At 43.1% G+C, this 40,861-nt stretch carries 37 protein-coding genes; 28 read left to right on the top strand and 9 right to left on the bottom strand.

Translation table 11 applies throughout. The features are described from left to right. Window positions 1–101: 101 nt before the first annotated feature. Window positions 102–716 carry a nucleotidyltransferase family protein gene (locus tag Q7P41_RS03430; protein ID WP_303882141.1) on the top strand — a complete coding sequence of 205 codons (615 nt, stop codon included), beginning with the start codon at window positions 102–104 and terminating at the stop codon, window positions 714–716. Here Q7P41_RS03430 and Q7P41_RS03425 read toward each other — a convergent pair. Further along, window positions 679–1,491, bottom strand: coding sequence for an XdhC family protein (locus Q7P41_RS03425; protein WP_303882139.1), 813 nt, complete (start codon window positions 1,489–1,491; stop codon window positions 679–681). The two genes, Q7P41_RS03430 and Q7P41_RS03425, sit on opposite strands and share 38 nt — an antisense overlap. Window positions 1,492–1,628: 137 nt before the next feature. Between Q7P41_RS03425 and Q7P41_RS03420 the strand changes: the two genes are divergently transcribed. Both Q7P41_RS03420 and Q7P41_RS03415 read left to right on the top strand, forming a co-directional pair. After that, complete coding sequence (locus Q7P41_RS03420; protein ID WP_303882137.1) at window positions 1,629–2,651, top strand: molybdopterin-binding protein; 1,023 nt, start codon at window positions 1,629–1,631, stop codon at window positions 2,649–2,651. Next, window positions 2,648–3,088 carry a Fur family transcriptional regulator gene (locus Q7P41_RS03415; protein WP_303882135.1) on the top strand — a complete coding sequence of 147 codons (441 nt, stop codon included), beginning with the start codon at window positions 2,648–2,650 and terminating at the stop codon, window positions 3,086–3,088. The genes Q7P41_RS03420 and Q7P41_RS03415 overlap by 4 nt, the downstream gene beginning before the upstream one ends. A gap of 6 nt (window positions 3,089–3,094) precedes the next feature. On the opposite strand, the gene Q7P41_RS03410 is transcribed toward Q7P41_RS03415, so the two are convergent. Both Q7P41_RS03410 and Q7P41_RS03405 read right to left on the bottom strand, forming a co-directional pair. Further along, entirely contained in the window at window positions 3,095–3,913 is an 819-nt protein-coding gene (locus Q7P41_RS03410; RefSeq protein WP_303882133.1) for a hypothetical protein, read from the bottom strand. A 10-nt stretch (window positions 3,914–3,923) separates the two neighbouring features. Then, window positions 3,924–4,754, bottom strand: coding sequence for a Sir2 family NAD-dependent protein deacetylase (locus Q7P41_RS03405; RefSeq protein ID WP_303882131.1), 831 nt, complete (start codon window positions 4,752–4,754; stop codon window positions 3,924–3,926). A gap of 65 nt (window positions 4,755–4,819) precedes the next feature. Between Q7P41_RS03405 and Q7P41_RS03400 the strand changes: the two genes are divergently transcribed. The 6 genes from Q7P41_RS03400 (at window position 4,820) to Q7P41_RS03375 (ending at window position 11,745) form a co-directional block, all read left to right on the top strand. Next, entirely contained in the window at window positions 4,820–6,235 is a 1,416-nt protein-coding gene (locus tag Q7P41_RS03400) for an NAD(P)/FAD-dependent oxidoreductase (protein WP_303882129.1), read from the top strand. 107 nt (window positions 6,236–6,342) lie between these two features. After that, complete coding sequence (locus Q7P41_RS03395; RefSeq protein ID WP_303882128.1) at window positions 6,343–6,870, top strand: flavin reductase family protein; 528 nt, start codon at window positions 6,343–6,345, stop codon at window positions 6,868–6,870. Window positions 6,871–6,965: 95 nt separating this feature from the next. Continuing rightward, on the top strand, window positions 6,966–7,739 hold the full coding sequence (locus tag Q7P41_RS03390; RefSeq protein ID WP_303882126.1) for a TIGR02757 family protein: 774 nt from the start codon (window positions 6,966–6,968) through the stop codon (window positions 7,737–7,739). 96 nt (window positions 7,740–7,835) lie between these two features. Then, window positions 7,836–8,285 (top strand): Rrf2 family transcriptional regulator, encoded by a 450-nt coding sequence (locus tag Q7P41_RS03385; protein WP_303882125.1) that lies wholly within the window; start codon window positions 7,836–7,838, stop codon window positions 8,283–8,285. 228 nt (window positions 8,286–8,513) lie between these two features. After that, a complete protein-coding gene (gene hcp, locus Q7P41_RS03380) occupies window positions 8,514–10,160 on the top strand; it encodes a hydroxylamine reductase (protein ID WP_303882124.1) in 1,647 nt (548 codons plus the stop codon). Window positions 10,161–10,359: 199 nt separating this feature from the next. After that, window positions 10,360–11,745, top strand: a complete 1,386-nt coding sequence (locus tag Q7P41_RS03375; RefSeq protein ID WP_303882122.1) for an MATE family efflux transporter — start codon at window positions 10,360–10,362, stop codon at window positions 11,743–11,745. A gap of 119 nt (window positions 11,746–11,864) precedes the next feature. On the opposite strand, the gene Q7P41_RS03370 is transcribed toward Q7P41_RS03375, so the two are convergent. The 4 genes from Q7P41_RS03370 to nifJ form a co-directional block, all read right to left on the bottom strand. Further along, window positions 11,865–12,416 carry an RNA 2'-phosphotransferase gene (locus Q7P41_RS03370; protein ID WP_303882121.1) on the bottom strand — a complete coding sequence of 184 codons (552 nt, stop codon included), beginning with the start codon at window positions 12,414–12,416 and terminating at the stop codon, window positions 11,865–11,867. 254 nt (window positions 12,417–12,670) lie between these two features. Next, entirely contained in the window at window positions 12,671–13,015 is a 345-nt protein-coding gene (locus Q7P41_RS03365) for a cupin domain-containing protein (protein ID WP_303882120.1), read from the bottom strand. Window positions 13,016–13,103: 88 nt separating this feature from the next. Beyond that, window positions 13,104–15,485, bottom strand: coding sequence for a phosphoenolpyruvate synthase (ppsA, locus tag Q7P41_RS03360; RefSeq protein WP_303882119.1), 2,382 nt, complete (start codon window positions 15,483–15,485; stop codon window positions 13,104–13,106). A 173-nt stretch (window positions 15,486–15,658) separates the two neighbouring features. Beyond that, window positions 15,659–19,216 (bottom strand): pyruvate:ferredoxin (flavodoxin) oxidoreductase, encoded by a 3,558-nt coding sequence (gene nifJ, locus Q7P41_RS03355; protein WP_303882118.1) that lies wholly within the window; start codon window positions 19,214–19,216, stop codon window positions 15,659–15,661. Between the two features lie 112 nt (window positions 19,217–19,328). Here nifJ and malQ point away from each other — a divergent pair, with 112 nt between their 5' ends. The 6 genes from malQ to Q7P41_RS03325 all read left to right on the top strand — a co-directional run bounded on the left by malQ (window position 19,329) and on the right by Q7P41_RS03325 (window position 26,915). Further along, window positions 19,329–20,843 (top strand): 4-alpha-glucanotransferase, encoded by a 1,515-nt coding sequence (malQ, locus tag Q7P41_RS03350; RefSeq protein WP_303882116.1) that lies wholly within the window; start codon window positions 19,329–19,331, stop codon window positions 20,841–20,843. Between the two features lie 27 nt (window positions 20,844–20,870). Then, a complete protein-coding gene (locus Q7P41_RS03345; protein WP_303882115.1) occupies window positions 20,871–21,815 on the top strand; it encodes a chemotaxis protein CheV in 945 nt (314 codons plus the stop codon). Next, window positions 21,790–22,425 (top strand): hypothetical protein, encoded by a 636-nt coding sequence (locus tag Q7P41_RS03340; protein WP_303882114.1) that lies wholly within the window; start codon window positions 21,790–21,792, stop codon window positions 22,423–22,425. The genes Q7P41_RS03345 and Q7P41_RS03340 overlap by 26 nt, the downstream gene beginning before the upstream one ends. Window positions 22,426–22,561: 136 nt before the next feature. Continuing rightward, window positions 22,562–23,128, top strand: a complete 567-nt coding sequence (locus Q7P41_RS03335; RefSeq protein WP_303882113.1) for an HDIG domain-containing metalloprotein — start codon at window positions 22,562–22,564, stop codon at window positions 23,126–23,128. Continuing rightward, window positions 23,125–24,240 carry a metallophosphoesterase gene (locus tag Q7P41_RS03330; protein ID WP_303882111.1) on the top strand — a complete coding sequence of 372 codons (1,116 nt, stop codon included), beginning with the start codon at window positions 23,125–23,127 and terminating at the stop codon, window positions 24,238–24,240. Before Q7P41_RS03335 ends, Q7P41_RS03330 begins: the two co-directional genes overlap by 4 nt. After that, complete coding sequence (locus tag Q7P41_RS03325) at window positions 24,237–26,915, top strand: SMC family ATPase (RefSeq protein ID WP_303882110.1); 2,679 nt, start codon at window positions 24,237–24,239, stop codon at window positions 26,913–26,915. Before Q7P41_RS03330 ends, Q7P41_RS03325 begins: the two co-directional genes overlap by 4 nt. Window positions 26,916–26,990: 75 nt before the next feature. Here the strand turns inward: Q7P41_RS03325 and Q7P41_RS03320 are convergent, their stop codons facing one another. Continuing rightward, window positions 26,991–27,392, bottom strand: coding sequence for a hypothetical protein (locus tag Q7P41_RS03320; protein ID WP_303882109.1), 402 nt, complete (start codon window positions 27,390–27,392; stop codon window positions 26,991–26,993). A 160-nt stretch (window positions 27,393–27,552) separates the two neighbouring features. Between Q7P41_RS03320 and Q7P41_RS03315 the strand changes: the two genes are divergently transcribed. Further along, window positions 27,553–28,188, top strand: a complete 636-nt coding sequence (locus Q7P41_RS03315) for a response regulator transcription factor (protein ID WP_303882107.1) — start codon at window positions 27,553–27,555, stop codon at window positions 28,186–28,188. Further along, window positions 28,188–29,582 carry a sensor histidine kinase gene (locus Q7P41_RS03310; protein WP_303882105.1) on the top strand — a complete coding sequence of 465 codons (1,395 nt, stop codon included), beginning with the start codon at window positions 28,188–28,190 and terminating at the stop codon, window positions 29,580–29,582. The genes Q7P41_RS03315 and Q7P41_RS03310 overlap by 1 nt, the downstream gene beginning before the upstream one ends. On the opposite strand, the gene Q7P41_RS03305 is transcribed toward Q7P41_RS03310, so the two are convergent. Continuing rightward, window positions 29,529–30,050: a DUF2179 domain-containing protein gene (locus tag Q7P41_RS03305; protein ID WP_303882103.1), complete on the bottom strand. Its 522-nt coding sequence runs from the start codon at window positions 30,048–30,050 to the stop codon at window positions 29,529–29,531. The genes Q7P41_RS03310 and Q7P41_RS03305 overlap by 54 nt on opposite strands. Window positions 30,051–30,338: 288 nt before the next feature. On the opposite strand from Q7P41_RS03305, the gene Q7P41_RS03300 reads away from it, so the two are divergent. The 11 genes from Q7P41_RS03300 to Q7P41_RS03250 form a co-directional block, all read left to right on the top strand. Beyond that, window positions 30,339–31,847 carry a hypothetical protein gene (locus Q7P41_RS03300; RefSeq protein WP_303882102.1) on the top strand — a complete coding sequence of 503 codons (1,509 nt, stop codon included), beginning with the start codon at window positions 30,339–30,341 and terminating at the stop codon, window positions 31,845–31,847. A 103-nt stretch (window positions 31,848–31,950) separates the two neighbouring features. Continuing rightward, complete coding sequence (tyrS, locus tag Q7P41_RS03295) at window positions 31,951–33,234, top strand: tyrosine--tRNA ligase (RefSeq protein ID WP_303882101.1); 1,284 nt, start codon at window positions 31,951–31,953, stop codon at window positions 33,232–33,234. A gap of 18 nt (window positions 33,235–33,252) precedes the next feature. After that, window positions 33,253–33,462 (top strand): molybdopterin-binding protein, encoded by a 210-nt coding sequence (locus Q7P41_RS03290; RefSeq protein ID WP_303882100.1) that lies wholly within the window; start codon window positions 33,253–33,255, stop codon window positions 33,460–33,462. Window positions 33,463–33,599: 137 nt separating this feature from the next. After that, window positions 33,600–34,451 carry a lysophospholipid acyltransferase family protein gene (locus tag Q7P41_RS03285; protein ID WP_303882099.1) on the top strand — a complete coding sequence of 284 codons (852 nt, stop codon included), beginning with the start codon at window positions 33,600–33,602 and terminating at the stop codon, window positions 34,449–34,451. A gap of 86 nt (window positions 34,452–34,537) precedes the next feature. Further along, entirely contained in the window at window positions 34,538–35,497 is a 960-nt protein-coding gene (locus Q7P41_RS03280) for a hypothetical protein (RefSeq protein ID WP_303882098.1), read from the top strand. Window positions 35,498–35,626: 129 nt separating this feature from the next. Next, the gene (locus tag Q7P41_RS03275) at window positions 35,627–36,202 is read left to right on the top strand and encodes a glycerol-3-phosphate responsive antiterminator (RefSeq protein ID WP_303882097.1); all 576 of its coding nucleotides are present in this window, start codon (window positions 35,627–35,629) and stop codon (window positions 36,200–36,202) included. Between the two features lie 148 nt (window positions 36,203–36,350). Beyond that, a complete protein-coding gene (gene dhaK, locus Q7P41_RS03270) occupies window positions 36,351–37,349 on the top strand; it encodes a dihydroxyacetone kinase subunit DhaK (protein ID WP_303882095.1) in 999 nt (332 codons plus the stop codon). A 4-nt stretch (window positions 37,350–37,353) separates the two neighbouring features. Then, a complete protein-coding gene (gene dhaL, locus Q7P41_RS03265) occupies window positions 37,354–38,034 on the top strand; it encodes a dihydroxyacetone kinase subunit DhaL (RefSeq protein WP_303882093.1) in 681 nt (226 codons plus the stop codon). Continuing rightward, window positions 38,000–38,401, top strand: coding sequence for a dihydroxyacetone kinase phosphoryl donor subunit DhaM (gene dhaM / locus Q7P41_RS03260; RefSeq protein WP_303882091.1), 402 nt, complete (start codon window positions 38,000–38,002; stop codon window positions 38,399–38,401). Before dhaL ends, dhaM begins: the two co-directional genes overlap by 35 nt. A 25-nt stretch (window positions 38,402–38,426) precedes the next feature. Next, window positions 38,427–39,938 carry a glycerol kinase GlpK gene (glpK, locus tag Q7P41_RS03255; RefSeq protein ID WP_303882090.1) on the top strand — a complete coding sequence of 504 codons (1,512 nt, stop codon included), beginning with the start codon at window positions 38,427–38,429 and terminating at the stop codon, window positions 39,936–39,938. 142 nt (window positions 39,939–40,080) lie between these two features. Beyond that, window positions 40,081–40,861 (top strand): NAD(P)/FAD-dependent oxidoreductase (locus Q7P41_RS03250; RefSeq protein WP_303882088.1); only part of this gene is annotated, 781 nt, incomplete at its 3' end.

Raw genomic sequence — 40,861 nt, 5'->3', positions numbered from 1 at the left:
GGGGGGACCCGTGGGAGAGTAGGTCGTTGCCATGTGCCTGCTTTGTTGTTATTTGCTACATTAAAGTAACAGGCGAGGTGTAAGACATATCTATAAAGACGTTGCTTCTTGCGGCTGGTGAGGGACGACGCTTAAATTACAAGAAAATGTTGAGACCTATCTTGGGCAAGCCCATGATATTTTGGACGTTGAATGTAGTACGTGCATCTGGCTTTAGCCCTCAAGATGTTATAGTAGTTATTGGATATAATGTTGACTTAATGAGAAGCTGGTTACAAAAATACGATTCCCGCTTAAACATCGTGGAAAATCCTAACTACAAAAATGAGATGTTTTCGTCCATAAAAGCGGGCATATATCATTTACCCGAAGACACCAGAAATGTCCTAATTGTGCTTGGAGATCAGCCTCTAGTAAAGCCAGAAACTATTAAGGCGATATTGCTGATGCAAAATCCATTAAAAGTAGTCCAACCAGTTTACAAGGACAAGAGGTATCATCCCTTATTGATCCCGGAGCCCATGATTGAAACCATACGATGTGCCCCGCTCAATTGTACGCTTAAAGATATAATGCCGCCCCCGGAAGAAAGAATTTTGGTGCCAGTTGATGATGAAGGGGTTGCATTGGATATCGATACGCCGGATGACCTTAAAAAGGCTGAATCTATTTTAAAGATCAGACTTCAAGAGGCTGACGAAGGGCTCGCACATTAGCTCCATTATCAACGGCGATGATTTCAGCCATAATTGATACAGCGATTTCTTCGGGCGTTTCTGCCTTTATGGGCAATCCTATGGGTGCAAATATGCTATCGATCAGCTCTTGGGACGTCCCCATTTTCGATAGATTTTCCTTCATAACCGCTACCTTGCGTTTGGAACCGATAACCCCTACATAAGCCGTCTTTTTGCCGTCTAGCATTTGTACCACTTCTGTATCCAAGGAGTGTCCTCTTGTAACCACAACGATGTGCGTTAAATCGTGAAATGTCAAATGTTTTTCAAAGGCTTCATCGAGAGGGCAGGCTATTGTTCTGGCCCAGGGGATATTTTCCTGGTTAGCGAACTCTTTCCTTTCATCCCATACCGTAACCGCGTAATTTAGAAAACTTCCAAGTCGGGCTACGGCCTTTCCTACGTGTCCAGCGCCAAAGATAATTAGTTCCTTCTTTTTGCCTATGAGTTCTAGGAAAATGATGGCCTTTCCGCCGCAAGCAGCCTTTGGATCAGAAGCTTCAGTAGCCATGAACTCTTCGCTGTATAAGGCTGTTGACTTGCCATCACGAATCATCTTCAATGCTTCTTGGATGACGTGGTGCTCAAGAATGCCTCCTCCTATGGTTCCGACTATGGAACCATCTTCCCATACAAGCATTTTTGCGCCGACGCTTCGGGGAGTTGATCCTTGTTCGTCTATTACTGTGCACAAGACGCTCTTTTTGCCCTTTTCTATGGAGTTCTTCAGGGCCTCAATGATAGCAAGATCCATTTCTTTTTTGCCTCCTCCAGTTTTATGTATATTTATTATAAAATATACAAGTATTAATATTATAAAATACACGAGCCCGTGAAGGTCATGCAAATGCTCAGACCTTGAAAAAGATATTTTAGGAGGATTTTTATCGAATGCGAAAGAAGATCGTAAATCTAGATCAAGCCATAAACCATATTTTATCCCACGACTTAACGAAGATAGACGTTGAAAGTGGCTATAAAGGTCCTAGATTTAAGAAAGGCCATGTTATCAAGGAAGAGGATATAAGTGTTCTAAGGTCTATGGGAAGAGAGCACTTGACGGTCTTGGAGCTTGAGGAAGACGAGGTGCATGAAGATGATGCCGCTTTGGCTTTAGGATTAGCTATGCGTGGTGATGGATTAAAATTAAGGGGACCTAATGAAGGAAGGTGCGATTTGGTCTCTGAGAAAAAAGGGCTTCTTTGTTTTGACCCCGATAAAATTCATTTTATAAACGATGACCCCGACTGGGTAGTAGTCACCGCAAATCCTTATACGGTGATAGGGCCCGGGGACTTAGTGGCTGGTTTTAGAATTTTGCCGCTTGCTATAAAAAAAGCTCAACTTGAGAGGGCAATAAAGATATCAGCCCGATTTGAAGTAAAAGGTTTTAACCCTCTTAAGGTTGGTCTTGTGACAACCGGAAGAGAAATTAAAGCGGGAGTAATCGAAGACGCTTTTAGGCCAAAGCTTGAAAAAAAGGTGGCTTATTTTGGTGGAAATGTAGTGGGACAAAATATCGTGGGAGATGAATCAGAGGAAATTTCAGCGGCGATTCGTGATTTTTTAAATAGAGGTGCCGATATAGTCATTTGTACTGGAGGTATGAGCGTGGATGCCGACGACAACTCTCCGCGAGCGATATCAGAAGTATGCGATGAGATAAAATTTAAGGGAATCCCTGTTTTACCTGGATCAATGCTCATGCTGGGCCTAAAAGGCGAGAAAGTGATCATTGGTGCTCCTGCGTGTGTTGTTCATGATGAATGGACCAGCCTGGACTTAATTTTGCCAAGGATATTTGCTGGTTTGATTCCAACGCTTGAAGAAATTCGTCGTTTTGGCGTTGGAGGTTTATGTAGGCGTTGTAAAAATTGTACCTTTCCAAATTGTTCTTTTGGGGTGAAGATTTGAATTCTAAAGACATAAGAGAAGACATAAAAGCTACATTGAAGCTATTTGGATTAAGACCGACCAAGGCAAGAATTCTCGTTTGCGAAGTGCTGATGAAAGCTGGTTGTCCAGTATCCCATGGCGAACTACAAGCAGACGAGCGTTTAAAGGAAATTAACCGAGTTACCTTATACAGAACCCTTAATGCTCTTGTAGAAGCAGGCTTGGTACACAAAGTCCTCGGAGTGGATAGCTGTTGGTATTTTTGCCTTCACGAGACAGACCAACCAGGATGTCCTGGAGATCATCCGCACTTTTATTGTCTTGAATGTGGTCGTATGGAGTGTCTAAAAGAATGCAGATTGCCTTTCATCGAAGTCCCTCGTGGGTACCATGTTGAAGGCAAGCAACTTTTGGTATATGGCATTTGCAGCAAGTGTCAAAATAATTTCAGTTGACCGAAGCTAGGAAACGATCGAAAGCAATACTTCATTTCCTGGCGCTATGGGGTCCTCTTTATCCTCGTCGATGATCTCAACAATCGATAAGTGCTCATACACGGTGACTACCTTTAGCCTCCCTTTGACCTCGGGATAGGCGTACTTCCCTTGGGTGTGATATCTTATGACGTGCAAAGTGTCTCCTCTATTGATGGAATCTTCAAAACCTAAATTACAAAGAAACCTTTTTTGTCCTTCAGGGCCTTTCTGTTCCGTTATACTTATGATTTGACCTCTAATACCTGAGTAAGCCAGGTCTTCATAAAGGTCATTTTTCGCCCGACGCAAGGCTTTTTTGATCGTCTGCCAGTACAAGGATTTCTCGAAAGAACCCCACCAAGGATATTTAAAAACTTCTTCTTCGTAAATGGGGTTCCATCTAGCATCGGATATCAAATATTCTCGATACCAAGACGTAGAACTGTCTCCGCCTTTGTGGTAGTTGACGCTTAAATATACCTTTGCCTTGGTCGTGGAGCCTAATATATCGCTTCGCTTAGGCGTAAAACCCCTAAGTTTTATTTTTACTATTAAGGCATCAGGAACGTTAACCGAGACTGCATGGACTAGAGGCGATTCTTCAATTAACATCGCGAATTCAGATTTAATTTTTTGTGGCAAGATATCGTGGGTTAAAGTAAACCTGTCTTTGTATATTTTTAGCTCTGTCTCATTCTCGACCTCGTCTATATAAATACTAAAGAGAGCTTCCTTAGCCTCGACCGTTACTGGCAAAAAAGAGATAAGTGCGATAAGTAACCACAAACCAAAACGGCGAGTCATTTTTTACGCCTCAGAAAAGCTCAAGATATTCATTTACTGCTTTGAAAAAGATATCGATGTCTTCATCTACAATTAAGCTCACCCTACTCATGGGTAAATAAGCGGTGGAAAATTCTCCTTTATTTACCACTACAATAGAGCCCCTGCACTCAGATGGTATTAAGGCTGCGGGGGTTACTACGAGGGAAGAGCCCACCACAAAAAATAAATCGCTTTCTCTTGCGAGTTGGATACATTTGTCCAGGTATTTAACAGGTTCGCCAAAAAACACGATATCCGGTTTTATCACACCTCCACAGTCGTCACAATGAGGAATATCTTCCTCAAAGGTCTTTTTGACGCCTTCTTCATAGTCATATCGCTTGCCACATTTGATGCAATAGCTTTCCCACACGCCTCCATGTATCTCGTAAACTTTTTTAGACCCAGCTCTTTGGTGAAGAGAATCTATGTTCTGTGTAATGATCCCAATTAATTTCCCCTTTTCTTCCAGCTTGGCGAAAAACTGATGTGCGAATGTTGGTTTTACTCGCTCTAACGCCTTCAAAAACTCCCTGTGAAATCTGTAAAAAAGGGATGGATCACGGTAAAAATAAGATATATCGAATATCCTTTCGGGATTTTCTATGCCTGCTGTATGGTATAATCCCTTTGGACCTCTAAAATCAGGAATGCCCGCATTGGTAGAAATACCTGCACCGGAAAGTAGGCAGATTTTTTTAGTTTCTTTGATCATGTCAGCACATTTAGCAGCTAAATCGGACACTTCCTTCACCCCCGTAAACTTTTTATATCGCATATTTTTCTTATATACTTTATCATTATCAGAGGATATTTTCATCCTCCTCTTTTTAAAGACAATCTAAAGCGTTAAGAAATCTTTTCTTTCGCTACATAGATGGAGGGATGAGTGTGAGTGACGTTTATGATGTAATCGTAGTAGGGGCAGGTCCGGCTGGTCTTTTTGGCACCCTCAAATTAGCAGAAGCAGGCGTTAGAGTCGCTCTGGTTGATAAGGGGAAACCCCTCGAAGAACGAAAATGCCCGTTAAAGACGGGAGAGGCCCGCGTATGCGCTCATTGCAATTCCTGTAGTTTGATGTGCGGATGGGGTGGAGCCGGTGCTTTCAGCGACGGCAAATTAACGTTGACTCCTCATTTTGGAGGAAACCTCGAGAACTACGTTGGCAAAGAAAGACTTCTGAGCTTGCTCGATGAAGCCGATTCGATATGGAAAGAATATGGAGCTGACTCTGCTCCTCTTTATGAGCCTGATCCGGAGTTCGCATCGAAGGTTATCAAAAAAGCTCGTACCGCGGGTTTACAGGTGATTCCAGCGAGAATACGCCATATAGGAACCGATCGTACGATAGAAGTTCTCCGCAACATATACTATAAGTTGCGCGATAAAGTTCACATATTGATGAATACGGAAGTAAAGCGCATCATGGTCGAAGATGGAAGGGTAAAAGGAGTAGAGCTTGCAAGCGGCGAAATGCTGAACTCAAAGTATGTGTTGCTTGCTCCCGGAAGGGAAGGAGCTCCTTGGATGGAACGAACAAGCAAGGAACTCGGACTTTCCGTTGATTCTTTACCTGTTGATGTGGGCGTGAGGGTTGAAATCCCGGCAGAGTTAGCCGAAGAATTGACGGAGCAGTTTTATGAAGTAAAGGCCATATATAACTCCCCAACATTTGACGACCAAGTTCGCACCTTTTGCATGTGTCCTCACGGAGAAGTTGTGACTGAATTTCAATCCGATGGAGGTGTAGTTACTGTAAACGGCCATAGTTATAGGGACAAAAAAACTGACAACACAAATTTTGCCATACTTGTAAGTACTGAATTTACTGAACCTTTTCATGATCCAAATGGTTATGGTGTTCATATAGCAAGGCTTGCCAATATGTTAGGTGGCACCGTCTTAGTTCAGCGTTTGGGTGACCTGAAGTTAGGTAGGCGTTCAACTCGCTCAAGGATAGAGAGGGGATTAGTAAAGCCGACGCTAGCTGAAGCCGAACCCGGAGATCTTTCTTTCGCTCTTCCCTACAGGCATTTAAAGGACATCCTGGAAATGCTTGAGGCGTTAGAATCGATCATTCCGCATGTAAACGACAAGTATACCTTGCTGTATGGCATTGAAGTAAAATTTTATAGCCTGAAGCTTTCTTTAAATGAAAGGTTGGAAACCTCGGTCAAGGGCTTATATGCTGCTGGCGACGGCGCGGGAGTGACCAGGGGTGTCATACAGGCTTCAGCCAGTGGTCTAGTTTCTGCAAGGAGCATAATGGAAGACATTCATAAAATGAATTCAAGAATCTAGCGAGGTTGCAGTGCAATCTTCGTGGCGACTCGCCTAGCGCTTTATTCATGTTAGATTAAGTTTAGCTGTCATGGAAGATTGATCTATGTCAGGAAGGGGGAAGGGTCATGAGTGCGGATAAGATAGACTTACAAGCCCTTTTCACCATTAGTTATGGGCTTTATGTAGTTACCGGGGCTTATGGTGGAAAAATGAATGGCCAAATTGCCAATGCTTTGATGCAAGTCACGGCAGAGCCGATATGCTTAGTAGCAGCTCTGCATAGGGATAACTTAACTACAGAGTTGGTTGAAAAGGGAAGGGCCTTTGGTGTTTCGGTGCTTGAAGAGGAAACACCAATGACCTTTATAGGGACATTTGGCTTTAAATGCGGACGTCAAATAGACAAGATGCGCCAATGCCAATATAAAGTTGGCGATACTGGAGTGCCTCTGGTATTAGACCATGCCCTTGCCGTTATCGAGGCAAAAGTAATAGATATAATTCCTGTCTATACGCATAAATTATTTATTGCCGAGGTGGTATCTGCAGAGACCATAAAAAGCGGTACAGTCCTGACATACGCTAACTATCGCTTAATAAAGGGAGGGAAATCCCCAAAGAACGCACCAACCTTTGTCTTTAACAAGGCGTAGTTTAAATTTCGATGGCGGAGGAGCGCCAACAAATAAAGCGTTCCTCCGCTTGTTTGTTGGCATAACTGATTTGAAATAGGAGGACCAAGACAAAATTGTACGCTTTTAAGTTTTTAGAAAGTTTGTATGAAAAGTATAACAATTTAAGCAAGGCTCAAGAAGACCCTGTTAGGTTTTTGCATTGCTTCAATGATATTCGCGCCAGGGAAATTATAGGCATAGTTTCGTCTTCGTTAGCCTTTGGGAGGGTTTCTCAGATAATAGACTCGGTCGGAAAAATCATATCCATACTAGGAGACGATCCAGTGGGCTTCGTAGCAAAGACGTCAGCAGAAACCTTGATGGCTAGACTTGATGGTTTTAAGCATAGATGGGTCGGCGGATGTGAGATTGCTGGTCTCTTATATTCCTGCAAAACTTTGATAGAGCGATATGGTTCATTAGAAGGCCTTTATGAATCGTGCATGAATAAGCACAAAGATCCCTTGGCTGGCTTTGCCACAGCTTTCAGGAGTGAATCATTTTGCGATATAAGCGCTCTGGTTCCCGATCTCAGCAAAAAAAGTCCGTGCAAAAGGCTTAGACTTTTCGTGAAGTGGATGGTGAGGAGCGACAATGTAGATCCAGGGGGCTGGACTGTTGAAACCCCCTCGAACCTTGTGGTGCCTTTGGATGTTCACATGTGGAAAATTGGCAAGGAATTGGGGTGGATTAAAAGATCTACGCCTGACGTAAAGGCTGCACTGGAACTTACTGAAGCTTTTAAGACTATACGCCCGGACGATCCATTGAGGTATGATTTTGCCCTTTCTCACGTTGGCATGGAAGGAAGAGGCTATGATGTGGTTTTACTCAACCTGAAGCGTTAGAATTTGCAACTAATTGACATAGAGATATAAAAATTTTTTTCTTGACAAATAGGTATTTAGGTACCATAATTCTAGTATTGAAAGGAGAGTAGGAAAATGAAGGGCGGAGTGGTACAAATCTCACAAGCTGTCTCAATTGCATTACACGGAATGGGATTGCTTGCTTTACGTGGCAGAAAAATGAGCATAGGGGAGCTCTCAGAGATGATGTCTGCATCTGAAACACATGCGGCGAAGGTCTTTCAAAGATTGGTAAAAGTTGGATTGGTGAACTCCTCGCGGGGCCCGACAGGAGGGGTTGAATTAGCTCTTCCTGCTTCAAAGATAACCCTTTTTGAGATTTATGAGGCGATAGAAGGCTCGTCTCAATCGGACTATTGTTTGCTCCAACAAGACAATTGTCCCTTTGGATCATGCATATTCGGTTCGATGCTGAAAAATATTAACAATGAGTTTGTGAGGTATATGTCAAGCATGACATTGGCTGATTTAGCAGGAAGTGAGATTAATGAAACAAAAAGTGTTGCGGCGGATAATAAGAATTGACGAAAGCTAATGTGATGGTTGTGGCCTTTGTGCAAGTACATGTCACGAAGGATGCGCCTTACTTGCAAGGAGCGCTTATTGTCTTGGCGGCGGATTGTATGGGTTTTGCTATCCCTAGCTTTCGGTAGGCTTTTCTTAAAGGCGGCAAAAGTGCGCTGTTCATCGGTTGTCCCAAGTTGGACGATGCCGATTTTTACGATAAATCGAACAAAAAGGAGGGATATTGATATGTTTTGTTATCAGTGCGAACAGACAGCACAAGGTAGCGGTTGCACGAATTTTGGAGTCTGTGGCAAGAGCCCTGAGGTGTCAGATCTTCAAGATTTGCTTATTCACATCACGAAGGGAATATCAATGTACGCCCATCGTGCCCGTTCCCTTGAAGCTTCGGACCCAGAAGTAGACTCATTCGTCGTTGAAGCTTTATTTACGACCGTAACAAACGTAAACTTCGACGAAGAGCGCATGGAACAAATGATTCGAAGGGCAGAAAATATGAGAGACAGGGCGCGTAAACTGTATGAAAATGCAGCCAAAGCTAATGGGTTAACTCCTGAAACATTGAGCGGGCCGGCTATCTTTGAACTTACAAAGGACAGAACCGGTTTGATATCTCAAGGTGAACAGGTAACGCCTGAATCACGCGCTAAAAAATTTGGCGAGGTCATTGGTGGACTTCATGATTTAATCCTCTTTGGTTTAAAGGGGAGCGCATCTTATGCTGATCATGCACAAATTTTGAACAAGAGAAGCGATGAAATTTATGGGGGGTTTCACGCATTTCTCAATTTTCTTTCCAAAGAAAGTTTTACCGAGGAGGAATTGCTGGGGAAAGCCATTGAGGCGGGCCATTTTAATTTAAAGGTGATGGAGCTGCTTGATGCAGCAAATACCGATGCTTACGGTCACCCGGAACCAACTAAAGCAAGAGTAACTCCCGTAAAAGGAAAGGCCATAGTCGTTTCAGGACATGACTTGAGGGATTTGGACCTACTTTTAAAGCAAACCGAGGGGAAAGGTATAAACGTATATACTCATGGAGAAATGTTGCCCTGTTTGGCCTATCCTGGTCTTAAGAAATATTCCCACCTCGTCGGTAATTATGGAAGCGCCTGGCAGAATCAGAGGAACGAATTTGACGAATTCCCCGGTGCAATCCTGATGACGACTAACTGCATTCAAAAGCCCAAGGATTCCTACAAGGACAGGATTTTCACGACCGGCCTTGTCGCATGGCCCGGGGTGCGTCATATCGGACCTGACAAGGACTTTTCTCCCGTTATAGAAGCTGCTCAAGCTCAGCCCGGTTATGCCCAAGATGCTCCTGAACAATTCATCACCATAGGCTTTGCAAGGAGTACGGTCCTATCTGTAGCAGATAAGATCGTAGATCTGGTAAAGAGGGGTAAAATTCGCCATTTCTTTTTGATCGGCGGATGCGATGGAGCGAAGCCAGGAAGAAATTACTATACCGATCTTGCTAAAAGCGTGCCAGAGGATTGTCTAATATTGACCTTAGCATGTGGCAAGTATCGTTTTAACAAACTTGAATTTGGCGAAATAGAAGGCATCCCCAGGTTGCTCGATATGGGGCAGTGCAATGACGCTTATTCGGCCATAGTGGTGGCCAAAGCTCTTGCTAATGCCTTTAACACTGATATAAATGACCTTCCACTTTCGTTAATTCTATCGTGGTATGAACAAAAAGCAGTTTGCATTTTATTGTCCCTGATTGCGCTTGGTGTCAAAAATATGCGGCTTGGACCAACTCTCCCCGCGTTCCTGAAACCAAAAGTCATCTCTTACCTGAGCGAAAATCTTGGCTTAAAGCCCATTACAACGCCTCATGAGGATTTAAAAGCGATACTCGGTTAGCATCAGAGAATCTGTCTTTTGCCTTTTTGAGGTCAAGTTTAGTTCGATAAACGAGGGCAAGAGTAAATTGCTTGCCCTCGTTTATTTTTTGACCACTTGAATGGGTGAGCAGGCGGTTAGCGTTACGTTTATCAATTTTCGTCTTAACACAACGACCCGTGCTACAATATTTAATAGAATTAGAAGGTGAGCTTAGACAATGAATGTCGAGAAAGAGTCAACTAGCCTTGCTAGTTTGTTCGATGGCGAAGAACTAAATATAAAATCAGTGAACAAACATATTTGGACCCTTGCACTCCCTTCTTTGATAGAGCTCTTATTAGCAACTCTCTTTGGAATGGTAGACATGGTTATGGTGGGTAATGTCAGTACAGCATCATTGGCAGCGGTAGGAATAAGTAATCAACCTATGATGCTCATCCTCGCGGTATTCCAGGCGTTAAATGTGGGTACCATGGCTCTAGTTGCTCGTTTTATGGGCACAGGTGATCGTCAATCATCCTATTTGGTACTGAAACAAACTATTATCCTTGCTATGTTGCTGGGCATCATAACCAGCATAATAGGGTTTGTTTGTGCTCATAGGGTGGTTACCTTCATGGGGGCAGAGCCTGATGTAATTCCTTTGGCTAAGTCCTATTTTTCCATTGTGTCGTCGGGCGCTTTTTTCGTTGCCGTTACCATGGGTGTAAGCGCTGCATTGCGTGGTGCTGGTGATACAGCGAGCCCTATGAGATATAATCTATTAGCCAACTTTATAAACGTGTTTGGCAATTACATGTTAATTTACGGAAAGCTCGGATTTCCTGCTTTAGGTGTAACAGGTGCCGCTCTATCCACCACAATTTCCCGCGGGTTGGCGATGATTATGGCGCTTTATACCGTTTTTCGCCCCAATTCTCTGTTTTCTCTTCCTGCTCCGCCAAAAAGATTGATCGATGTTGACCTCATGAAGCGCATGTTAAAGATAGGCCTACCCTCCGGAGTGGAGCAGTTAGCGTTGAGGACGGGCCAGGTGGAATTTGCCCGTACTACAGCGAGCCTTGGTACTACATTGTTTGCCGCTCATCAAATAGCTCTAAATGTTGTCGGTCTTTCCTTTGCTCCGAGCCAAGCCTTTAGTATAGCTGCAACAACATTGGTAGGCCAAAGCCTTGGTGCCAACAGGCCTGATATTGCCGAAAAATGCGGATTGGAAACGCGTCGCTTGGGTATGATGGTAGCCGCTTCTATTGCTACCTTGTTTTTCTTTTTCGGCAAACAAATCGCCAATATATATACCAACGACCCGGAGGTCGCGCTCATGGCTGCCGGAGCCCTGAAGATAGTTGCCATCATGCAACCCTTACAGTCCACCCAGTTTATTCTGGCGGGTGCGCTACGAGGTGCTGGAGATACAGTCTGGCCCCTGTTTTCTACCATGATCGGGATTTGGTGCATCCGAGTTGTGTTCGCAAAGATATTTATTAGCATGGGATTTGGGCTAATGGGCGCCTGGATAGCCCAGCTCCTAGACCAGCTTTTCCGCTCAATTTTCATCTATGCAAGATACAATTCAGAATACTGGAAAACGATTGAAGTATAAAAATAAATGCCTCAAGTTCCATATTGTCATATTGTAAGGAAGAAGTAAGACGGCTTAAGATGCATAGGGAAACATGGAGGCCAATAAGATTCTTTTTGGCATAGAATCTTTGTTTATTGTTATAATTTCTCAATGAACTCGGCCGGTATAGCATCACTTAACCATATGCCGTCATTTTCTTCATAAAATTTAATCCCTGCTTTATAAGACTCTTGTGCAAAGACTTTTAAGATGGTCGGATTTTTTGTTCTACGCCGTCCTACAGTGTATGCAGATTCAACGTCAATGGAAAGATGTACATATTGCCTGCCCATTGGTTTTAGGGCCATTCGTAAAATGTTTTCTGCCGCCTTAGGTGTTGTGCCGTGATATAAAAATTTTGGGGGCGTTTTAGGTTGTTGTTCTATCCTATATCGTACAGAATGGCCATAGATTGCTCTGATTTTTCCATTTTTTATTTCAAACCGTTTTTTGGGAGATTCTTTTATAATCTCTTCAAGATCATGTATGGATACATTTTTAAACATTCTAGAGTGATTCTTTAGTCCCTCTAGTAGTTTATTAATGCTGACCCAACCCTTCTCATCCAAAATTAAACCATACCTTTCAGGCGCATGCCTCAAAGCATGGGCTATTGTTTTACTCAAGTTTACATATGTTATTTTGCTCATTGCGTTGTTTCACCCTCATGTTAATAGAACATGTTGAGAAATTCACCGATTTTATTGGAGTTCCGAAATGGAATGCCTTGTCCAAAGAATATCAAACTGGTTAATCTTAAAATTCAAGATCGGCCTTCAGCAGTATGAAAATAAGGGGGCTAAATTCCAATCTAACCCCCTAAGATATGTTATTTAATGCCTTTTCCAAAATTTTTGGCATAGTTTCTTGTCGAGCAAAAGCACCTCGATAATAATGGAGTATTTTATTTTTTGGCTATGACAGCGAAAAACACCAACTTAGAATTTCCAGTATTTTTCAAGCTGTGCGACATCCCTTTGCGCGTTAAAAGTATATCGCCAGGGTTCACTTCCGTTTCTGTTGTGCCATCTGTGAAAACGCCTTTGCCCGATACTATGGCGTATACTTCTTCGTCGTCTGAATGTTCGTGAAAACCTATGGATGCGCCGGGTTCCAATTCTATGCGGGAGGCCATTGTAATAGCCCCATCATCGTCGGGGATAGGAACGTAGTAAAAAGTAGCTTTGCCAGAACCGCCCTTCATGTTTTCGCGCGTCACGCCTTCGCTTGACTGCTTTAGTATCGTCATATTGATTCCCCCCTCGATTAAAACACGGAAAGACATGACAAAAAGATAAGAACCCTTCCTTTCCATGCCATGTCTTAACTTAATGGGATTATTTGTCAAGAGCTCTCTCAAGCATCAGTCTTTGTTCAACTGAGGCCACCAGTCTTCTAGTGTAAGCAACAGTGTCGGGGTTTACGGAGATACTGTCGATACCCTTTCGAACTAAAAATTCGGCAAACCCAGGATACACAGATGGTGCTTGACCACATATAGAGCACGTTTTACCATATTTGTGCGTTGCTGCGATAAGTATCTCGATGGCTTTTAATACTGCTGGATCCTGTTCGTCAAAGTAACCCATTCGGTTAAGTATTCCTGAATCCCTGTCTACTCCCAAGGTAAGCTGGGTCAAGTCATTGCTTCCTATGCTTATCCCATCGACTTTTTGAGCAAATTCTTCCGCCAGCATAACAACTGAAGGCACTTCAGCCATTATCCATATTTTAAGCGCGCCTCCTTGGACCAGGCCTTCAGAGGCCATAATACTTTTAACCCTGTCCAGTTCCCATAGGTTTCTGACGAAGGGTAGCATAACCCAGGCATTCGTTAGGCCGAATTCTTCCCTGACTTTGCGAATAGCCCGACATTCCAGCCTGAACCCCTCTTCGTATTCAGGTGATATATACCTAGATACCCCTCTCCAACCTATCATAGGGTTGTTTTCAATGGGTTCAACCTCATCTCCGCCTTCTAATCCCCTGAACTCGTTGGTCCTGAAATCACTAAAACGAACCACTACAGGTCTTGGATATATAGCCTGTGCGACTTGGGCAATTCCTTCAGCCATTCTATTGATCAATATATCTCCTTGATTTTGTTTGACCAGGTACATTGGGTGTATGCCGATCATATCGGTGAAGATGAATTCGGTTCTCATCAGGCCAATGCCGTCGAAGGGAAGATCTTTATATTTGTCTATTAATCCAGGTTCTCCTAGGTTCATGTAAATTTTCGTGCCCGTTATGGGACTCCAATGTTCCACTATTTCTCTTATTTTTTGCTCGGTTGCTCCGCCTACCTGGGCAATTGCCTTGGGTTTTTCTCCTTGTAATTGAATCAACCTATCGCCCTTATATACTACGCCCCTTGTAGCATCGACCGTAACTACCATGCCATCCTCTAACACGGAAGTGGCGTTTTGTGTGCCAACTATGCAGGGTATCCCAAATTCCCTGGATACTATAGCTGCATGGCATGTCCTTCCGCCCTCATCTGTAATGACCGCTACGGCTTTTTTCATCACAGGAACCATATCTGGATTAGTCATAGTTGTTACTAAGACATCTCCTTCTTGAACGCGATCTAACTCATTAATGCTACGTATTATTTTAACTTTGCCCACGGCTATTCCAGGGGAAGCCGCTAGACCTTTAACCAAGACCTCGGGTTCTGATTTTGCCTTAAGCGTCACTAGTTCCCTTTCCTCTTGAGGCGTAAAGGTCGTAACAGGTCTTGATTGAAGTATGTAAAGTTCACCTGTATCTCTGTCTATAGCCCATTCTATGTCTTGAGGAAATTTGTAAATGCTTTCTATCTTCTTTCCCATACTAGCGATTTTCTTGACTTCATCGTCGGTTAGACAGGGTTCTGAAATAGCTCCGGGACCTAATATGTCTTTTACCTTAACTTTAGTTGTCCCGATTTCAGAAGCTTCCCTTACAACCATAACAGTCTTTTTAGCGATCCTTTTCTCTTTTATGGTTAAAGTATTTTTATCGACGATATATTCATCGGGGGTGACAGCTCCAGATACTACAGCCTCGCCCAAGCCCCAGCTTGCATTGATCATAATTTCGTTGGGATCGTTATTGATTGGATTAATCGTAAACATCACTCCAGATTTAGAGGCGTTTACCATCTTTTGAACCACTACACTGAGAAGAACGCTCATGTGATCGAAGCCTTTAACGTGGCGATAATAAGTAGCCCTAGATGTCCAAAGAGAGGCCCAACATTTCTTTATGTTCTTTAAAAGGTTTTCCTTACCTTTTATGTGCAAGTAAGTGTCTTGCTGTCCGGCAAAGGAAGCATCGGGAAGATCTTCTGCGGTAGCAGAGCTTCTAACTGCTACCTCAGGTTCGTTCAAATTAACAAGTTCTGCCAACTCAGCGTAAGCTTGCAAAATGTCTCTTTCGATTTGAACAGGCATATCTGTCTCCACAATGAGGTTGCGTATTTTAGCCGTTTTTTCTTCAAGGTCATTGGCGTCTTCAAAATTAATCTTAGAGACTAAGTCTTCAATTACTTTGTTGATATTAGACTGGGTTACGAAATCTTTATAGGCCTTTGCTAATACACAAAAACCTGGCGGTACAGGAATACCGTGGTTGGTCATTTCTCCAAGGTTGGCTCCCTTGCCCCCGACGGATGGGATGTCTTCTTTTTTGAGTTCTTCAAACCATTTAATGTAACTGTAGGTGCCTTTTGCCATTTCTCTGTCACTCTCCTTTCAAGATTTCTTTTTGGTGCGATTATAAATATACCATATTGTGGAATGAATTATAAAGAAGCGTTGGAGTTTTCAAGCATAATAAAAGAGAGAGATTAATCTCTCTCTTTTATTATGCTTGTCTTCATTAAGCTTATCGCATGCGATGCGACGGCTTACTTCTTATTAAGCACTTCGGCTAAGCCTTTATACAAGGCCCAGCGCTCCTGGTTAAATTTCTCGGCCTCCTTCATGAGCAACTCCGCCCTTTCTGGGAAGTCTCTGTGAAGCATTGCAAATCTTGTTTCAGAAAGCATGTAATCCCTTAGAGGCAAAGTCGGCTCTTTGCAATCTAGCTGGAAGGCCTTTCCTTCCTCTTTTAACCTCGGGTCATACCTGAAAAGGATCCACTGTCCCGAATCAACGGCCATTTTTTGGTGTTCTGCGCCTTGTTTTAAGTTGTACCCATGGGCTATACAGTGGGAGTAAGCCACGATTAAGGAAGGCCCTTCATAAGATTCGGCTTCGTGAAAGGCCTTTACTGCTTGAGTGGGATTGGCACCCATGGCAATTCTTGCAACATATATATTGCCGTATGTTACTGCCATCAAAGCTAGATCTTTTTTGCCGGTGGGTTTGCCGGCTGAGGCAAATCTAGCGGATGCTCCTAAAGGCGTCGCTTTTGAAGCCTGGCCTCCTGTGTTAGAGTAAACTTCCGTGTCGAGTACCAAGACATTTACGTTCTCGCCGCTAGCAAGTACGTGATCTAAGCCGCCATAACCAATATCATATGCCCATCCGTCGCCACCAACAATCCAGACGCTTTTTTCGACCAGGTCGTCAGCCAAATGTAGTAGCTCTTTAGCCTTGATGTTTGAAATGTTCTTTAGTGCTTTCTTGAGCTCCTCCACTCTTGCCCGCTGATTTTTTATGCCCTCTTCAGTGCTTTGATCGGCGTTCAAGATGTCATGCACCAATCTATCTCCAATTTCGCTCGCAAGCTCTGTTAAAAGCTGCTTTGCCCTGGCGTTTCTGGCATTCAGTGCTAACCTCAAGCCAAATCCAAATTCGGCGTTGTCCTCGAAAAGTGAGTTAGCCCAGGCAGGTCCGCGGTTTTCTCTGTTTGTTGTCCATGGCGTCGTGGGCAGGTTGCCACCGTAGATTGATGAACAACCAGTAGCGTTGGCAATCGTAACTCGATCTCCGAACAATTGGCTTAATAACTTAAGATAAGGGGCTTCTCCGCATCCAGCGCAGGCTCCGCAGAATTCGAACAGGGGTTGAATCAACATTAGGTCCTTTATCGATTGGGTATTTAGCTTTTCCTTGTCGATCTCTGGGAGCGAGAGGAAGTAATCCCACTTGGGGATTTCCTTATCGCGTACATCAATTTGAGGCACCATGGTAAGTGCATTTTTAGAAACGTCTTCGTTTTTGCTTACCGGACAATTGGCGACACAGCTGCCACATCCCGTGCAATCTTCAGGTGCGATTTGAATAGTAAAGACTTGCTCTTTATATTGAGGCCATTTCGCTTCAGCATATTGCCATCCTTCTGGAGCGTCGTTTAGGTATGATTTGTCATATACCTTTGCTCTTATAGTGGCATGGGGGCAAATGAAGGTACAACGACCGCATTGGATGCATGCACTCGGGTTCCACTGAGGAACTTCAACGGCGATGTTGCGTTTTTCCCATTTCGAGGTTCCCGAGGGGAAGGTTCCATCATCCGGAAGCTTGCTCACAGGAAGCTTATCCCCCTGTAGCACCATCATGGGACCGAGTACTTCTTTGACAAATTCCGGAGCTTTATCGGACACGGCTGGTTTGATGTCAAAGTTGCTCGTCACTTCGCCAGGCACCTTGACCTCGTGCAGGTGTTCTAAAGCAGCATCGACCGCTGCTATATTTTTGTTCACTACGGCTTCTCCGCGTTTGCCGTAGGTTTGTACTATCGCTTCTTTTATCTTTTCTATGGCGAGGTCAAAAGGAATAACCCTGCTCAAGTAGAAGAAACATGTTTGCATTATAGTGTTGATGCGAGGGCCTAATCCTTTTTCCCTTGCCACGCTATAGGCATCTATTACATAGAAACGCAGTTTCTTGTCTATAATTTGCTGCTGCATCGTCCGTGGCAAATAATCCCACACCTCTCCGGCAGTGTAGGGAGTGTTGAGCAAGAATATAGCTCCCTCTTCAGCTATATCGAGAATATTTAGCTTTTCTGTAAAGGCAAACTGATGACAAGCTACGAAGTTGGCTTTATCGATCTGATAAGTTGAACGAATGGGGTTTGGTCCGAAACGAAGGTGCGAGATGGTATAACCACCTGCTTTCTTGGAGTCGTAAACGAAGTAACCTTGAGCATAAAGATCGGTCTCCTCGCCAATTATCTTGATCGAATTTTTATTTGCACCTACCGTGCCATCCGCGCCCAAGCCAAAAAATACTGCCCTTGTGGACTCGGGATCTGCTATAGAAAAGCTTGGATCTACCTCCAGGCTTGTATCGGCTACGTCATCTTCTATACCGACGGTAAAATGGTCTTTGGGGCTGGATTTCTTTAGCTCATCGAAGACGGATTTAACCATGGCCGGTGTAAATTCCTTGGAAGATAAACCATATCGTCCACCAATAATAGTAGGATCGAAATCGGGGCTTAGGCTGCCGTTACGTTTGGCTTCATATATGGCGTTTACGACGTCGAGGTACAAGGGTTCACCCGAGCTGCCGGGTTCTTTAGTGCGATCAAGTACAGCAATTGCTTTCGTGGTTTTGGGAAGAGCTTTTACGAAATGCTCTATGGAGAAGGGTCTGTAAAGCCGCACCTTTATGATACCAACCTTTTCTCCATGTTCGGTGAGGTACTCTACAGTTTCGTGGGCCGCTTCGGCGCCTGAGCCCATTAAAACTAACACTCGCTCCGCGTCAGGTGCGCCCACGTAGTCAAACAAGTGATATTGCCTGCCAGTTAGCTTCGCAAATTGATCCATCACTTCCTGTACGATTTTGGGGCAAGCCATGAAATAGGGATTGCACCCCTCTCTAGATTGGAAGAAAACGTCGGGATTTTGGGCTGTGCCGCGGATGAAGGGACGGTCAGGGGAAAGTGCACGTTTTCTGTGCTCTAGAACTAAATCAAAGTCTATCATCTGTCTCAGTGTGTCATCGTCAATGTACTCTATTTTACTGATTTCGTGGGACGTTCTAAAGCCGTCAAAGAAATGAAGAAACGGGACCCTGCTTTTTAGTGTCGAGGCTGTGGCTATAACTGCAAGGTCATGTGCCTCTTGCACCGAATTCGATGCTAGAAGGGCCCATCCTGTTTGCCTGACTGCCATGACATCGCTATGATCTCCAAATATGGAAAGTGCATGGGTAGCGAGGGTTCTTGCTGAGACATGCATGGTAGCGGATGTCAACTCTCCTGCAATTTTGTACATATTGGGGATCATTAAGAGTAATCCTTGAGATGCAGTAAACGTCGTGGCAAGTGCTCCTCCTTGAAGTGCTCCGTGAAGAGAACCAGAAGCTCCTCCTTCACTCTGTAATTCGACGATCTTTGGGACGAAGCCCCATACATTGGGGTCACCCTTCGCAGCCCATTCATCAGCATACTCGCCCATCGGAGAAGAAGGTGTTATGGGGTATATTGCAGCAACTTCAGATAGCCTATACGCGACTGATGCTGTGGCTTCGTTGCCATCGATAGTAACATATTTTTTTACTGGCATTACGTAAACCTCCTTACGTGAGAATTGTTTTTTAAAGAAAGCGTAAATTGACACCAAGAACTCGAAAACATTATACTAACAAGTCAGATATTTTGGTATATCATTTTACCAAATGATGAAAAATATCGCAAACAGGACGGAATATGATTTTATGGTTCACAGGAAAAGTGGGATATTACTTCATTTGACATCATTGCCATCCGGTTGGGGCATTGGGGACATGGGGCCGATGGGGTATCGCTTTGTTGATTTGTTATGGGCGCACGGCCAGTCGGTTTGGCAAATTTTACCATTAAATCCAACGGAGGAAATTTATGATTTTTCTCCATATAACTCAACTTCTGCCTTTGCTGGCAACTCTTTGCTCGTAAGCCTTGAGATGTTGGTTGAGGAGGGTTATTTGTGTAACGATGACCTCCCCTCAAAATTCGGTAGCCCAGATGCCGATTTTAAGCGCGCTTCGAGCGTTCGCAAAAAACTATTACAAAAAGCGTATGATTGCTTCTTCCCAAGCGACGAGTTTCAACTCTTTTGCAAAACAAACGAGTGGTGGCTAGAGGATTATGCATTGTACCAAGCTCTTAAATCTTATTATCGCCTTCCTTGGTACATGTGGCCACAAGATTTGAGAATGAAAGAACCTGGAGCCGTTGATATGGCTAAAGAAAAGTTTGCTGATTATATAAATAAAGAAAAGTTTGTTCAATACGTCTTTTATGATCAGTGGGGCAAGCTGCATCATTATGCAAAGTCTCGAGGGATTGGCATATTTGGGGATATGCCTTTGTACGTAGCGCACGATAGTGCTGATGTATGGGCGAACCAAGAGATGTTTTGCCTAGATGACGAGGGAATGCCGCTTGAAGTCTCGGGTGTTCCTCCCGATTATTTCAGCACAACAGGGCAATATTGGGGTAACCCCTTGTATGATTGGGAAATAATAGAAGAACGAGGATTTGAATGGTGGATAAAAAGGCTCGAACATGCTTTTAGCCTATACGACATGGTTAGAATAGATCATTTTAGAGGATTAGTGGCTTATTGGGCAATACCGTTCTATGAATCCACTGCTGTCAATGGAAGATGGGTTAAAGGTCCGGCAGAAAGGATGTTTGCCGTCTTAAAAAATCGTTTGGGAGATCTTCCGATAATAGCAGAGGACCTCGGGGATATAACGGATGATGTACGTCAATTTATGGATGATCATGATATTCCCGGAATGAGAGTTTTACTTTTTGGAATGGAAAATCCTAAAGGTAACATACATATACCCTTCTACTACAAGGAAAATTGTGTCGCATATACCGGAACACATGATAATAATACCGTGGCAGGTTGGTATTCAGAGGAAGCTTCACCTCAGGCTATAAGGAATTTGGCTCTTTACTTAGGTCGCAAAACGGATGTAAGTTCCGTATCCAGGGACATGATTCGTTTGGTTGAGCTTTCTGTTGCGAAATTGGTAATTATTCCTTTTCAAGATATACTGGGATTAGATTCCAGCTCTAGAATGAATAAGCCTGCTAGCAGGGAAGGAAATTGGCGATGGCGGATGCACGAGGACATGATGAGCGCTCCGGTGCTAAAATGGTTTAAGGAGATCACCGGACTTGCAGACAGATGCTAAAGAGGTCGATAGTAAGGAGGTGGAAAAATGCGAGAAGATCGTATCATCACGGAAGTTGGCACTAACGAATGGCAAGTGGTCGTTTTTACCTTGGGAGATCAAAGTTTTGCCATAAACGTTGATAAAACGAGAGAAATTTTGCGGTGGACCGGAGTCCGCCCCGTTCCTCAGTCGCATCCGGCAATGCTGGGTATTACCACTGTTCGAGGAGAGGTCATACCTTTAATTGACCTTCGCATTTATTTGAATATTACGCCTACGGTTTCCAAAGAACAGAGCAAAGTGATCGTCACGGAGTTTAATCAGATGAAATTAGGATTCGTAGTGGACGGCGTAGAAAGAATTTATCGCATACACTCAGAAGAGCTAGATGCAACCTTAACCGGCACTTTTTTGGGAGAAAACGTTTTATATGTAATTAAAAGGGACGATAGAAACATATTATTGCTGGATTTTGAAAGGATAGTACAAGTAGTAAATCCTCAACTTGCAGACCAATACCAGATGGATTCGGCTAAGATACAAAGTGTTATTTCCGAGTTGGGCGATCCTGATCAATATAGAATATTGGTTGTCGAGGACTCTCCTTTGATAAGAAAGATGATTCAGGACGTACTGGGTAAAGGAGGTTTTCACAACGTAGAAGTGGTATCACATGGCAAGGCGGCTTGGGACAGGTTATGTGATGAGGATGGAGCTTTCGATTTGGTTATAACCGATATTGAAATGCCAAAGATGGATGGTTTAAGCTTAACTAAAAGAATCAAAGAAGATGAGTGTTTGCGTAACATACCCGTGATTGTCTTTTCTTCAATTATGGCTGATGACATTAAAAGAAAGGCGCAGAGCGTGGGTGCAGATGGCCATATTACCAAGCCAGAGATAGAACAATTAATAGTGCAGGTTAGTGAGCTTTTGAAAAGTCGGGAGGATAAAGGGAGAAAATATGATGGGACTACCTCATTGGGATAGAATTGTGAGCTTTGAAGTGCCAATGTGGACTCCATATGGGCTTGACTATAAACCGGTATCGTTCGTAGGCGGGGCAGATCGATTGTTGCAAGACGTTGCGACTTATGCGATGGACCTTGAAAGCGAGCTTATTTATTTAAGCGGAATGCGATATGGAGAAGTTGGAGTCGTTTCTTATGATAAGACCATAGATCCGGGAAGAAGCATATCTTTCCCCCTGGGATTTGTAGTGATTTTTTCCTTTTCTAAGGCGATGGAAAAATTTGTCTCGCGTTTTGTTAAGGAAATGGACGAAATCAAGGTTGGCGTTTGTTTTTGCGACCTTTGGGATAGGGAAATGCCTTTGGGGAAATACAAAGCAATTGCTTTAATAAGCAGTAATCCTTTTTTTGACGACAAAAATTTTTTGGAACATTTTGTTCAAGAACTTGCGAAGAACGTTGACGCCAAAGCTACCCCATCACTATCCTATTTTGCTGAAAAATTTGGTTATCGTCGCTTTTTCATTCCCTATGAAACCGACGATCCGATAGAGCTTGCCATATCGAGCATTTGCAATGAGTTCGAGACTGAGGAGATTATATCCTTGTTAGGTTCTATTGACCATTAAAGGTGATAGTTTAGGTCTATCTATTTAAGGCTCTGCAATGAACTGTCGCTCAAGTTATTCCTCCAGGGCTAATCAAAAGTAACATATTTCATTTGAATCAATTTAAATTTATTGACTATAGAAAGGGGAGTTAGCGATGACCGAGCTTTCAAGAGAGCGGGCTTACGAACTGCTCACCTCACATAATCGTGACGAAAGTCATATTAAGCACGCTCTAGCCGTAGAAATGGCTATGAGGTATTTTGCGAGATATTATGGTGAAGACGAAAATCTATGGGGTATAGTGGGATTGGTCCACGATCTGGACTGGGAGGAATGTCCTGAGGAGCATCCAAAAAAGGGAGTGGAATGGTTAGAGGAAGCAGGATATCCCGAAGAAGTGATACGTGGAGTGCTGGCCCATGCATGGGACATAACAGGTGTTGAGCCTACTTCTTTGATGGAAAAGGTCATTTATACTATTGATGAACTTACAGGGTTTATCATTGCGGTGGCTTTGGTTAGGCCAAGCCGTTCGCTTTCAGATCTTACGGCAAAATCGGTCGTGAAAAAATGGAAGGACAAAGCCTTTGCTAAAGGGGTAAACAGAGAAATTATCGAAAAAGGAGCAGAGATGCTTAACATGCCTTTGAAGGAATTAATTGAACATGTTATTCAGGCATTGCAACCCATTGAACGAGAATTGGGGTTGGGACAAGCTTGAAGATCCTCGTTTGTGCTGATTTGCATGCCGGGGCACGTACGTGGGGAGTTGATAGAAAAGAGGAAATTTTGTTTGCACTATCTCAAATATACGATGTTGCTATGGACTTTGATATTGGTGCTTTGTTTGTGCTCGGAGACGTTTTTCATAGCTTTAGATATCCTGGCGAAGATATTGTAACGCCAGTAGCTGAATTTTTTTCTAAGATTTTAAATCTTAATTCCAAGCCCTTTGTGTATATGCTCAAGGGAAACCATGATTGGAGTGGAATTAAGATTTGGGAGCTTTTTCAGGACGATGGAAGGTTTATCTTCGTGGATGAGGTAACCTTTCTAAGACTTGATGACTTTATGGTATTTTTAGTGCCTTATTTGCGCAAGCATAATTTACCAAAGGGGAAAGAATTAAAAGAATTCCTCGAATCTCAATGGGATTCAGCGCCCGAAGGAGGGGTTCGTCTGTGTTTCGCCCATATGGCGTTAGACGAGACTGTCCCGGGTCTTTCGGAAGTTACTCTTCCAGAGGATATTTTGAGAGACTTAAAGGTCGATAAGACGATATGTGGACATATCCATAGACACGGAAGGATCATGGACAGAGATGTACCGGTGTATTACGTTGGTTCACCCCTTCGTTTGGATTTTACAGAAGAAGATAATCATCTTGGAGTGTATGTCATTGATGAAAAAGCAAATGTGCTAGATATTCCTTTGGAGGGCAGGCCGCTAGTCACCCTGCAATATGAAGACGAAGCAGAAGCATCAGCGCGATTAAAAGAATCGGTTGAATCTGTTTCGCAAGATGCATACATCCGAGTTATTTTAGATCGATCGTCTTTGCCAGCGTCACAGTTGCTGGAAAAATTTCGTTTTTTGGTTGATGAGCGGATAGTTGTTGTCTCGATCAATGAAGGTTTTACCCCCATTACCAGTTCGACTCAAGATCCTTTTGATGTAGTCGCTCTATGGAAACGCTATATAGAATGCCAAGAAGAGGACGATGTAACAAAGCAAATTTTGAAAACTGTCGGCGAAAGTTTGTTGTTAGGGAAGGACCCCTCGACCATATGGCAAGAATTAAAGTTTTATTTTGAAATGGGCGAGCAAGAATGAGACTTTTAGAGTTAAGCGTAAGAAATATTCTTGGTTTAAAAGAGGCCTTTATTGATTTTGAACCAGGAGCTGTAGCTATAGTTGGCCCGAATGGAGCGGGGAAAAGCTCGATCCTCGATTCCTTGGTGTTGGCTCTTTTTGGCTCTACTACCCCTGTAAGGACCGTCAGTAACCAAAATATTATCAGAATAGGTGCATCAGAGGGCTACGTCGTTTGCACCTTTGCCAAAGGCGATTTTAAGTATAAAGTGACGAGAAAGTTTAAGGCTCCCAAGGGGCAACAGGAGGCGCTCTTGGAAAAATACGTTGAGGAGGATTGGACATCTTTAGCCTCTACCGTTAGAGAAGTAAATGAAGGAATCGCGAAGGTGCTTTCGCCTTTCATTGGAAGCATTGAAGATACAACTTTGGGTAGATTGCGTGATGCTTTTATATCTACCGTGTTTGTTCCTCAAGGAATGGTCACTAAATTTGTGGATGTTTCTCCTGGAGAGAGATGGCAAATTTTGGTTGCTTCCTTGGGTTTGGAGAGCGAAAGCAAGCTTCAGGAGAGGGTTCGTAAGGTGGTAGAGGATGCGTCTGCTGAAATTGAGAATATTAAGGGAAATCTATCTCAAATTTCAGATTTCCTTGCAAAGTTACCACCTTTTGAGGGAATAAATGAGGAATTGAGAAACTTAAAAGATAAATTGGAACTACTGGAAAACGAGATTGCCTCGAATGAGGAGGCGATGAAAAAAAGAGAAAAACTTGAGGAGCTTGAATTACGGGTAGCCCAACTCGAAATGGAGCGAGAGGAAGCCAGCATTACTTCTAAGCGGCTTTATGACAATCTTAGGCTCTATGATGCACAGCAAGCTTTAAAAAAACTCATTGCTATTTCCAAAGATTATGGTGACCTTCGCAAAGAAGAAAGGCAAATTAAAGCCAATATTAATGCTATCGAGGAGATTTTAAAGCCAAAATTAAATAAGATAGATCTGTTAAGAAATAGTTACAGAAATTTATATATTAAAATTCAAAAATTAAATAGCACTATCGTATATCGAGATGTTGCGTATAAGTGTATAGATTTAAGTGAACGCTTAAAGAAGTGTGAAGAAGAGATTAAAATTCTTAATGAAGATATAGAAAAAAACAGAAAAGCTCTTGATGATGCCTTGAGACTACACCAAGCCTTAATTTACCAGAAACTCAAGAAGGATTTATCTGAGATAATATGTGACCATAAGCGCACTGCCCGTATTATGGCGGTTGCCCTTGAACAAATAAGAAGCAGATTGATCGACTGGATTAAGCAATTAGCGCCCGATGGCATTGTTGATTTTGATCGTTTCAAGGGCAGAGGTGCCGTTGATCTGGCCAAAGCATTAATTTCCTCTGATTTAGGTCAAGCTTTCTCTGAATGGGCTAACGCTCAAAATAAATCCCTGGTGCTTTTAAAAGAAGGTCGACGGTTAAGGAGAGAGATTGACTCCTTGGGCAACGATATAGTTGTAGCCGAACTTTTTAACGGCGAAATCGAAACTGCTCTAAACGATTTAGAAGAGCACATAAAGATGCTTGAATATAAGAGGCAAAAGTTATCAGGTGCCTTTGAAAAAAGCTCAAGCGACTTTCAAGAAATTAAAGCCTTCTTATTTCAGCTAAAACAAAAACTTAATGGGCATTCGCCAAATGATATCATTAAAGCATGCGGGCAAAGGGAAAATTTATTAAAAGAAATGGAAATGATAAGAAACAATGGCGATGCGCTGAACTTAGAGATTAACCATCTTACCGAGAGAAAACATGGGATGGAAGTTGAATTGGCCAAAATCAGATGGGAATGCGAAAGTGCGAATAAAAAACTTAAAGAGGCCGCAAGCCTCTTTAAAACGATATGTATGAAGTATCAGTTAAGCCATGAAGACAAACGTACATTGGTGCACTGTCCCGATTTGACTCCTTGTAGGCAAGTAGATGTTGAAAAAGCACAAAACCACCTCGAGTGGTTGCGGGGTTTGTTGTACCGAGCTCAAGAGGAACTTCAATGTTTTAGGTCTGAAGTCTCAGATAATATTCCAGATTCGAGCGTGTTGCTGGACCGGAAAAGAAAGCTCGAGGTGGACAAAGAAGCCCTCAAAGACGCTATGAGCAAGCTAAAGTACGATTTACGACAGAGGAAAGAATTGGAAAAAGAGATGAAGTCAACAAGGGAACGCTACGAATGTCTTGACCAGGCATATGATGTTGCCTTAAAACTTCAGAGATACTCCGATGGAAAGAATTTTGTTCGATTTTTAAGCGATACCATACTTAAAGAGCTACTTGGTGCCGTTAACGAGAGTCTTTTATCCAAGGGTTTTTCATTGACGGCGGAAAGCGGAAAGCTTTATGCGGTAGTCAATGGATTTAAGCGGGATGCTGCGAGTTTATCGGGAGGAGAAAGAGCGATAGTAGCCCTTCTAATGCTCAGACATTTGGCCAATAAAGTTGGTTTTAAACAAGTTCTATTTATCGATGAGGGCCTGGCCATGCTAGATGACGAGAATTTAGAAATGATGTTAGACTTATTTGATGATTTAGGCAGGGAAGCATTCGTTGGGGTCATAACACATGATTCTGATTTTGCGTCCCTTTTTCCAAAGCGTATAGAGGTTGAGGCGGGTAGAATTAGGCTGGTTAAAAACTGATGATGTTAACATCCTGCTTTGTGGCAAATTTTGTAGGTTAGCGGGTAGTGTATATGTTAGCTAGCGCCACGTAAATTAAATTTGCTCGCTATCCAATAATTGCCACTCGATCCCGCGAGGTGTGATCTCATATCGCAATAAAATATAACCGCCAATGTGTCCGTCTTCTATGTAAGCGAGGCACCACGAAGGGCCGATGAACCAAACTAAATTTTGATCGTAAATCCCCATAGTTCCCCCGAGCACTCCTCGCCATGGAAAGATGTCAGAGCGCTTGGCAAGCTGATCAATCATCTCTTCCTTCGCAATTCCCTCTGGCCAAGAGGGAGAAGGAGGAATCGTTAAGTGCATTTTTTGATGTTCCCTTTCGAGCGAGGCAAGTTTGTCCTTTAAATTATGTAACTCCACTCCCAAGTAAAGTGAAATGACGATCAAGGCCAATGAGATGCATATGAGTATTTTCTTTGAGTTTAACAAAATTCCACCTCCTTTAAACAAAAGTTATGATACACCAGAAACCAGCACGGTGACAATAATAAGCATCTTTGCGTAATTAAGCTGAAGGATTATAGTTAAAATACTAGTGTAGAGGAAGACGATAGACAGGATAATATTGTTATATTGGAGGCGAATTAAAATGGTCATAAAGGTCGTATTAGCTGATGATCATCCCTTGACACGAGAGGGATTTAAGTCTTATTTGGAAGGAAAAGAAGATATCAAGCTAGTAGGAGAAGCTTCTGACGGTGAGAGCGCTTGGGAAGTGATAAAAGAACAACTTCCTGATGTTGCACTTATCGACATTCGAATGCCTGGTATCGATGGCGTGTCTTTGGTTCGTCGGGTAAGGCAGGAGGGATTGAATGTAGCTTGTCTAATGCTAACTTCCTATGATGCCCAACAATACGTATTAGCCTCTTTGAGGGCAGGGGCAAAGGGTTATATTCTAAAGACCGCGTCGCCAGATGAGCTTTTGCGAGCTATAAAGATAGTGGCATCGCAAGGGGTATACCTGGACAAGGAAGTTGCTTTGGCTGTCGAGGAACCAGGCTTTAGCCCCGAACAACTTTCTCCACGGGAAAGGGAAGTCTTATTATTGGCCGGAAGAGGAGAATCGAGCAAGGAAATAGCTTCGAAGCTCTATATAAGCGAAAGGACCGTGCAAACGCACTTGGCATCAATATACGATAAGTTGGGAGCACGCAACAAAACTGAAGCTCTGCTTCTGGCCTTAAAATATGGTGTAGTAACTTTGGAGGAATTGCTGGAATAATGAGAAGACATTTGCTCTTGATTCTTACGTTGTTGGTATTAATCCCTTCCCTTGCAATCCTGATTGTTACTGGGTGGGGAGTTGTTGAACATGAAAGGGCCATGAAAAAGATAGCTGAATCTTACGTGTTGGACTTGGCACAATCAGTGGCCATGCGAGTGGACAGGCCGCGTTTTATGCATCGTGCCCAGATGATGACACCGCCGAGAGCACTTGATTCCTTTGTCTTGGATATCTCATTGCCGGGATGGGTTGCTCTGGTAGATGAAAGCGGAAATTTGCTAGCTGCATCTTCGCGGGCGCAAGATGTATTGCCGCAAATTTGGCAGGGAGGCATTCCTGTGGGAAGGACGACATTGGTGGAAGGTCCTTTTGGCGATACCTATACGATTGCAGCGATTCCTACGTCGCAAGGATGGTATGTGATTTCTGCTGTAGCATGGTCGCAATTATTGGGGCCAATGGTACGCTTTTCTCATTTGTGGCCTGCTGCTGTTGGGCTCTTGGCCATAGCCGGGATGTGCGCGGTGTGGGCCTTTTGGCGATGGCTCATAATGCCTTTACTTTCGCTGGAGTCTGAAGTGAGTACTTTGAAGTGGGGGAAAGATCTTCCTAAACCTGACGATCCACCTGCCGTATGGGAACTTCGGAGACTCAGGAAAGTTTTGTACCAGTTAGCTCAAACTGCCAGAGAAAGAGAGGAGCTTAGGCAGAGATATGTTTCGGATTTAGTTAGGGTTCAAGAAGAAGAAAGAACAAAACTAGCTAGAGAGATACATGACGGCCCCCTCCAGGACGTTACGGCGTTGTTACAGAGAATCTTGCTGTTGAAGCAAGAGAGCTGGAACGAAAGAGCAGAAAAATATATAGAAATAGCCGAAGAAAGTGCCGTTGCTGCCGTAAGGGAGTTGCGTGTATTATGCGATACGCTTTCACCGCCTTGGCTAGACTTGGGATTAGTACAAGCTTTAACGGAGCTGACCGATCGACTTGCTCGCACATATGGAGTTAAGATTTATTTAGAGGCGAGTGAACTGCCAGAAGTGAGCAAAGACATAATTCTTGCCTTCTTTAGGATAGCACAAGAGGCAATTAACAATGCGGTGAAACATGGTTGTGCGAAAAATGTTTGGGTTAAAGTCTCATATGATGGAGAATTTATTGTGCTTCAAATTGAAGATGATGGCAGTGGGTTTGAATTTGAAGGGGATGTAGAGGCCTTAAGGGTCAAGGGGCACAGGGGGATTGCCAACATGGTAGAGAGAATGCGCATGATTAAGGGAAAAATTGACGTACAGTCGTCCTCTTTAGAAAAAGGAACAACGATCACTTGCAAGGTCTCATTTCCCCTTATTAGTGGAGAAGAAACCCCCCGAGACGCTTTTAACATCTGAAATGTAAACGAAACCTAATCCCTTTACCTTGCCCAAGACATCGCTGATTTTTTTTCTTTCACAAACGATTTTGAGGATCATCCTCTCACCGTTCTTTCCTCTGCCAGAAAGAACGGTGGTGCCATATCCAGCTTCCCTTAAGGTGTCAACTTTTTCTGATAACAAGGGACTGCTTTCGGCTATCACTTCGACCAGCGCATATCCTGAGAGCAACTTTTCCTCAAGGAACGCCCCAAGATAATTGCCCGCTGCGAATCCGCCGGCATAAAAGACTATCTCGGGAGGGCTTAATTTTCCCCCTCCCAAGACGACGGAAAGGGCGATTATATATATGCTCACTTCGCAAAAGCCAATCAAAGCAGCTCTTAATTTCATGCCTCGAACCAATAATAGAATGCGGAAAGTCCCCATCGAAACGTCCGCCATCCTAGCGAAAAAAATGAAAAAAAGGCCCAAGACGGTCGTCATTGTTCATCGCTCCTAACGTTTTTATCATGGTGGTGATGTCATCGGCAAAATGATATATTTATACGAGTTATCATGAAAGGTATCTTGCCTAGTGTTATTCTAATACTGTTATTCTATTATTGTAAATTAAACTAAAACTAGCAAGCACGTTTTGGTCAGCCTTTAGTCGCGCTTTGCTGGATACTAAAGTGGCTGCTGAATTTTTATAAATTGTCCTGAATAATAACGGCAAGGAATCCTTGTAAGCTATTATGATGTATTATATTTTTAACTGAGGAGGGAAGTTCTTTGCAGAATAAGAGATTAAAAAACACCCTTGTCTTTTGGTTCTCTTGTATGGTTGCATTGGCCATTTTGATATCAGGACTGTTTTTTTTGGGTAAGCCAGTAACGAAAAAAAGCTTAGTTGGTGCACTGCCGGTTCCTGACGAAGGGTCATTTTATATATTGTATGTAGACGAAAGTCCTACTTTATTACAAATGAGGAATTTTGTTTCTTTAAATAAAGTTCTTCTTGCGTTTCCGTTCTTCGATAGATTTGACTTCAGATTTATTAGCATGTTTTTAACTATTCTTGAGGATTCAAAAAACACTGCTTTCATTGCATTTCCTTTGGAAAGAAAGTTCTATTTGGCGATCGAACCCGAAGAAGATACGATTCTATCAGTTGCCTCAGGCGATCTGCCTCCAAATTGGAAGAAGCCCTTTCCTGATATAAGCTATGAACTTGTAGAAGGTCGCTTCAAAGTCGATGTGTCACATGATTTTTCTTTGTGGATGACTATCAGTGAAAATGTTCTTTTTATCTCCACTTCAATCGATGATCTAAACCTCATGGAACAAAACATAACTGATAAAAGAAAGCCATCTTTTCCTTGTTGGCGCATACAAAAAGATTGGCCCGGTCATTTGACATGTCACATGCCATCTGGAGTCGTATCCTTTAATGGTTTTGAGAATATTCCTTCGGGGGTAGAGTTGGCTTGGTTTTCGGATAACGAAAAGCTTCAAGCAGAATGGATGATAGAGGGGATAGAAGGAATATTTTCTGACGAAGAAATAAAGTTATTTCAACCGCAAAAATGGGTTGGGAAATATGTATTGCCAACTCAGCGATCTTTGTCTTTGGGGGTCACTATGGTCGATACCCCCGAGCTTATGGAAAGCGTGCCTCTACTTGCTAACGCGTTTGGTCAAACAAACGAAAAAATGCTGGAGTTTTTGAAGGGCCAAATGATCCTAACAGTTGGAGGGAAAGCTGATGTGTTTTCCTTTTCTTTGCCAGGGATACTTCTTCAATTTCCCAATAGAGGAGAGATTGGCAAAACCATAGTGAGCGATATATGGCGAAACAGGCTTAAAAGTTTATCAATTAACAGAAGTTCTATAGCAGGTTATGAAAGTGGAGGGGCCATTGAGCTGCCGATATCCCTGATAGCAGTTTCTAGCGACGAATTGACTTTGATTGGCCTTATTTCGAAGGAGAGTCTCTCAAGCGGAGTTTCCTTGGAAGAAGCTTTTCCTGAAATTGTGGAGCGGGAGTTTCTTCTTTGGGTCGATATAGATTTCGGCTCCGTGGCTAACGATATTGAAAGAATTCTTTCTATAGGGGATATTATAGGTGACATGTTCAACTCTGAGGTGTCTGAAGGCATGCCGTTCGATAAGAAATTTGGGAAGTTATTTAAAGTTGCAGATGAGCTAAGGAACGCAGGTCACTTATTTATTGGAATACATAATCTTAGTAATGGTGAGATAGTTTGGCAGTATAATAATTTAAACGTATATGGACAATAATTAGATGCAATGACTGTCATTTGTCGTATTTTATATGGGTGGCATTTTATACGAATTGTATAAATAGACTTTAAAAATATTACGTATTTCAGGAGGAATATCAATGGAAAGGGATTTATTCCAAATTTTGCAGGAAAGAGGATTTGTAGAATGGTGTAGCGATCCTGATGAATTATCCCGCGTTTTTAGGACCAGACTTACCTCTGGATATATAGGGTTCGACCCTACTGCAGATAGCCTTCACGTTGGACATCTAGTTCCAATAATGGGTTTAGCATGGCTGCAACGTGCTGGACATCGACCCATAGCCGTGGCGGGTGGAGGCACGGGCTTGATCGGCGACCCTTCTGGAAAGACCAAAGAAAGACAGCTTTTGACCTTAGAGCAAGTTGAGCGCAATATGGACTCAATAAAAAAACAGATTGAACACTTCTTGGATTTCGATTGCGGGGCGTCGTCTGCCAAGATCATTAATAACTATACCTGGTTATCTAAATTAGGATTGCTTGAATTTTTAAGGGATATTGGAAAACATTTCACCGTTAATTTTATGATTGCCCGCGATTACGTCAAAAGTAGGATTGAAGATCCTGATAAATCCATTACATACACAGAATTTTCATACATACTCTTACAAGCCTATGATTTCTGCCATTTATATCAAAATGAAAACTGTGCGCTACAAATGGGTGGAAATGATCAACAGGTCAACATAATTGCCGGCATAGATCTCATTCGTAAGAAACTTGGAGCCAAAGCCTATGGACTTACATACCCGTTGCTTTTAACTGCCTCGGGGCAAAAATTTGGCAAAACTGAAGAAGGGACAGTTTGGCTTTCGCCAACGCGCACTACGCCATATAAGTTTTATCAATTCTGGATAAATGCAGATGATCGCGATGTGTCTAAATTTCTAAAGCTTTTTACTTTTCTCCCGCTTGGCGAGATAGAGGGGATAATGAACGAGCACAACAAGTGTCCGGAGCTGCGCCTGGCTCAAAAGAAGTTAGCTTACGAAGTAACCCGTGTTGTACATGGCGATGAAATCGTAAAAAGGGTTAAAAAAGTTAGCGAAATACTTTTCGGAGAATCATATACTCTTGATGATCTTACTTTGGAGCTTTTGGAGGAAATAGGCCGGGAGGTTCCAAGTGGATATATTACTGGAATTCCTGCTTCCCTCATTGATGTGATGGTAAAAGTGGGTGTTTGTTCCAGTAAGAGTGAGGCACGCAGGTTAATCCGTAGCGGCGGTGTTGCGATAAATGGCGAGAAAGTGGTTGATGAAAATTATGAAGTTCACAACAATGAATTTCTGTACGGAAAATATATGTTGTTAAAACTTGGGAAGAAGAGGTATCATTTAATCAAATGTATTAGTTCTTGATAAAAGAGGTGACATTCGATGAAAATAAGTGCAAGGAACGTGTTAAAGGGAAAAGTTATAAAGGTCGTTCATGGTGCTGTTAATTCTGAGATTACGTTGGAATTGCCCGGAGGACAGCAAATAGTTTCGATTATTACCAAGACCTCGGCAGAAAGACTGGGGCTAAAAGAAGGGATGGATGCCTACGCTGTGATTAAGGCATCCGAGGTAATGGTGGCGACTGATTGAAGTTTCTTGGCATGGCGATGCCCTAATTAAGCGACAATATGAGTTGAAGCAGCAAATAAAGCAGGAAGCCAGCTTCCTGCTTTATTTGTAGTATATTATAGTAGGGGTAATATCTAGAAATAAGGGGAAAAAATAAAATGAGCGTAACGGCCAGCCTTATAAAAGGAGCGCATCTCCTTGTAAAGCCAGGCATAAGAGCCAACATATTAACATGTCTATTGTATAATATGGCCCGTCTTGTTGGAATTCGCAAAGAAGTTGCCTTGATGAATTTAAAGATAGCTTATCCCGATAGCAGCCCTGCATGGAGGAAAGAGGTTTTAAGAAAGCTTTATTATCATCTAGCTTTGTCCGTAATGGAGTTTCTTGCCTTAACCAAAAATCCATCAGCAGTATCGGAATGGGTGACTAGGGTAGAGGGTGAAGAGTATTTAAAGAGCATGACGGAAACTGGAAAAGGGGTAGTATTGCTCACTGGTCACATGGGAAATTGGGAACTTTTGGCAGCCTGGTTAATTTACAGGGGATATCCTTTAGTTGCGGGAGTTCGTGATCCCGACAATGTGCATATTTCTGAGTTATTAGCGAGCTATAGAGGAATGTTAGGCGTGGAAACCATACCTAAAAAGAGATTATTGTTGAGGGGTGCTAAGTTATTAAAACAAGGAAAGTTTATTGGAATCTTGGCCGATCAAGATGGAGGGAAAGATGGGATCAATGTTTCTTTTATGGGCAAAGTGGCCAGCACAGTTGGGGGGCCGGCCGCATTAAGTCTGCTAGTGAAGGCCCCTGTTGTCCCCATTGTTTCCTATAGAGTTGCCCCCTTTAAGCATGAGGTATTGGTTCTGCCTCCCATAGAGCCACTTTGCGATTTATCAAGGGACGATGCTATAAAAAAGATGACCGAGATGTTTAACGAGTTATTGGAATGTTTTGTCAAGAAACATCCCGAACAGTGGTTGTGGCTTCATAGGCGATGGAGGTCTTAAATTTATCCTATAAGCATTATTAACATTAAGCCAGGACTTGTTTCTGGGGCAATCTAAGGGTAAACTTATAATGGGAGATAGAGGGGGTGAAGCGCAATATGCGCTTATATGAATTAATGTCCTCAGGAGAGATAGCAAGATTGCCTGATAGTAGCTCTGTGGCAGGTATCCCAGTGGAATTCTCCCCCCTTGTTGTGCTCTTTATGCCCTTTAATAGAGTTTTAATCGGAAGCGCTTTTTGCGGGAGTTACGAAGTATGGCATTGGGGTAAAATGGGAAGCTATCAATGGAACGAAGTTACATTATGTCATAATAAAGCGAAAGTTTTTGACATGGGCTTGCTTGGGAGAATTCTACTGACGAAAGAATCGGTCAACATGTTGCGTAAAGGATTGCTCGAGCTTTTAGAACCGCCCGGGGATCATGAGATGACTATTTCCGTTCTGCATAGTATTATGCGTAAACGAACTGCAACAACAACCAAAAAGAGCGAAATTATAAAGCCTTATTATATGAATACTCTAGATAGCTGCGTTAAAGATATCACACTGGAAACTGCTTATTGGGGACTAAGATGGGCTTTGCATTGGAATATGACTGAATCCGTAACTCGCATGAAAATATGGTTATCTAGAGCTATTGATGTTTTAGATCCCTCTTACATTCCTCCTCCCCCGATGTGGTTTTCTTTATCAAAACTTCCAGATGAATCAACTTTACACGAGTGGGAAGAAAGTGGCTTTATGACAGATCAATTGAGACATTTTGAGCTCAGTAAAAGCAATCCTACAGTCATCAAAGGCGTAGACTCGTACCTTTTGCGGTATATTTATCATTTTAAAGAAGCCTTTGAAGCTCAATCCTTATATACATGGCTGAGCTTGAGCATGCCCTTGTGGGGAGATTTACGCACCAGGTGTTTACTTTCCTTATCAGAAGTCATTTTTGCCTGCTGGGGTTTCCGGGATGCAGTGGATGGCGCTAATGAAATGATGCTCTATGGCAAAAGCGCGAAGGAAATGGGGAATTTGATCGCCATTTCTTGATAAAGCGTACAATTAAATTACATTTTTAGTTGTACGCTGGCGCTGTACCTGGTAGAATAGATTACAGGAAGTCAAGCAAATGCAAGCCTTGATAAATAGTGAAAAATATTAAAGGGGTTGCGAATTCCTGTGGTTGGACAAAGCGATTTGAAGAATTTGCTAAGGAAAAATTCAATAATTCCCGCTTTGAGGTCCAGTAAAGATGTCGATGCAGCGCTGAAGATAGCGCCAAAGTGCGTTTTTGTCCTCGAGTCCTCGATCGAATCCTTAAGAAGTGTTGTTGATGAATTAAAAAAAAGAGGCCATATCGTATTTGTCCATGCAGACCTAGTAGAAGGGTTAAAAACCGATCCCTCGGGAATAAGATTCTTAGTTCGTGAAGTTAATCCTGATGGCTTGATAAGTACTCATAAAAGTGTTATTGAAAATGCCAGGGATTTACATTTACTAACCATATTGCGAATCTTTTTGCTGGATTCTCAAGCCTTTAGAAAAGGCAAACAGTTAGCCTACAGCGTGAATCCAGATTTTGTTGAAGTGCTCCCAGGCATTTCAATGATTTCTGTCGATGATGCCATCCTGAAAGAAATACCATCTCCTTTAATCGCAGGAGGTTTGATAAAAACAATGGAACAAGTAAACGAAATACTTTCAAGGGGAGTTTTGGCGGTCTCAACCAGCGAAAAAAGCTTGTGGGAACGATAACGACCAAATAAAAATTTGCGACACAAAAATTTCTTGGGCAGGGAGAATAAAAGAGAAAGCCCTGGTGACAGTTGCCGCCACGTGCTTTCTCTTTTATTATATGCTAAATTAGTAGAATGTTACTATGAATGAGGGGGTGTAGGGAAAGATGAAGAAACTCATCAATGATGTTGAAAAAGTAGTTGCAGAATCACTTAGTGGTCTTGCCAAGGCTCATGCTGACATGGTGAAATTACATCCGTCGGTAAGGGCAGTGTTAAGGGCAGACTCTCCCCGGGAAAAAGTTGCTGTAATCTCGGGTGGTGGCAGCGGACACGAGCCCATGCATGGAGGGTATGTGGGGTTTGGCATGCTGGATGCGGCTTGTCCCGGCGAAGTCTTTACTTCTCCTACTCCGGACCAGATGTATGAGGCAGCAAAGGCCGTCGATGGAGGGAAGGGCATTCTTTTTATAGTTAAGAATTATACAGGGGACATCATGAACTTTCAGATGGCCGCAGACATGTTGGCTGCCGAAGGTATACCTGTGGAACAGGTAGTCATCAATGATGATGTTGCCGTAGAGGATTCTCTTTATACTGCTGGTCGACGTGGCGTAGGAGGAACTGTCCTGGCTGAGAAAATAGTTGGTGCGAAGGCTGAGGAAGGCGGAACGCTGGAAGAAGTCAAGAGGATGTGCGAGCATGTGAACGCTAATGTACGCTCGATGGGCATGGCTCTTTCTCCTTGTACTGTCCCGGCAGCAGGAAAGCCCACGTTTGAACTTGGCCCCGATGAAATGGAAATAGGAATTGGAATTCATGGAGAACCGGGAAGACATCGTATGAAAATTAAACCTGCTAGAGAAATAGTAGAGATGTTAACAAGTGCTATAGTAGAAGACTTGCCCTTTAAAGCCGGAGATGAAGTTTTGGCTTTTGTGAACGGTATGGGAGGGACCCCTCTATCTGAACTTTATATAGTCTATAACGATCTGAGCGATTTCCTTGGTAAGAAGGGCATTAAAATCGCTAGAAGTTTGGTTGGAGATTACATTACTAGCCTTGAGATGCAGGGCTGTTCAATAACCCTTTTACGCCTTGACGATGAAATGAAAAGGTTATGGGATGCTCCTGTTTGTACTCCGGGACTTAGATGGGGGATGTAATAAGTTGGACAATGAGAAGTTAGATGTCAATACAACCATCGCAATATTGGAACGCATAAAAGACATAATTGAGGCAAATAAAGACTATCTAACAGAGCTTGATTCTGCGATTGGGGACGCCGATCATGGCATCAACATGAACAGGGGATTTTCAAAAGCAATAGAAAAGGTGCGGAACAATCAGTACTTCGATATTGGATCAATTTTCAAAGACGTGGCCATGAGTTTAATGAGTACCGTTGGTGGAGCGGCGGGACCTCTTTACGGTACATTTTTCATGAGGGCTTCAATGAAGCTTGCCGGTCATAAAGAAGCTGATCTTACATTATTGGCCCAAGCCTTTCGCGAAGGGTTAAATGGAGTGATAGCCTTGGGCAAGGCCCAGCCGGGAGACAAGACTATGGTCGATGCTCTCATCCCCGCCATAGACGCTTTAGAAACGGCCGCAAAGGAAGGATCATCTTTAAAAGATGGGTTGGCAAAGGCTTTAGCAATGGCTGAAAAGGGGATGAAGGATACTATACCGTTGGTGGCAAAAAAAGGACGAGCAAGCTATTTGGGTGAAAGGTCGGCCGGGCATCAAGATCCGGGAGCGACATCCAGTTATTTAATCTTAAAGGCCTTTTATGAGGCTTTGGAGAATTTAGGTCATGATTGGAATTCTTGTAGTATGTCACAGCGCTAAGGCTGCGAAAGGTATTGCAGAAATAGCATCTCAGATGGCTGGCGAAAAAGTCAAAGTAGTAGGGGTAGGAGGAAATGAAGAAGGCGGAATCGGAACTTCTACTGCTGATATTTACGCCGTGTTGAGCGAACTCCTAAATGAATGCGAAGGCGTCGTGGTCATTCCTGATTTGGGAAGCGCTGTTTTGTCCACCAAAGCTGCTCTAGAATTTTTGACAGATGAACAGAAAAGCAAGGTAATCATCGCCGATGCCCCTGTTTTAGAAGGAGCCATGATGGCAGCTGTAGAAGCTAGTACTGGTTCCCCAAAAGAAAAGGTTATGCAAGTGGCAGAGAGCGCCCACTTGCTCAAAAAACTTGTTAATTAAGAACAAAAACAAGGAGGAGATAAGAATGGCAAAAAAATACGTGGCGGCCATTGACCAGGGGACAACGAGTACGAGGTGCATGATATTCGATAAGGAAGGCAATCCGGTGTCCAGTAGCCAAATGGAGCATGAGCAAATTTATCCTCAGCCTGGGTGGGTAGAACATGATCCTATGGAGATCTGGTCACGTACTCAGGACGTCATCCGAGGTGCTTTAGAAAAGGGCAACATAGATCCTAACGAGATTGCAGCCGTTGGCGTAACAAACCAAAGGGAAACCACGATTGTATGGGATAAGGATACGGGTAAGCCTGTCTACAACGCTATTGTATGGCAATGCATGAGAACTCAGGATTTTTGCCTAGAATGGGAAAAAGAATCTGGTGCAAACGAATGGGTTAACCGAAAGACGGGGCTCGTCATAAGCACTTATTTTTCTGGACCCAAGATTAAGTGGATATTAGACAATGTCCCCGGTGTGAAGGAAAGGGCTCAAAAGGGTGAGCTTTTGTTTGGCAATATCGATACTTGGGTCATTTGGAATTTAACAGGAGGCCCAAATGGTGGAGTACACGTCACGGATGTGTCCAATGCATCTAGGACAATGCTCATGAACATCGAAAAGTTAGAATGGGACGAAGAAATATTGGACTTCCTAGAAATTCCAAAATCCATGCTGCCTGAAATTAAACCCAGTAGCTGTGTTTACGGCCATACTACGTCAAATGGAGCATTTAAAGCAAGCATCCCCGTAGCAGGAGATTTAGGCGATCAACAGGCGGCCGTTTTTGGTCAAGTGTGTTTCGATCCTGGAGAGGCTAAAAATACGTACGGAACAGGAAACTTCATGCTATTGAACATAGGTGAAACGCCTACTCTTTCAAAAAGCGGATTGCTAACGACGGTCGCATACGGACTCGAGGAAGGCAAAGCAGTTTATGCCCTTGAAGGATCTATGGCCATTACTGGAGCTGCGATACAGTGGTTGCGCGATAACTTAAGGTTATTCGATGATGCGGCTGATTCCGAATGGTTTGCCAGCAAGGTCGAAGATGCAGGAGGAATATACTTCGTTCCAGCCTTTTCAGGGCTGTTTGCTCCCTATTGGGACATGAGGGCAAGGGGTTGTATTGTTGGATTAACTCGCTATATTAGAAAAGAGCATATAATTAGAGCCACCCTAGAGTGCATCTGTTATCAAACTTTAGATGTCCAAAAGGCAATGGAGGCCGATTCGGGGGTACCTCTGACAGAGCTAAAAGTTGATGGCGGCGCAGTGCGTAATAACCTTCTCATGCAGTTGCAAGCCGATCTTTTAGGTGTGCCTGTAGTGCGTCCCAGGGTTAACGAGACGACGGCTCTCGGAGCTGCCTACGCAGCTGGCCTTGCTACGGGATTTTGGACAAGCCTGGATGAGTTGAGACATCACTGGAAGGTTGATAAACGATTTGAACCTGCTATGGCCGCAGAAACAAGGGATGAGATGTACAGGGGCTGGAAAAAAGCGATCGAAAGGGCCAAGGGATGGATAGATTAATTTAAACTGTTGACTTAGAACTTGGCGAAGACCTAAGAAATTTTATGTGATGTGCATGAGAGGGAGAGAGGTGCACTTAAGGTTGTGCCTTTCTCCCTTTTTAAATTGTTTTACGGGCTATAAAGTTTTTGGAGGTGATTTTGTGAGTACCCGTTATTACGATGTGATCGTGATTGGTGGTGGAATTGTAGGTTCCACAGTTGCCCGCGAGTTGTCCCGTTATGATATTAAAGTAGCCGTTCTTGATAAAGCGTCGGAATTACCTTCAGGTGCTTCAAGGGCAAATAGTGGCATGGTTCATGCAGGTTACGACGACGAACCAGGTTCTATTAAAGCTCAGTTTTGCCCGAAGGGCAACCTAATATACAAGAATTTGCGCGAAGAACTTGACTTCACGCTTAATGAAGTTGGCTCTTATGTTTGTGCCTTAGACAAGGATGAGATAGCTCATCTGGAGTTGCTGCTTGAGCAAGGCAAGAAGAACGGGGTTCCTTCGGTAGAGATAATAAGTGGTGATGAATTGCGGTCGCGTGAACCCAATGCATCAAGGGAAATCATCGCAGCCCTCTGGGCTCCCACTGGTTGTACCATTAACAATTTTGAAGCTGTACTTGCTTTCATGGATAATGCGCAGCAAAACGGAGTGGAATTGTTTTTGGAGACAGAAATGTTGGATGTGATCCTTTCTCAGGATAAAAGACAGGTCGTTGGTGTTAAAACGAATCGGGGAATGTTTTTAAGTCCCATAGTCATAAACGCAGCTGGGGTGCATTCAGACGAGGTAGCACGCATGGTAGGTGACGACAGTTTTATCATACACCCAAGGAGAGGAGACTATTTTATCTCTGACAAATATGTCGGAAATCTGGTTAAAAGTTTCTTTTTTGCATGTCCTTCCGAAGCTGGTAAGGGCATAACCGTAG

The organism is Acetomicrobium mobile (assembly GCF_937920065.1).
This window is presented reverse-complemented; position numbering and strand designations above follow the sequence as displayed.

Bases quoted from the DNA above. Each gene is read 5' to 3' on its own strand.
- Q7P41_RS03425 (WP_303882139.1), bottom strand. From the start codon at position 1,491: ATGGATCTTGCTATCATTGAGGCCCTGAAGAACTCCATAGAAAAGGGC.
- Q7P41_RS03420 (WP_303882137.1), top strand. From the start codon at position 1,629: ATGCGAAAGAAGATCGTAAATCTAGATCAAGCCATAAACCATATTTTA.
- Q7P41_RS03410 (WP_303882133.1), bottom strand. From the start codon at position 3,913: ATGACTCGCCGTTTTGGTTTGTGGTTACTTATCGCACTTATCTCTTTT.
- Q7P41_RS03405 (WP_303882131.1), bottom strand. From the start codon at position 4,754: ATGAAAATATCCTCTGATAATGATAAAGTATATAAGAAAAATATGCGA.
- Q7P41_RS03400 (WP_303882129.1), top strand. From the start codon at position 4,820: ATGAGTGTGAGTGACGTTTATGATGTAATCGTAGTAGGGGCAGGTCCG.
- Q7P41_RS03395 (WP_303882128.1), top strand. From the start codon at position 6,343: ATGAGTGCGGATAAGATAGACTTACAAGCCCTTTTCACCATTAGTTAT.
- Q7P41_RS03385 (WP_303882125.1), top strand. From the start codon at position 7,836: ATGAAGGGCGGAGTGGTACAAATCTCACAAGCTGTCTCAATTGCATTA.
- hcp (WP_303882124.1), top strand. From the start codon at position 8,514: ATGTTTTGTTATCAGTGCGAACAGACAGCACAAGGTAGCGGTTGCACG.
- Q7P41_RS03375 (WP_303882122.1), top strand. From the start codon at position 10,360: ATGAATGTCGAGAAAGAGTCAACTAGCCTTGCTAGTTTGTTCGATGGC.
- Q7P41_RS03370 (WP_303882121.1), bottom strand. From the start codon at position 12,416: ATGAGCAAAATAACATATGTAAACTTGAGTAAAACAATAGCCCATGCT.
- Q7P41_RS03365 (WP_303882120.1), bottom strand. From the start codon at position 13,015: ATGACGATACTAAAGCAGTCAAGCGAAGGCGTGACGCGCGAAAACATG.
- ppsA (WP_303882119.1), bottom strand. From the start codon at position 15,485: ATGGCAAAAGGCACCTACAGTTACATTAAATGGTTTGAAGAACTCAAA.
- nifJ (WP_303882118.1), bottom strand. From the start codon at position 19,216: ATGCCAGTAAAAAAATATGTTACTATCGATGGCAACGAAGCCACAGCA.
- malQ (WP_303882116.1), top strand. From the start codon at position 19,329: ATGATGAAAAATATCGCAAACAGGACGGAATATGATTTTATGGTTCAC.
- Q7P41_RS03345 (WP_303882115.1), top strand. From the start codon at position 20,871: ATGCGAGAAGATCGTATCATCACGGAAGTTGGCACTAACGAATGGCAA.
- Q7P41_RS03340 (WP_303882114.1), top strand. From the start codon at position 21,790: ATGATGGGACTACCTCATTGGGATAGAATTGTGAGCTTTGAAGTGCCA.
- Q7P41_RS03335 (WP_303882113.1), top strand. From the start codon at position 22,562: ATGACCGAGCTTTCAAGAGAGCGGGCTTACGAACTGCTCACCTCACAT.
- Q7P41_RS03325 (WP_303882110.1), top strand. From the start codon at position 24,237: ATGAGACTTTTAGAGTTAAGCGTAAGAAATATTCTTGGTTTAAAAGAG.
- Q7P41_RS03315 (WP_303882107.1), top strand. From the start codon at position 27,553: ATGGTCATAAAGGTCGTATTAGCTGATGATCATCCCTTGACACGAGAG.
- Q7P41_RS03310 (WP_303882105.1), top strand. From the start codon at position 28,188: ATGAGAAGACATTTGCTCTTGATTCTTACGTTGTTGGTATTAATCCCT.
- Q7P41_RS03305 (WP_303882103.1), bottom strand. From the start codon at position 30,050: ATGACGACCGTCTTGGGCCTTTTTTTCATTTTTTTCGCTAGGATGGCG.
- tyrS (WP_303882101.1), top strand. From the start codon at position 31,951: ATGGAAAGGGATTTATTCCAAATTTTGCAGGAAAGAGGATTTGTAGAA.
- Q7P41_RS03290 (WP_303882100.1), top strand. From the start codon at position 33,253: ATGAAAATAAGTGCAAGGAACGTGTTAAAGGGAAAAGTTATAAAGGTC.
- Q7P41_RS03285 (WP_303882099.1), top strand. From the start codon at position 33,600: ATGAGCGTAACGGCCAGCCTTATAAAAGGAGCGCATCTCCTTGTAAAG.
- dhaK (WP_303882095.1), top strand. From the start codon at position 36,351: ATGAAGAAACTCATCAATGATGTTGAAAAAGTAGTTGCAGAATCACTT.
- dhaM (WP_303882091.1), top strand. From the start codon at position 38,000: ATGATTGGAATTCTTGTAGTATGTCACAGCGCTAAGGCTGCGAAAGGT.
- glpK (WP_303882090.1), top strand. From the start codon at position 38,427: ATGGCAAAAAAATACGTGGCGGCCATTGACCAGGGGACAACGAGTACG.